This is a genomic window from Planomonospora corallina, from assembly GCF_042650625.1.
GTDB classification, from domain to species: domain Bacteria; phylum Actinomycetota; class Actinomycetes; order Streptosporangiales; family Streptosporangiaceae; genus Planomonospora_B; species Planomonospora_B corallina.
On record NZ_JBHSBM010000019.1, the window covers coordinates 13857 to 58195 of the forward strand.

At 72.2% G+C, this 44339-nt stretch carries 40 protein-coding genes, 1 pseudogene and 1 riboswitch; of the genes and pseudogenes, 21 read left to right on the top strand and 20 right to left on the bottom strand.

Annotated features, from left to right (window positions below; genetic code table 11):
- Positions 1-573 (top strand): annotated as a pseudogene (locus ACFOWE_RS18465) (MFS transporter); the annotation flags it as partial.
- Positions 574-597: 24 nt separating this feature from the next.
- On the opposite strand, the gene ACFOWE_RS18470 reads toward ACFOWE_RS18465, so the two are convergent.
- Together ACFOWE_RS18470 and ACFOWE_RS18475 are read right to left on the bottom strand one after the other, a co-directional pair.
- Positions 598-993 carry a cold-shock protein gene (locus ACFOWE_RS18470; RefSeq protein ID WP_377289401.1) on the bottom strand — a complete coding sequence of 132 codons (396 nt, stop codon included), beginning with the start codon at positions 991-993 and terminating at the stop codon, positions 598-600.
- Between the two features lie 86 nt (positions 994-1079).
- On the bottom strand, positions 1080-1802 hold the full coding sequence (locus ACFOWE_RS18475; protein ID WP_377289403.1) for an HAD family hydrolase: 723 nt from the start codon (positions 1800-1802) through the stop codon (positions 1080-1082).
- A gap of 351 nt (positions 1803-2153) precedes the next feature.
- Between ACFOWE_RS18475 and ACFOWE_RS18480 the strand changes: the two genes are divergently transcribed.
- Positions 2154-2777 (top strand): TetR/AcrR family transcriptional regulator, encoded by a 624-nt coding sequence (locus ACFOWE_RS18480; RefSeq protein ID WP_377289405.1) that lies wholly within the window; start codon positions 2154-2156, stop codon positions 2775-2777.
- Between the two features lie 57 nt (positions 2778-2834).
- On the opposite strand, the gene ACFOWE_RS18485 is transcribed toward ACFOWE_RS18480, so the two are convergent.
- A complete protein-coding gene (locus ACFOWE_RS18485) occupies positions 2835-3749 on the bottom strand; it encodes a hypothetical protein (protein WP_377289407.1) in 915 nt (304 codons plus the stop codon).
- Between the two features lie 267 nt (positions 3750-4016).
- Here ACFOWE_RS18485 and ACFOWE_RS18490 point away from each other — a divergent pair, with 267 nt between their 5' ends.
- The 6 genes from ACFOWE_RS18490 to ACFOWE_RS18515 all read left to right on the top strand — a co-directional run bounded on the left by ACFOWE_RS18490 (position 4017) and on the right by ACFOWE_RS18515 (position 13200).
- Positions 4017-6458, top strand: coding sequence for a helicase-associated domain-containing protein (locus ACFOWE_RS18490; RefSeq protein ID WP_377289409.1), 2442 nt, complete (start codon positions 4017-4019; stop codon positions 6456-6458).
- Between the two features lie 487 nt (positions 6459-6945).
- On the top strand, positions 6946-7248 hold the full coding sequence (locus ACFOWE_RS18495; protein ID WP_377289411.1) for a hypothetical protein: 303 nt from the start codon (positions 6946-6948) through the stop codon (positions 7246-7248).
- A 217-nt stretch (positions 7249-7465) separates the two neighbouring features.
- Positions 7466-9112, top strand: a complete 1647-nt coding sequence (locus tag ACFOWE_RS18500; RefSeq protein ID WP_377289413.1) for a DNA repair helicase XPB — start codon at positions 7466-7468, stop codon at positions 9110-9112.
- A gap of 673 nt (positions 9113-9785) precedes the next feature.
- Positions 9786-11873 (top strand): HelD family protein, encoded by a 2088-nt coding sequence (locus ACFOWE_RS18505; RefSeq protein ID WP_377289415.1) that lies wholly within the window; start codon positions 9786-9788, stop codon positions 11871-11873.
- A 609-nt stretch (positions 11874-12482) separates the two neighbouring features.
- Complete coding sequence (locus ACFOWE_RS18510) at positions 12483-12758, top strand: hypothetical protein (RefSeq protein WP_377289417.1); 276 nt, start codon at positions 12483-12485, stop codon at positions 12756-12758.
- A gap of 22 nt (positions 12759-12780) precedes the next feature.
- Complete coding sequence (locus ACFOWE_RS18515) at positions 12781-13200, top strand: GNAT family N-acetyltransferase (protein ID WP_377289419.1); 420 nt, start codon at positions 12781-12783, stop codon at positions 13198-13200.
- A gap of 286 nt (positions 13201-13486) precedes the next feature.
- Here the strand turns inward: ACFOWE_RS18515 and groL are convergent, their stop codons facing one another.
- The 5 genes from groL to ACFOWE_RS18540 all read right to left on the bottom strand — a co-directional run bounded on the left by groL (position 13487) and on the right by ACFOWE_RS18540 (position 18522).
- Complete coding sequence (gene groL, locus ACFOWE_RS18520) at positions 13487-15112, bottom strand: chaperonin GroEL (RefSeq protein ID WP_377289421.1); 1626 nt, start codon at positions 15110-15112, stop codon at positions 13487-13489.
- 447 nt (positions 15113-15559) lie between these two features.
- Complete coding sequence (locus tag ACFOWE_RS18525; RefSeq protein WP_068902046.1) at positions 15560-15760, bottom strand: cold-shock protein; 201 nt, start codon at positions 15758-15760, stop codon at positions 15560-15562.
- Positions 15761-16100: 340 nt separating this feature from the next.
- Entirely contained in the window at positions 16101-16376 is a 276-nt protein-coding gene (locus tag ACFOWE_RS18530) for a MoaD/ThiS family protein (protein ID WP_377289423.1), read from the bottom strand.
- A 23-nt stretch (positions 16377-16399) separates the two neighbouring features.
- Entirely contained in the window at positions 16400-17665 is a 1266-nt protein-coding gene (thrC, locus tag ACFOWE_RS18535; protein WP_377289425.1) for a threonine synthase, read from the bottom strand.
- Between the two features lie 14 nt (positions 17666-17679).
- Positions 17680-17820: riboswitch (SAM riboswitch) on the bottom strand.
- Positions 17821-17964: 144 nt separating this feature from the next.
- Positions 17965-18522: an RNA polymerase sigma factor gene (locus ACFOWE_RS18540; RefSeq protein ID WP_377289471.1), complete on the bottom strand. Its 558-nt coding sequence runs from the start codon at positions 18520-18522 to the stop codon at positions 17965-17967.
- Between the two features lie 159 nt (positions 18523-18681).
- On the opposite strand from ACFOWE_RS18540, the gene ACFOWE_RS18545 reads away from it, so the two are divergent.
- Positions 18682-20127 carry an alpha,alpha-trehalose-phosphate synthase (UDP-forming) gene (locus ACFOWE_RS18545; protein ID WP_377289427.1) on the top strand — a complete coding sequence of 482 codons (1446 nt, stop codon included), beginning with the start codon at positions 18682-18684 and terminating at the stop codon, positions 20125-20127.
- 55 nt (positions 20128-20182) lie between these two features.
- Positions 20183-21520 carry an MFS transporter gene (locus tag ACFOWE_RS18550; protein ID WP_377289429.1) on the top strand — a complete coding sequence of 446 codons (1338 nt, stop codon included), beginning with the start codon at positions 20183-20185 and terminating at the stop codon, positions 21518-21520.
- Here ACFOWE_RS18550 and ACFOWE_RS18555 read toward each other — a convergent pair.
- From ACFOWE_RS18555 to ACFOWE_RS18575, 5 genes are all read right to left on the bottom strand, one after another.
- Entirely contained in the window at positions 21402-22001 is a 600-nt protein-coding gene (locus tag ACFOWE_RS18555) for a hypothetical protein (RefSeq protein WP_377289431.1), read from the bottom strand. The genes ACFOWE_RS18550 and ACFOWE_RS18555 overlap by 119 nt on opposite strands.
- 101 nt (positions 22002-22102) lie before the next feature.
- Positions 22103-22708 carry a hypothetical protein gene (locus ACFOWE_RS18560; protein WP_377289433.1) on the bottom strand — a complete coding sequence of 202 codons (606 nt, stop codon included), beginning with the start codon at positions 22706-22708 and terminating at the stop codon, positions 22103-22105.
- Between the two features lie 159 nt (positions 22709-22867).
- Complete coding sequence (locus tag ACFOWE_RS18565; RefSeq protein ID WP_377289435.1) at positions 22868-23473, bottom strand: hypothetical protein; 606 nt, start codon at positions 23471-23473, stop codon at positions 22868-22870.
- Between the two features lie 159 nt (positions 23474-23632).
- Complete coding sequence (otsB, locus tag ACFOWE_RS18570; RefSeq protein ID WP_377289437.1) at positions 23633-24397, bottom strand: trehalose-phosphatase; 765 nt, start codon at positions 24395-24397, stop codon at positions 23633-23635.
- A gap of 83 nt (positions 24398-24480) precedes the next feature.
- A complete protein-coding gene (locus ACFOWE_RS18575; protein WP_377289439.1) occupies positions 24481-24783 on the bottom strand; it encodes a DUF3263 domain-containing protein in 303 nt (100 codons plus the stop codon).
- Positions 24784-25067: 284 nt separating this feature from the next.
- Between ACFOWE_RS18575 and ACFOWE_RS18580 the strand changes: the two genes are divergently transcribed.
- Together ACFOWE_RS18580 and ACFOWE_RS18585 are read left to right on the top strand one after the other, a co-directional pair.
- The gene (locus ACFOWE_RS18580) at positions 25068-26237 is read left to right on the top strand and encodes a S8 family serine peptidase (RefSeq protein WP_377289441.1); all 1170 of its coding nucleotides are present in this window, start codon (positions 25068-25070) and stop codon (positions 26235-26237) included.
- A 366-nt stretch (positions 26238-26603) separates the two neighbouring features.
- Positions 26604-27023, top strand: coding sequence for a hypothetical protein (locus tag ACFOWE_RS18585; RefSeq protein ID WP_377289443.1), 420 nt, complete (start codon positions 26604-26606; stop codon positions 27021-27023).
- 91 nt (positions 27024-27114) lie between these two features.
- Here ACFOWE_RS18585 and ACFOWE_RS18590 read toward each other — a convergent pair whose 3' ends face one another.
- The 5 genes from ACFOWE_RS18590 to ACFOWE_RS18610 form a co-directional block, all read right to left on the bottom strand.
- Positions 27115-28131 carry an ABC transporter ATP-binding protein gene (locus tag ACFOWE_RS18590; protein WP_377289445.1) on the bottom strand — a complete coding sequence of 339 codons (1017 nt, stop codon included), beginning with the start codon at positions 28129-28131 and terminating at the stop codon, positions 27115-27117.
- Positions 28115-29161, bottom strand: a complete 1047-nt coding sequence (locus ACFOWE_RS18595; RefSeq protein WP_449301218.1) for an ABC transporter ATP-binding protein — start codon at positions 29159-29161, stop codon at positions 28115-28117. The genes ACFOWE_RS18590 and ACFOWE_RS18595 overlap by 17 nt, the downstream gene beginning before the upstream one ends.
- Positions 29162-29170: 9 nt before the next feature.
- Positions 29171-30097, bottom strand: a complete 927-nt coding sequence (locus tag ACFOWE_RS18600; RefSeq protein ID WP_377289447.1) for an ABC transporter permease — start codon at positions 30095-30097, stop codon at positions 29171-29173.
- Positions 30090-31031, bottom strand: a complete 942-nt coding sequence (locus ACFOWE_RS18605) for an ABC transporter permease (protein ID WP_377289449.1) — start codon at positions 31029-31031, stop codon at positions 30090-30092. The genes ACFOWE_RS18600 and ACFOWE_RS18605 overlap by 8 nt, the downstream gene beginning before the upstream one ends.
- Before the next feature lie 126 nt (positions 31032-31157).
- Entirely contained in the window at positions 31158-32786 is a 1629-nt protein-coding gene (locus ACFOWE_RS18610; protein WP_377289451.1) for a peptide ABC transporter substrate-binding protein, read from the bottom strand.
- Between the two features lie 496 nt (positions 32787-33282).
- Between ACFOWE_RS18610 and ACFOWE_RS18615 the strand changes: the two genes are divergently transcribed.
- The 4 genes from ACFOWE_RS18615 (at position 33283) to ACFOWE_RS18630 (ending at position 35946) form a co-directional block, all read left to right on the top strand.
- Positions 33283-34215 (top strand): ABC transporter permease, encoded by a 933-nt coding sequence (locus ACFOWE_RS18615; RefSeq protein WP_377289453.1) that lies wholly within the window; start codon positions 33283-33285, stop codon positions 34213-34215.
- Positions 34208-35059 carry an ABC transporter ATP-binding protein gene (locus ACFOWE_RS18620; protein WP_377289455.1) on the top strand — a complete coding sequence of 284 codons (852 nt, stop codon included), beginning with the start codon at positions 34208-34210 and terminating at the stop codon, positions 35057-35059. The genes ACFOWE_RS18615 and ACFOWE_RS18620 overlap by 8 nt, the downstream gene beginning before the upstream one ends.
- 63 nt (positions 35060-35122) lie before the next feature.
- Positions 35123-35650, top strand: a complete 528-nt coding sequence (locus ACFOWE_RS18625; protein ID WP_377289457.1) for a YbhB/YbcL family Raf kinase inhibitor-like protein — start codon at positions 35123-35125, stop codon at positions 35648-35650.
- Between the two features lie 134 nt (positions 35651-35784).
- Positions 35785-35946, top strand: a complete 162-nt coding sequence (locus tag ACFOWE_RS18630) for a hypothetical protein (RefSeq protein WP_377289459.1) — start codon at positions 35785-35787, stop codon at positions 35944-35946.
- 191 nt (positions 35947-36137) lie between these two features.
- Here ACFOWE_RS18630 and ACFOWE_RS18635 read toward each other — a convergent pair whose 3' ends face one another.
- On the bottom strand, positions 36138-36947 hold the full coding sequence (locus ACFOWE_RS18635; RefSeq protein WP_377289460.1) for a hypothetical protein: 810 nt from the start codon (positions 36945-36947) through the stop codon (positions 36138-36140).
- A 540-nt stretch (positions 36948-37487) separates the two neighbouring features.
- On the opposite strand from ACFOWE_RS18635, the gene ACFOWE_RS18640 reads away from it, so the two are divergent.
- From ACFOWE_RS18640 to ACFOWE_RS18655, 4 genes are all read left to right on the top strand, one after another.
- A complete protein-coding gene (locus ACFOWE_RS18640; protein WP_377289462.1) occupies positions 37488-38102 on the top strand; it encodes a DUF1707 SHOCT-like domain-containing protein in 615 nt (204 codons plus the stop codon).
- Between the two features lie 93 nt (positions 38103-38195).
- Complete coding sequence (gene plsX / locus ACFOWE_RS18645; protein ID WP_377289475.1) at positions 38196-39263, top strand: phosphate acyltransferase PlsX; 1068 nt, start codon at positions 38196-38198, stop codon at positions 39261-39263.
- Between the two features lie 167 nt (positions 39264-39430).
- A complete protein-coding gene (argS, locus tag ACFOWE_RS18650; RefSeq protein ID WP_377289464.1) occupies positions 39431-41167 on the top strand; it encodes an arginine--tRNA ligase in 1737 nt (578 codons plus the stop codon).
- 145 nt (positions 41168-41312) lie between these two features.
- On the top strand, positions 41313-42641 hold the full coding sequence (locus ACFOWE_RS18655; RefSeq protein ID WP_377289466.1) for a hypothetical protein: 1329 nt from the start codon (positions 41313-41315) through the stop codon (positions 42639-42641).
- Positions 42642-42760: 119 nt separating this feature from the next.
- Here the strand turns inward: ACFOWE_RS18655 and ACFOWE_RS18660 are convergent, their stop codons facing one another.
- Positions 42761-43159, bottom strand: coding sequence for a cell division protein SepF (locus ACFOWE_RS18660; protein WP_377289468.1), 399 nt, complete (start codon positions 43157-43159; stop codon positions 42761-42763).
- A gap of 194 nt (positions 43160-43353) precedes the next feature.
- Here ACFOWE_RS18660 and ACFOWE_RS18665 point away from each other — a divergent pair, with 194 nt between their 5' ends.
- Positions 43354-44139: a PhzF family phenazine biosynthesis protein gene (locus ACFOWE_RS18665; RefSeq protein WP_377289470.1), complete on the top strand. Its 786-nt coding sequence runs from the start codon at positions 43354-43356 to the stop codon at positions 44137-44139.
- The last annotated feature ends 200 nt before the right edge of the window (positions 44140-44339 follow it).

The following is a 44339-nucleotide window of genomic DNA, read 5'->3' on the forward strand; positions in this document are numbered from 1 at the left end:
GTGTTCACCCTGTGGACCGCGGTGGCCGTCGCGCTGGCCGCCGCGTTCGCGCAGGGCCTGGGCAAGCTCGCGCTGGACGCGATCGTGCAGCGTGAGATCGGCGAGGAGGTGCGCTCGTCCACCTTCGGCGTGGTCGAGGCGTTCCTGCAGGTCGCCTGGGTGGTCGGCGGGCTGGTCGGGCTGCTGCTCTCGCTGTTCGCCCGCGGGCCCGGCGGGCTCGCGACGATGGCCGCGGTGCTGGCGGGCTCGCTCGGCTGGCTGCTCCTGCGGCGCCGCCGGCGCCTGGAGGCCCGCGACGCCCGGGCCCGGGCCGCCCGCGCCGCCGCGCACGCCCAGGCCCCGCCCCCGGCTTCCTCCCCGGCTTCGTCTCCGTCCCCGGCGACGGCCACGGTCGCCGGGGCGGGGGACGCGCCGGAGTCCCCGGAGTCCGCGGAGTCCCCGGCGAGCCGGAAGCCGGAGAAGGCGGCCCGCAGGCGGCGGAGACGGCCCGCGGGGACCACCACCGCCGTCATACCGCACGACGACGCGCCCACCGAGAAGCACACCAAGCCGCTGACCAATCCGCACGGCTGAGCCGCGGGAGGCCAGACGTCCAGGTCAGGCGTCCAGGTCGTCCGCCACGGCGCGGAGCACGGCCGCGATCTTCTTGGCGTGCGCCGCGTCCGGGTGCTTGCCCCGCTGATAGGACGTGGAGACCCCGTCGAGGAGCTTGATCAGGTCTTCGACGATGACGACCATCTCGTCGGGTTTCTTCCGCTTGCCCCTGGGCTTGACGGTCCTCTCCAGGGTGGGCTGGTCGATCACCCGGACCGAGAGCGCCTGCTGGCCGCGGCGCCCCTCGGCCACGCCGAACTCGACCTTCTGACCGGGCTTGAGGGAGTCCACGCCGCCGGGCAGCGCGGAGGAATGCACGAAGACCTCACCGCCGTCGTCGCGGGTGAGGAAGCCGAAACCCTTGTCGGCGTCGTACCACTTGACCTTGCCACTCGGCACAGGGGTGACCTCGTTCAGACTGTGTAGGGGATGGAAGTAGGTTATGCCCACAGAAGGCTGAGGGCGAGCGTGCGAACGGGTGCGAGTTACGCGATCTCGGCTGTGTCTCCGGCGGTTCCGGCGGTTCCGGCGGTTCCGGCGGTTCCGGCGGTTCCGGCGGTTCCGGCGGTTCCCTTGGCTCCGGTGGTCCGCCACTCGTCGAACCACCCGGCGAACCCCGTCAGGTCGTCCAGCACGACATCGGCTCCGTGGTCACGCAGCTCTCCCGCCAGGTAGGGGCCGGTCGCCACCGCCACGCTGACGGCGCCTCCCGCCCGCGCCGCCTCGATGTCGGCGACGTGATCTCCAACATAGGCCGCCGCGCCGAAAGTCGCGAGGGCCGGGCCTTTTCCGGAACCGAAAAGGGATCCGGCGATCCCGTCCACCTCCAGGCCGAGGAACTCCACCGTCCGTCCGGCGTCCCCGGCGTTCTTGCCGGTGACCACGACGACTCTGCCGCCGGCCCGCCGTACGGCCTCGACGGCCTCGCGGGCGCCGGGCAGGAGGGTGGTGGCGGGGACGGCGATGGAGGGGTACAGCGAGCGGAAGATCGCGGCCGCCGCGGGGATCTCCTCCGCGGGGAGCCAGTTGGCCAGTTCGATCTCCAGCGGCGGTCCGAGCCGGGCCACCACCGCGGCGCTGTCGATGGGCACCCCGATCCGCGCCGACAGCGCGTCGTAGACGGCGGCGATCCCCGCCCGGGTGTCGGCGAGCGTCATGTCGAGGTCGAACCCCACGTCGAATCCCACGGAGCGCATGACCTGCAGCATGCCAAACCGGTATATCCCCCCGGTAATCCGCCGCCCTCCACCGTGCCCGCCGCCCCCGTCCTCCACCGTGCTCCCCCCGCTCCGCCGCCCGCCGCCTCCGCTCTCCGCCGTGCTCACCGCACCGCCGCACGCGGCCCCCACCCGGAGCACGTGTGCTCCCGGCCCCGACATCACCCCCTCTCTGTACGTCGCGGCACCCGCTGTGGAACCCTTTGCAAAGGAGTCACTTACTCCCCCGCCGTCGGGCCCACCGGCACGTCTCACCGTCCGGACCCGCCGGTTTCGTCCGGTGACCTGCGACCTGTCGGGTTGCGCACTGGATAGGGTCATGACGGAGGTATCGGCAGAGAGATGAGCAGATCGACGCGCGAGCGGATCATCGACGAAGCCCTGCGGCTGTTCGCCGAGCGGGGTTACGCGGCGACCTCGGTCGCCGAGATCGAGGCCGCCGCCGGACTGTCCCCCGGCGCCGGAGGGCTTTACCGGCACTTCAAGTCGAAGTACGAGGTGCTGGCCGCGGCGATGCACGAGCACGCCAGCCGGACCCGCACGCAGATCGCCGAGACCCTCGCCGAGCTGAACACCATGGACGCCTCCCTGGGCATCGAGGCCCGCCTCGCGCACCTGTGCCGCGCCGGGCTCGCCAAGGTCCGTGAGGAGAGCGAGCTGACACGCGTCTTCTTCCGCGACCTGAGCCAGTTCCCCGAACTGGTGGCCGTGGTCCGCGAGGGGCTGCTGCAGCCGATGTTCGACGCGTTCACCACCTGGATGCGGTCCCAGCCGGAGTACGCCGAGGCCGATCACGACTGGGCCGCGGTCGGCGCGGTGCTCGGCGGCGCGGTCGTCCACTACCGCCTGTTCCAGGACACCGTGGGCGAGCCCCCCGGCCACGCGGAGAAGGACCGCTTCGTCGAGTCCTGGGTACGGCTCGCGCTCGGCCTCATGCCGACCCCCGCCGTGCAGGCGATCGGCTAGCGGCCGGACCGCTCGCCGGAGGCCGGACCCCGCACCGGCCCGCCCGGCGAGGTCCGGTCACCCGGACCTTCCGGGACTCCTCACGGAGGTCCCCCCGGTGGCCGGGGGCGGCGGGCCGAGCAGACGGCGGGCCAGCCAGGACACGCCCGCCACCGTCCCGAGCACGAACATGAGCCCGCTGACCCCGGAGAACTCGGCGGCCAGGCGGCCGACCCGGCCCTCGCTCCTGACCAGCGCCACCAGCGCGCCGCCCACGGTGCAGGCGAGCACCGGCGCCGCCGCGCCGAGCACCCTGTCCCTCTTCTCCCAGCCCGGCGCGGCGAGCACGGCCAGCGCCCCGGCCGCCCACACCAGCAGGAACAGGGGGACGACCCCCACCTGGACCGGCGCGAGCGGGACGAGCAGCCCCGCCAGGACGAGCAGCGCCACCCCCGCCGCCTCACGCCGACGGGCGGCGAGGAGCGACGCCGCGTCCGTCCCGCGCCGGGCAGGGCCCTCCCTCCCCGGCCCCGTCGTGTCCGGCGCGGGAGCGCTCCGGCCGGGCACCGGGACCCGCCGGAGGCCCTGGCTCCAGCCGAGGACCGGGCGGCGGACGGGCCGGGCTCCGGGCTCGTGGCGGGCCAGCCACCTCAGCGCCTCCTCCCTGGAGTGGGCCGCTCCCGGCGGCACCGACCGGCCGCCCCGTGCGCCCGCTCTCCCCGGTCCGCCCGCCGGGTCCGCCTCCTGCCCCGCCCGTGCCGCCTCCTCCGCCAGACGCCTGGCCTCGCGCTCCACCAGGGCGACCGGATCGCCGAACCCGGAGAGCAGCCTCGCGACGGCGGCGGGGCTCTCCATCCCCCGCCGCTCGGCGTCGATCCGCTCGCGCAGCCGCCGGACGAAGGCGAGCCGCTGGTCCTGGCGGAGCACGCCGTGGGCGGCGTCGGCCGCCCTGCTGACGTACTCCAGGACGAGCTGGTCGGCACGCTCGATCACGCCGCCATCCTCCCCCAGCGCGCCCCCGCCCGCGAGCCCCTTTCCCCGGTTCTCCCCCTCCCGCACAGGTGCGCTCCGCCCTCTCCCGCACAGGTGCGCTCCGCCCTCTCCCGCACAGGTGCGCTCCGCCCTCTCCCGCACAGGTGCGCTCCGCCCTCTCCCGCACAGGTGCGCTCCGCCCCGGGTCCCCGGCCCCGCGGCGGTCCCGCCGCCCGCCGGGGTTTCCCGGTCCGCACGCTGTCGGTGAGGACTCCTACCATGGGGTGAATGAGCACGGAGTTCACCAAGTGGCTGCGCGGCCGGAGCGACGAGCAGCTGCGGGAGCTGGTCGCCCTCCGTCCCGAGCTCATCACCCCCGTCCCCGCCCACGTCGAGGGGCTGGCGGGACGGGCGAGCAGCCCCTCGGCGATCGGCCGGGTGCTCGACCGGCTCGACCGGTTCACCTTCGCCGTCGCCGAGACGGTCGCCGTGCTCCCCTCCCCGATCACCTACCGGGCGCTCCGCACCCGTCTGGCCCGCGCGCTGGCCGGCCCGGCGGACCCGGTCTTCGAGGCCAGGGCCAGGGAGACCGTCGACCGGTTGCGGACGCTGGCCCTGGTCTACGGCTCCGACCGGGCGCTGAGCCCCGCTCCCGGCCTCCGGGAGGTCCTGGACTCCCCCGCGGGCCTGGGCCCGCCGGCGCGGGAGGCGTTCCTGCACTACCACCGGGAACGGCTGGCCGATCTGATCGCCGATCTCGGCGGCGGGGGCGACTCCGCGGAGGACCTGGCCCGCCTCCTGGCCGACCAGGAGGTCGTGACCCGGCTGGTCGGGGAGGTCTCCCCGCAGGCCCGCTCCGCCCTCGACGAGCTGGCCTGGGGCCCGCCCAGCGGCCGGGTGGCCAACGCCGGCCGCCAGGTGCGCACGGCCACCGCCCGCTCGCCGATCGAGGAGCTGCTGGCCCGCGCCCTGCTCTGCGCGACCGGCGAGGAGTCGGTCGTGCTCCCGCGCGAGGTCGGGTTCTTCCTCCGCGACGGCCGCGTCCACCGTGATCTGAGCCCGGTCCCTCCGCCGCTCGACGGCCCCGGGCGCGCCAGGGACCTCGCCGACCGGACGGCGGCCGGGCAGGCGTTCGCGTTCACCCGCGCGGTGGAGGAGCTCTGCGAGCGGTGGGGCGCCGACCCGCCCGGCGTGCTCCGCGGCGGCGGCCTGGCCGTACGCGACCTGAAGCGCACCGCGGCCCTGCTCGACCTGCCCGAATGGGCGGCCGGGCTGGTCGTCGAGGTGGCGTACGCCGCGGGCCTGGTGGCCGCGAGCGGGGCGGTGGACGGCGACTGGCTGCCCACCCCGGCCTACGACGGCTGGCGGGTGCGCGGCACCGAGGAGCGCTGGGTGACGCTGGCGACGACCTGGCTCACCATGGACCGGGCACCGGGGATGATCGGCGAGCGAGACGAGCGCGACCGGCTCCGGAGCGCCCTCCATCCCGACCTGCGCCACCCCGCCGCACCGGAGGTCCGCGCCTCCGTGCTGGGCGTCCTGGCGTCCGCCGGGGACGCCGGAGGCCCCGGGAGCACCGCGGACGCGCCGACGGCCCCCACCGCCGGCTCGGTCCGCGAGCGCCTGGCCTGGGAGCAGCCGCGCCGCCGCGGCGCCCACCGCGACCGGCTGGTGGAGTTCACGCTGCGCGAGGCGGAGCAGGTCGGGGTCACCGGTCTCGGCGCGCTCTCCCGCCACGGCCGAGCGCTGCTGCCCCCGGCGGCGGGCGGGGCGGCGGGCGGGGCGGCCGAGGGGGGCCGGGAGCGCGGCGCGGGGACGGCGGCCGGACTGCTGGCCCCGCTGCTGCCCGTCCCGCTCGACCACGTGCTGCTCCAGGCCGACCTGACCGCGGTGGCCCCCGGCCCGCTCACCGGCGAGCTGAGCCGCTGGCTGGCCCTGGCCGCCGACGTGGAGTCCACCGGCGGCGCGACGGTCTACCGGTTCAGCGAGCGGTCGGTACGGCGGGCGCTGGACGCCGGGCAGGGCGCCGACGAGATGCTGGCCCTGCTGGAGCGGCACTCCACCACGCCGGTCCCGCAGCCGCTCGCCTACCTGGTCACCGACGTGGCCCGCCGCCACGGCCGCATGCGGGTCGGCACGGCCAGCGCCTACGTCCGCTGCGACGACCCCTCGGCGCTCGACGAGGTGATGGCCGACAAGCGCGCCGCCCCCCTGCGGCTGCGCCGCCTGGCGCCCACCGTGATCGCGTCCAAGACCTCCCGGGCGGCCCTGGTCGACTCGCTGCGCGCGATGGGCTACGCGCCGGTGGCCGAGTCGCTGGAGGGAGATGTGATCATCACCCGGCTGGACGTGCGCCGGACCGAGGGTCCCCCGCAGCCCCGCACCCCGGCCGCGTTCACCGGTCTGGACGCCGAGGTGGTCGCGGCGGCGGTGCGGGCGGTGCGGGCCGGGGACGCCGCCCACCGGACCCGCCGCAAGCCCGCCGACGCCCCCGAGGGCCAGGTGCCCCGCTCCCCGGCGAACGCCACGATCAGCGCCCTGCGCGAGGCCATCCGGCAGGGGTCGCAGGTCTGGATCGGCTACCTCGACTCGCAGGGCAACGCCACCAGCCGGATCCTGGAGCCCGCCCGGATGGAGGGCGGCTACCTCACCGCCTACGACGAGACCCGGGCCGCGGTTCACCGCTTCGCCCTGCACCGCATCACCGGCGTCTCCGAGCTCAGGTCCTGAGGCGCTCCCCGGCCTGGAGGGAGCGGCGGGGAGGCGGTCCGCCGGCCACGGCGGCGGCACCCGGCGCGGATCCGGCCGCCGGTCCCGGACGGGGCCGCGGGCGCGGGGCGGACCCGTCCCCCGCCCCGCGACCGGCCCGTCCGGGGCGTGGTATGTGTAGCGCACCGCCTTCCGCAGACAGCGAGACGAGTCCCCTTTGAGCAGTGACATCCCCGAAGGCTCTCCGGCGCGGCCCGAGGACCGGAGCGGTTACGAGAGCCACGAGACGGTCCCCGTCCGTCCGCCCGGGTACGGCGAGCGGCCCCGGGCGGAGCCGTCCGCGCCGGCGGCCCCCGCCGCCGGGTACGGCCCGTCCCGGCCGGCCCCCGGCTCCTCCCCGGGCTCTCCGGAAGCCCCGGAAGCCCCGGGAACCCCGGGCTCCCCGGGCTCCCCGGGCTCCCCGGGGTTCCGGGAGCCGGCGTCCCCGGGCCCCGGGTCCCAGAGCCCGGTGGCGGAGCCGTACGGCCGGGTCCGCCGGCCGTACCGGGGCGTCGAGGACGTCAGGAACCACGCGCTCGCCACCCTGGCCGCCGGCGTCGTGCTGACGATGAGCTGCGTGCTCGGCCCCGGCGGCGTCGTCGCGGCTGTGCTGGCGGGCCGGGCGCTCGGCACGGTCGAGGACGACCCCGGCCACGCCGGGGCACTGCTCCGGTGGGGCTGGTCCGCCGTCGCCGTCAACCTGATGGTGATCGCCGCGGGGGCCGTCGCGTTCGTCGTGGCGGGGCTCGGCGGCGCCTGGACGGGGAGCTGAGTCCCGGGACGGCTCGGACACCTGGGACGGCTCGGACACCTGGGACGGCTCGGACACCTGGGACGGCTCGGATACCCGGGACGGCTCGGATACCCGGGACGGCTCGGATACCCGGGACGGCTCGGCCGGCGGCCGGGCGGGAAGCCGAGCCGATCCGGGACTTCCCGCGGGCCCGGTTGTGTTGGATAGGCGGTAGCCGTACACGAGGGAGAAGTCTGTGGCCGACGGCCCGCTGATCGTCCAGTCCGACAAGACACTGCTGCTCGAGGTCGAGCACGCCCAGGCCGACGAGTGCCGCAAGGCGATCGCTCCGTTCGCCGAGCTGGAGCGCGCCCCCGAGCACGTGCACACCTACCGGGTGACCCCGCTGGCGCTGTGGAACGCGCGGGCCGCGGGCCACGACGCCGAGCAGGTGATCGACGCGCTGATCACCCACAGCCGCTACCCGGTGCCGCACGCGCTGCTGGTCGACATCGCCGAGACGATGGCGCGCTACGGCAGGCTCCGGCTGGAGAAGCACCCGGTGCACGGGCTCGTCCTGACCAGCACCGACCGGGCCGTGCTGGAGGAGGTGCTGCGCTCGAAGAAGATCCAGCCGCTGCTGGGCGCCCGGCTGGACGGCGACTCCGCGGCGGTCCACCCGAGCGAGCGCGGCAACGTCAAGCAGCTCCTGCTCAAGCTGGGCTGGCCGGCCGAGGACCTGGCCGGCTACGTCGACGGCGAGCACCACCCGATCACGCTGGCCGAGGACGGCTGGAGCCTCCGCCCGTACCAGCGCCAGGCCGCCGACGCGTTCTGGAACGGCGGCTCGGGCGTGGTCGTGCTGCCCTGCGGCGCGGGCAAGACGATCGTGGGCGCGGCGGCGATGGCGCGCGCGCAGGCCACCACGCTGATCCTGGTGACGAACACCGTCTCGGCCCACCAGTGGAAGCAGGAGCTGATCAGGCGGACCTCGCTGACCGAGGACGAGATCGGCGAGTACACCGGGACCAAGAAGGAGATCCGGCCGGTCACCATCGCCACCTACCAGGTGATGACGACCCGGCGGCAGGGCGTCTACCGGCACCTGGAGCTGTTCGACGCCCGCGACTGGGGGCTGATCGTCTACGACGAGGTGCACCTGCTGCCCGCGCCGATCTTCCGGATGACCGCCGACCTGCAGGCCCGGCGGCGGGTGGGGCTGACCGCGACGCTGGTGCGCGAGGACGGCCGGGAGGGGGACGTGTTCTCCCTGATCGGGCCGAAGCGCTACGACGCGCCGTGGAAGGACATGGAGAACCAGGGCTGGATCGCCCCGGCCGACTGCGTCGAGGTCCGGGTGACGCTCCGCGACGACGAGCGGCTCGCCTACGCGATGGCCGAGGCCGAGGAGCGCTACCGGTTCTGCGCCACCACCCCGTCCAAGCTGCGGGTCGCCGAGGCTCTGGTACGGCGGCACGCCGGCGAGCAGGTGCTGGTCATCGGGCAGTACATCGACCAGCTCGACGAGCTCGGCGAGCACCTCGGCGCGCCGGTGATCAAGGGGGAGACGAAGGTCAAGGAGCGGGAGCGGCTGTTCGCGGCCTTCCGCGAGCGGGAGATCCAGGTGCTGGTGGTCTCGAAGGTCGCCAACTTCTCCATCGACCTGCCGGAGGCGTCGGTGGCCATCCAGGTGTCGGGGACGTTCGGCTCGCGCCAGGAGGAGGCCCAGCGGCTCGGCCGGGTGCTGCGGCCCAAGGCCGGCGGGGGCGGGGCGAGGTTCTACTCGGTGGTCAGCCGGGACACCGTCGACCAGGAGTTCGCCGCGCACCGGCAGCGCTTCCTGGCCGAGCAGGGGTACGCCTACCAGATCATCGACGCGGACGACGTGCTCGCCGGCGACTGAGGACCGGCCACGGCCGAGGGCCGCACGGAAGGCGACGTGCCCGCCGGCGATCGAGAATCGCCGGCGAGCACCGTGTGGTCCGCGTCAGGTCCACGAAATCCCGCGGATCTTCGGCAAAGAGACCACCCCCTCCTTTGGACCGCGACAATCAGTCGCGGCATACCCCGTATCTTGCATCCTTCACCATATTTGCCCGCCTTTTTCACCCCCCGCAGGGAAATGACGATAAGTTACTCATTGGTCACTTAGTGCGCATTTCCTCGGCGACTTATGCCCCTTTTTGCGAACTTCGGAGTGAAGGCGGCCGTACCGGCCGGAGCCTCGGGCGGTTCTCGCCACGACACTCTTCGCGGACGGCCCGGCAGGCACCGCACGGCACCGGCCGCGCCCTCCGAAATCCCCTGCGACCAGGGCGATCGCAGGAGTCGGCGGGCACGTCCGCAGCCGGAGGGGCACTCGCACCCCTCCGGAGGGGATCGACGCCCCGGCCCCGGAGCGGACGGCCGCGGCGGCCGGCACCGGGAGAAGCCCCGCGCCGCCGCCGGAATGCCCGCAGACCGGCCCCCGGCCGGAGAATCAATCCTTTTGAGCGCCGCCCGGCCCCTCGGTAAGCTAGTCGATTCGCTGCCAGATGACCACCACCTCCGTTCACCGGATGAGAGGCTCTTTCCGCATGCCCGCTGAACAATTGCTCCCCGACATACCCGCGGACACCCCCGCCCCCGGCTCCGGGCCGGGCGGCGGCCCCGGGGACGGCGACGCCGCCCGGATCCTCGCCGCCGAGCGCGAGCACCTGGCCGTCTCCCGGGCCGCCCTGCGCGCGATGCGTGAGCACGCGCAGTCCCTGTCCGCCGACGCCGCCGGAGACTGGGTCTCCCAGCAGGTCCTGCAGGCGCTGCTGGACCAGCGGGTGGCGGCGCTCGCCGACCACGCGGGCACCCCGCTCTTCTTCGGCCGCCTCGACCGGACGGCCGGCGACGACCTGCCCGGCACCCTCCACGTCGGACGCAGGCACGTCCACGACGAGCGCAGCCGCCCCCTGGTCATCGACTGGCGCGCCCCGGTCTCCCGGGCGTTCTACCAGGCCAGCCCGGCCGACCCGATGGGCGTCTCCCGCCGCCGCCGGTTCGGCTACCACGGCGGCGACCTGACCGCCTTCGAGGACGAGCACCTCGGCCGCGGAGAGACGCTCCGGCAGTCGAAGATCCTCACCGAGGAGATCGAGCGCCCCCGCTCCGGTCCGATGCGCGACATCGTCGCGACCATCCAGCCCGACCAGGACGAGATCGTCCGCGACGAACTGACCCGGACGGTGTGCGTCCAGGGCGCCCCCGGCACCGGCAAGACCGCCGTCGGCCTGCACCGGGCCGCCTATCTACTCTTCACCCACCGGGAGAAGCTCGCCCGGTCCGGCGTGATGATCGTCGGTCCCAACCGGGCCTTCCTTTCCTACATCTCCTCGGTGCTCCCCGCCCTGGGCGAGGTCAAGGTCGACCAGACCACGGTCGCCGGGATCCTCGGCGAGCACGCCGCCCCCGAGGACCCCGCGGTCTCCTCGATCAAGGGCGACGCGCGGATGGTGCCGGTGCTGCGGCGGGCCCTGTGGGCGCACGTCGTCAAGCCCACCGAGGGCCTGCTCTACACCAAGGGGGTCAACCGCTACCGGGTGGCCGACCACGAGGTCCGTGAGATCGTCGCCTCCCTGCGCGGCACCACCCGCTACAACCCCGGCCGCGCGGCCCTCGCCCAGCGCCTGGCCCACCAGGTGCTCGTCCGGATGGAGCAGCGCGGCGAGTCCCCCGACGACCGGGTGCAGGACGCGGTCGCCCGCTCCAAGCCGGTCAAGCAACTGGTGGAGCAGGTCTGGCCCAGGCTCACCCCCCAGCAGGTCCTGCACCGGCTGCTGAGCGACCCCGCGTTCCTCGCCGCCGCGGCGAAGGACGACCTGTCCGCGCAGGAGCAGGCCGCGCTGCTCTGGAGCAGACCGCCCAAGTCGTTCCGCTCGGCGAAGTGGTCGGCGGCCGACGGCGCGCTCCTGGACGAGCTCGGCGACATGATGGAGCGCACGCCGTCCCTCGGCCACCTGGTCGTCGACGAGGCCCAGGACCTGTCGGCGATGCAGCTGCGCGCCCTGGGCCGGCGCTGCCGCACCGGATCGGCCACCGTCCTGGGCGACCTCGCCCAGGGCACCACGCCGTGGTCGGCGCGCTCCTGGAGCGAGGTCCTGGAGCACCTCGGATTCCCGGAGGGCGGCGAGGGGACGGGCGGCGCCGTCACCGAGCTCACCCTGGGCTTCCGCGTGCCGCGCGAGGTCCTCGACTACGCCGCCCGGCTGCTGCCCTCCGTCGCCCCCGGGCTGGCCGCGCCGCGCTCCCTGCGCCCCGGCGCGGGCTCCCTGACGGTACGGCACACGCCCGACCTGGCCGCGTCCCTCGCCGAGGCGGCCGCGCAGGCGCTGCGGCGGGAGGGCTCGATCGGCGTCATCGTCCCCGACGCCCGCGTCACCGCGGCCTCCGAGGCGCTGTCCGGCCTCGACCACCGCGTGCTGGCCCCGGACTCCGTCTCGGAGCACCGCCTCCTGATCGTCCCGGCCACCCTCGCCAAGGGCCTGGAGTACGACCACGTCATCGTGGTGGAGCCGGCCGACATCGTGGAGGCCGAGCCGCGCGGCCTGGCCCGCCTGTACGTGGTCCTGACCCGCGCGGTCACGTCCCTGACCGTGCTGCACTCCAGGGATCTCCCGGCCGAGCTGACCGGCTGATCCCCGGGCCGGAGCCCTCCGTCCCGGGATACACGAAAGCCCTCCGAACAGGCGTTCGGAGGGCTGACATTTTGCAGTCAGTTGAGCACTCACGGTCCGCGCCACGTGAGGTGCCCGGAAAAAGGCTTACCCCGGGGGGCTTGCTCAGCAGAGGCGTCCCCGGGGCACACATCACTCATGGTAGCAGACCATGAGCGGCGCGGAAAGGAACACAATGAGCGGCATCCTTTTCCAGAAGGTCTGCGACGCGGTCTCGACCGAGCGACTTCGCCCCTTTCTGAGAACTTGTGGCGGCGCGCTCGATCATGCGCTCCGTCTCTACGCGTGGAACATAGAGATCTCCAGTGCCTTCCACGGCCCCCTCCACTGTCTCGAGGTCGTTCTGCGCAACGCCATCGACCGGGAGTTGAACGCACTCTTCCGACGCGCCGACTGGTGGAACGCCCCCGCACTCGATCTGGCGCCTCAGGCCCGGCAGGCCGTGGCATCCGCATGCGCCACGGTCGCCCAGAACTACGCTCATCCGACGAACGGCCATGTGATAGCCGAACTCTCCTTCGGCTTCTGGACCAGCCTGCTCGGCACCGGAAACAGATATGACATGCGGCTGTGGCGCCCGGCACTTCATCGGGCCTTCCCCGGCTACCGCGGCCCACGGCGCGCGCTCCACAGGACCTGTACCACCTGCGCAAGCTGCGGAACCGGATCGCGCACTACGAGCCGATCCACCAGCGGCACCTCACCGCCGACCACACGAAGCTCCTGCGGATCCTCAGCCACATCTCCCCCGAGACGACCGACTGGGTCCGGGCCAACGACCGGGTGCCCGAGGTGCTGGCCCGGCGGGCCGACGTGTGCGCGGCGGCCGTGCCGACCCGCTTCTGAGGCGGCTGGTAGCGTGCCGGGCATGGGGATGATCATCCGGTACGGGCGGATCGGGGACGTCGAGGCGTTGCTGGCCTTCTGGCTGGTGGCCGCCGAGGGGACCGACCGGCACGACGACCCGGCCAAGGTGACCGCGCTCATCGAACGCGATCCCGAGGCGGTCCTCGTCGCCGAGGTCGACGGCGAGATGGCCGGCACGCTGATCGCGGGCTGGGACGGCTGGCGGGCGCACCTGTACCGGCTGGCCGTGGACCCGGCGCGGCGGCGGCAGGGGATCGGGAGCGCGCTGATCCGGGCGGCCGAGGAGCGCTTCGCGGCGTTCGGCGCGTTCCGCGCCGACGCGATGGTGCTGCACGACAACGATCTCGCCCACCACGCCTGGGGAGCGGCGGGCTACGCGCCCCAGCCGCAGTGGGCCCGCTGGGTCAAGCCGCTGACCTGACGGCCCGGAAGGACACGGGACGACCCGGAAGGGCCCGGCGCCGATCGCCGCTGTCTTCTCCGCGCACCGGGTGGGTCTCCCGCCGCAGAGGCCGGGACCTCGGTCCTTCCGGGAAGGCCCGCCGGAAACACCGGGACGGCGAGGAGCACCGGGACGGCGAGGAGCACCGGGACGGCGAGGAGCACCGGGACGGCGAGGAGCACCGGGACGACGAGGAGCACCGGGACGGAAAAGAAAGGGCCGGTCCCCTGAGGGGACCGGCCTCTTCTGTCACGCGGGAGACGGACTAGAAGTCCATGTCGCCGCCGCCACCGGGCATGGCGGGGGCCTTCTCCTTCTCGGGCTTCTCGGCGATGACGGCCTCGGTGGTGAGGAACAGCGCCGCGATGGACGCCGCGTTCTGCAGAGCGGAACGGGTCACCTTGGCCGGGTCGATGATGCCCGACTCGAACATGTTGACGTAGTCGCCGGTGGCGGCGTTCAGGCCCTCACCCGGGGTGAGGTTGCGCACCTTCTCCACCACGACGCCGCCCTCGAGACCGGCGTTGACCGCGATCTGCTTGAGCGGCTCCTCCAGGGCCTTGCGGACGATCGCGGCACCGGTGGCCTCGTCGCCGTTCAGCTCCAGCTTGTCGAAGGCCTTGGCGCCGGCCTGCAGCAGCGCGACACCGCCGCCGGGGACGATGCCCTCCTCGACCGCGGCCTTGGCGTTGCGGACGGCGTCCTCGATGCGGTGCTTGCGCTCCTTGAGCTCGACCTCGGTCGCCGCGCCGGCCTTGATGACGGCCACGCCGCCGGCCAGCTTGGCGAGACGCTCCTGGAGCTTCTCGCGGTCGTAGTCGGAGTCGGTGTTCTCGATCTCGGTGCGGATCTGGTTGACCCGGCCCGCGATCTGCTCGGCGTCGCCGGAGCCGTCGACGATGGTGGTCTCGTCCTTGGTGACGATGACCTGGCGGGCGCGGCCGAGCTGGTCGAGAGTGGTGCTCTCGAGCTTCAGGCCGAGGTCCTCGCTGATGACCTGGGCACCGGTGAGGATCGCGATGTCGGTCAGCATGGCCTTGCGGCGGTCGCCGAAGCCCGGGGCCTTGACGGCGACCGAGCGGAACAGGCCGCGGATCTTGTTGACGACCAGGGTGGCCAGGGCCTCGCCCTCGACGTCCTCAGCGATGATCAGCAGCGGCTTGCCGGCCTGCACGACCTTGTCGAGGACGGGGAGCAGGTCCTTGTTGGCGGAGACCTTGGAGTTGACGACGAGGACGTACGGGTCCTCGAGGACGGCCTCCATGCGCTCCGGGTCGGTCACGAAGTAGGGCGAGATGTAGCCCTTGTCGAAGCGCATGCCCTCGGTGAGCTCGAGCTCCAGGCCGAAGGTGTTGCTCTCCTCGACGGTGATGACGCCTTCCTTGCCGACCTTGTCCATCGCCTCGGCGATCATCTCGCCGATCTGGGCGTCGCCGGCGGAGATGGAGGCCGTGGAGGCGATCTGCGCCTTCGTCTCCACGTCCTTGGCGAGCTTGGCCAGCTCCTCGGAGACGCGCTCGACGGCGGCCTCGATGCCCTTCTTCAGGGCCATCGGGTTGGCGCCGGCGGCGACGTTGCGCAGGCCCTCGCGTACCAGGGCCTGGGCGAGGACGGTGGCGGTGGTGGTGCCGTCACCCGCGACGTCGTCGGTCTTCTTGGCGACTTCCTTGACGAGCTCGGCGCCGATCTTCTCCCACGGGTCCTCGAGCTCGATCTCCTTGGCGATCGAGACACCGTCGTTGGTGATCGTGGGAGCGCCCCACTTCTTCTCCAGCACGACGTTGCGGCCCTTGGGGCCGAGGGTCACCTTCACGGCGTCCGCGAGCTGGTTCATGCCGCGCTCGAGACCGCGCCGGGCGTCCTCGTCAAACGCGATCATCTTGGCTGCCATACGGCTAGACCTCCCAAACACAGGGTGGCGTGCACCGGATCGAGCCGACGCCCGCGACGGCATATGGACCCGCGACTCCGTTGGCGGGTCCCATCGCCTCGATCCTGGGTTGGCACTCTCATACAGAGAGTGCCAACGAACTGTTTAGCACTCTACCCTGCCGAGTGCAAGCCGCGCCGCGCTGAGCTGGGCTTCGCCCAGAGCGAAGGGTAAAAAACGGATGATCCATGCAGGTCGCGGACATACCCGCCTACACGGAGACGCGAAGGCCCGCACGTAAGCCCGCACGCAGAGTCCGCACACGAAGGACCGCACGTGAAGGGCCGCGCACGCGAAGGCCCGGCCCACCGGGAGAACCGGGGACCGGGCCGACGTGCGGGAAGGTCCGACGGACTGCGGTGCCGCGGGACCTTCCGACCTCTTCCCGCGACCGGGCGGACGACCGGATCAGACGGTCCGGACGGCCTCCGCCTGCGGACCCTTCTGCCCCTGGGTGATCTCGAACTCGACCCGCTGGCCCTGCTCGAGCGCCCGGTAGCCGTCCATCAGGATCGCGGAGTAATGGACGAACACATCCTTACCACCGTCTACCGCGATGAAGCCGTAGCCCTTGTCCGCGTTGAACCACTTGACGGTGCCCTGCGCCACTTCCGACTCCTCTTACCGACCTTGAAGACCACGCCCATTCCACTCGCGAAGTCTTCGATCTCCGCGGCGAAGGCCATCGCCCCATCGATCGTTCTCGACCATACCTGTGGGACACCGTGGGGCAACAGAGTCAATCCATCAATCATCCGTTTAGCCATGACTTCGGCACGAGAACAAACTTTTACTCTAGCTGTAATTTAGTTCAAAATTCCATTATTTCCTGATGTCCCAGATATGAACCCTCGTCACAAAACACGACACCCGCACGCGGCCGAGGCCGGTGCGGGTGTCGTGACGGCGCCCCGTCGAGCGGCGGACGCCCGGAGGCGCGGGGTGCGGGTCAGCCTCCGGCGACCGCCGGAATGATGGAGACCTGAACGCCGGGCGGCGTGGCGGTGTCGAGGTTGTCCGCGAAACGGACGTCCTCTTCTCCCACATAGACGTTGACAAAACGCCGGATCTTGCCCGTTTCATCGAGAATCCGGGCACCGATGCCGGGATAGTCGGCGTCGAGCTTCTCCAGGACCTCCCGGAGGGTCGCCCCTTCCCCGCTCACCTCCGCGGCACCATTGGTGTAAGTCCGAAGAATCGTCGGAATCCGCACGGAAACGCTCATGGTCGAGTACCTTTCAGGAGTTCTCAGGCGAGGGCGGTACGGAATGCGTCGAGAGAAGGCCGGATCACGGCGGTGGGACGCGCGTGCCCGGAAACCGCGTCGAGGGTCTTGAGCCCCTCACCGGTGTTCAGCACGACCGTCTCGCCGTCCGGGTCGAGCCGGCCCTCGGCGACCAGCTTGCGCAGCACGCCGACGGTGACACCGCCCGCCGTCTCGGCGAAGATGCCCTCGGTCCGGGCCAGCAGCCGGATCGCGTCGACGATCTCCGCGTCCGTGACGTCCTCCACCGCGCCGCCGGTGCGCCGGGCGATGTCCAGCACGTACGGCCCGTCGGCCGGGTTGCCGATCGCCAGCGACTTGGCGATCGTGTCGGGCTTGACCGGGCGGATCACGTCGTGACCGGCCTTGTAGGCCGCGGAGACCGGCGAGCAGCCCTCGGCCTGGGCGGCGAAGATCTTGTACGGCTTGTCCTCGACGAGGCCGAGGGCGATCAGCTCCTTGAAGCCCTTGTCGATCTTCGTGAGCTGGGAGCCGGAGGCCACCGGGACGACGATCTGGTCGGGGAGCCGCCAGCCGAGCTGCTCGGCGATCTCGTAGGCGAGCGTCTTGGAGCCCTCCGCGTAGTAGGGGCGGAGGTTGACGTTGACGAAGCCCCACCGGTCGCCCAGCTCGTCGCCGATGAGCTCGGAGCAGAAGCGGTTCACGTCGTCGTAGGTGCCGTCGATGGCCACGAGGCGCCCGCCGTACACCGAGGCCATGACGATCTTGGCCTCCTCCAGGTCGGCGGGGATGAAGACGCAGGCGTCGAGGCCGGCGCGGGCCGCGGCGGCGGTGACCGCGCCGGCGAGATTGCCGGTGGAGGAGCAGGACAGGGTGTGGAAGCCGAAGTTGCGGGCCGCCTCGACGGCGATGGCCACCACCCGGTCCTTGAAGGAGTGCGTGGGGTTGCCGGAGTCGTCCTTCACGTGGAGTGCGCGGACACCCAGCTCGCGGGCGAGGTTGTCGGCCTTGACCAGCTTGGTCCAGCCGGGGGCCATGTTCCGCTTGGAGGCGACGTCCGCCGGGACCGGGAGCAGCGAGCGGTAGCGCCAGATGTTGCTCGGCCCGGCGGCGATCTCCTCGCGGGTCACCCGGGGCAGCTCGTAGGCGATCTCGAGCGGGCCGAAACACTCGGTACAGGCGAAGTCCGGGCCGAGGTCGTAACGGGCGCCGCACTCGCGACAGGACAGGGCCACGGCGGGGCCGAAGTCGAGCGAAGCGGCGGTGGTTTCAGCGGTTGCAAGCGCCATGAAGCGAGGCCTTTCCCTCATCTTCGTCTGCGACCACCTTGGTCACAGACCGGAATTGGCACCTGTCCCGGCCGACCTCGTCAGATCACGAGTCTTGAACCGGGAGGGTTGCCGGGGCTTCGCAGGGCCGGTCCCTCCACCCCTCTGGATGAGCACGTATTCAGTTGTCGAACCCGTTGAGCAGGTTGAAAGCACTCTACCCCGGCTTTTCGCCGCTCCGACCAACCGTCTCACTTCGCGAGACGGATCGTGTTACCTGACGGACGCGAACCGGGCCGCGCCGCAGGGCCGCGAGGGCGTCAGGACCCGTAGGCCTCGCCCAGCGCCCCCTGGACGTACTTGCGCGCCTGGTGGATGCGGGACTTGGCGGTGCCCAGCGGGATGCCGAGCTGCTCGGCCACCTCGTTGTAGTCGAGCTGGCAGATGTCGCGCAGCACCAGCGCCTGGGCCAGGTCGGGCTTGGACGCCTCCAGCGCCTCCATCACGTCGAGCAGGTCCAGCCGGGAGCCCGCGATCACGCTCACCCGGGCGACGTCGGGCTTCTGCAGCGGCAGCTCCTCGGAGCTCTGCTCGGCCGCGCGCCGCTTCAGCGAGCGGTAGGTGGTCCGCGCGCAGTTGGCCGTCACGATGTGCAGCCACGTGCTGAACCGGGCCCGGCCCTCGAAGCGGCCGATGTTGCGGGCCACCGCCAGCAGGGTGTCCTGGCACGCCTCCTCGGCGTCCTGCCGGTAGGGGAGGATCCGGTTGCAGTGCCGCAGCACGTCGGGCTCGATGCGCCGCAGCAGCTCGCCCAGAGCCCGATGGTCGCCCTGGGCCGCCGCCCGGGCCAGTCCCTCGGTCGTCTCGTCCAGCGCCATCACGAGCCCCAATCAGCGGTCACCGTCGCCGGACATCCTATGGTCGACGGAAATGTTTGGTTAACCTCTGAGGCAAGCATCCCCCAAGGCGGGCCGATCCCCCGGCGTCCGCAGTAGGCGTAGAAGCTGAAGGGGCCTGTCTCCCTAGTCGAGGAAAGCATGAACACGATCCTGGTGGCGTCCAATCGTGGCCCCGTCTCGTTCACCGTCTCGGAGGACGGCTCGCTCTCCATGCGCCGGGGCGGCGGCGGGCTGGTGTCCGGCCTGTCGGAGGTGGCCAAGGAGCTGGACCTGCTCTGGGTCTGCGCCGCGCTCTCCGACGGCGACCGCGCCGCCGTACGGCAGGCGCCCGGTGGCCGCCTCGACCGGGCGGGATACGACACCGGCGCGCTGCGCATGCTCGACATCCCCCCGGCGACCTTCCACCGCGCCTACAACGCGGTGGCCAACTCCACGCTCTGGTTCGTCCACCACCTGCTCTACGACACCGCCAACACCCCGCACTTCGACGCCCGCTTCCGCCGCGAGTGGGAGTCCTACCAGTCCTACAACGCCGCGTTCGCGGTGGCGCTGGCCGAGGAGGCCGCGCACGGCGCGCAGGTGCTGGTGCAGGACTACCACCTCAGCCTGACCCCGGCCATGCTCCGCATCGAGCGGCCCGACGTGAGCATCGCGCACTTCTCGCACACCCCGTGGGCCCCGCCGGAGTACTTCTCCCTGCTCCCGGACGACGTCGCGACCGAGCTGCTGGAGGGCATCCTGGGGGCCGACCACGCGGGCTTCCTCACCGTGCGGTGGGCCGAGGCGTTCATGGACTGCTGCGAGGCGATCCTCGGCGCGGAGGTGGACCGCGACGGCCACACCGTCTCCCACGGCGGCCGGACCACCCGGATCGGCGTGCACCCGCTGGGGGTGGACGGCGAGGCGCTCTGGGCCAGGGCGAGCGAGCCCGACGTCGAATCGCACCTGGCCGCCCTGCGCGACCAGGTCGGCGACCGCAGACTGATCGTGCGGATCGACCGGACCGAGCTGTCGAAGAACATCGTCCGCGGGCTGACCGCCTACCGGGAGTTCCTGGCCGCCCATCCGGAGTGGCACGGCCGGGTCGTGCACCTGGCCTTCGCCTACCCGTCCCGGCACGACCTGCCCGAGTACCGGGAGTACACCGCGGCGGTGCAGCGCTGCGCCAAGGAGATCGAGGACGAGTACGCCACCGAGGACTGGGACCCGCTCATCCTCAACGTCAACGACGACTACCCGCGCTCCCTGGCGGCCTACCGGATGGCCGACGTGCTGCTGGTCAACCCCATCCGCGACGGCATGAACCTCGTGGCCAAGGAGGGCCCGATCCTGGCCCCGCGCAGCGTGCTCGTGCTCTCCCGGGAGGCGGGCGCCGCCGCCGAGCTGGGCGAGGACGCCCTGCTGGTCAACCCCTACGACGTCACGGCCACGGCCGGCGCCCTGCACGAGGGGCTGGTCATGGCCGAGGAGGAGCGGTGCCGGCGGGGCGCCCGGCTGGCCGCCGCGGCCGCCGCGCTCCCCCCGCACCTGTGGTTCGCCGAGCAGCTCGCGGCCCTCGGCTGGTCACCCGGTCAGGCGAGATAGCCCGGTGAGATAGTTTCAGTGGACATTTCGGATTTCGTCCACTCGGGGGTAGCAGGTGTCCACGGTCGCGCCCGTCCGACTGACCCGTGATCGCGCCACCTGGCTCATCTACCTCCAGCTCGGCGCCTTCGCCACCTATCTGTACGGCCTCAGCGCGGCCCTGCCTCTGCTCCGCCTCGACCTGGGGATCTCCCAGGCGGTCGCCGGGCTGCACGGCACCGCGATGGCGGCCGGCGCCGTCCTCACCGGGCTCGCGCTGCCCTCGCTGACCCGCAGGATCGGCCGCCGGGCCGTCACCTGGACCGGCCTGGCGGGCATGAACGCGGGCGTGCTGCTGGTGCTGCTCGGCAGCGTCCTCTCCGCCCTCCCGGTCACGCTGCTCGGGTACGCCGTCGCCAGCGGGATGGCCTCGATCACCCTCTACACGGGCATGGCCGTGCTCAGCGACCACCACGGCCCGGCGGGACCGGCCGCGATCAGCGAGGCCAACGCGCTCGGCGTGGCCGTCGGCATCGCCGCGCCGTTCGTGGTCAGCGCCGCCGCGCAGAGCGTGTTCGGCTGGCGGGCGGCGCTGCTGCTCACCCCGGCCGTGACCGCCCTGCTGGCGTTGGCCATGGGGCGCGTCTGGGTCGCCGAGGGCGACCGAGGGCCGGCGGACCGCTCGGCCGCCGAGGCGTCCGGCCGGTTCGGCGGGCGGTTCCACCTCGCCACCGGGGTGCTGTTCTGCTGCGTCGCGCTGGAGTTCTGCTTCAACCTCTGGGCGGCGAAGCTGGTCTCCGACCAGACGGGCCTCTCGCCGGCGGTCGCGGCGACCGCGCTGACCGCGTTCACCGCGGGCATGGCGGCCGGCCGCTGGGGCGGGGCCCGGCTGGCCCTGCGCGTGCGGCCCGACACGCTGCTCGTGGCCGCGCTCGCGGTCACCGGCGCGGGCTGGGCGCTCTTCTGGGCGAGCGGGAACCCCGTCCCGGCCTACCTGGGCCTGCTCGTGTCCGGACTCGGGGTCGCGCTGCACTTCCCGCTGGCGCTCTCCCGGGTGCTGGCCGCCTCCGGCGGCCGCCCGGACCGGGCCTCCGCGGTCGCCTCGATCTTCTCCGGTCTCGCCATCGGCGCGGGGCCGTTCCTGCTGGGCGCGCTGGCCGACGGGTTCGGCACCCGGCAGGCGTTCCTCATGGTCCCCGCCCTGATCGGCCTGGCCGTCGGCGGGGTCCTGGCGGCCTCCCCGCGGGGCGGCGGGGGGGGGGGGNNNNGCTCCCGCCCCGCCCCGCCGCTCCCCGTCAGCTCGCTCCCCGTCGGCTCCAGGTGGCGTTCCGCAGCACCTTCGTCAGCCCCGGGGTCTTCCACGCGTCCACCACGACGATCTTCGAGGTGGGCAGGAACCACTCCCGCTGGGTGAAGAGCGCGGTCGTCCGGCCGTCCCGCTTCACGCACCGGCCGTCCCAGGCGACGTACTTCGCCGTGTGCCCGCGCCCCACCCGGTGCAGTCCCCGGTCCCCGGCCCGCCCCAGGACCTGGACGCTCCCGTAGGCGAAGGGGCAGCCCACCGGCGCCCCCGAGGCGGGGACGAACGGCTTCGAGCCCGTGTACCGGCGCCCTCCGGCACCGTAGGCGATCACCTCCGGGCCGTACAGCCAGAAGCCCCTGCAGTCCGGGGCGAAGGGCTCCGGGGTCCTGCACTTCCCGGTCGTCACCAGGACCCGGTCCCGGTGGTCGTGCACCCTCCAGCCCGAGGGGAGCCTCAGGGTCATGCCCCGGAAGGAGAGGGTCCTGCCACCTGTCTCCGAAGCCTGCCCGGAGGTCCCGGCCGCCGCGGCGGCCGGGGCGGCGAGCACGGCGGCGGCCGCCAGGGCGGCGAGAACGGAAGATCGTCTTCTCATGTCCCGGAAGCTAGCCGCCGCCGCTTGTGGATCACTTGTCGGCCGGTTGAGCACACCGCCGCGCCGCACCACGGTGCGGTGCGGCCGGCGAGCCGGTCCGGTCAGCTCCAGGTGGCGTTCTTCAGCACGGTGGACAGCCCCGGGGTGTTCCACACGTCCACCACCAGGATCTTCGAGGTGGGCAGGAACCACTCCCGCTGCGTGAAGCTCCTGGTCTTCTTGCCGGACGGCGTCACGCAGGTGTTGGCCCAGGCGGAGTACTGCGCCTTGTGCCCGCGCCCGACCTGGTGCAGCCCCGAGGAGACGCGCCGGTCGGCGGCGTACCACTGCTCCTCGGCGCTGAAGGGGCACTGGATGACACCGCTGAACGGGTGGAACTGCCTCTTGCCCGTATAGGTGATGTAGCCGCCCCCGACCGGGACCCTGGTGATCGCCTTCGGGCCGAAGACCCAGAATCCCTTGCAGTTCGGCAGGAAGGGGTCCGGGTACCTGCACGCACCGGTCACCACCACCGCGTAGTCCCTCTCCCGGTGCACCTTCCACCCGGAGGGGATCTTCAGGGTCATGCCCCGGAAGGTGAAGGTCTTGGCCGCGGAGGCCCCCGAAGTCCCGGCCGCATGCGTCCCCGTGGCGGCCGAGGCCGCCGCGGGGGTCGCGAGTACGGCGGTGGCCGCCAGTACGGCGAGGACGGAAGATCGCTTTCTCATACCGGGGAAACTAGTGATCCCCGCTTGGCGATCACTTGCGGACCGGTTGCGGGCCACCCACCGCTCCCCCATGCGGTCCCACCCGGTGCGGCGCCCCCTCCGGGGCTCCGCCCGGTACGGCGGACGGCACGGCGGACCGTCCCCGCCCGGGACCCCGGATCAGCTCCAGGTGGCCCTCTTCAGCACGGTGGACAGCCCCGGGGTGTTCCACACGTCCACCACCAGGATCTTCGAGGCGGGCAGGTACCACTCCCGCTGGTCGAAGGTGGCCGTCTGCCGGGCGTTGCTCCGCGTCACGCACCGGCCGAACCAGGAGACGTACTTCGCCCTGTGCCCGCGCCCGACCTGGCGCACGCCGACGGCGGTGGGCTTGCCGATGACCTGGTCGGTCCTGGCGCTGAAGGGGCAGGCCTGCACGTCGCCGGCCGGGTAGAACGGCTGCTCGCCCGTGTAGCGGGAACCCTCGTCACCGTACTTGATCGCCTCGGGGCCGAGGACCCAGAACCCCTTGCAGTTCGGGGCGAAGTAGGCGGGCCGGTCGCACCGGCCGGTCTGCACCAGCATCCAGTCGCCCTGGCGGTGCACCTGCCAGCCGCCGGGGATGCGCAGCTTCATCCCCCGGAAGGAGACGGTCTTGCTCCCCGCTCCGGACGCCTCCGCCGAGACGCCCGCCCCCGACGTCCCCGCGGCGGCCGAGGCGGTGACCGGAGTGGCGAGCACGGCGGCACCGGCCAGGGCGGCGAGGACAAAAGATCGCTTTCTCATGCCGGCGAACCTAGCCGCCGCCGCTTGACGCCGGCTTGACGCCCGGTTGGCCGCGGCCGTGCCCGGCGGCGCGGGACGCCGGCCGGGACGGCAGAGGCCGACGGAGACCGGCGGAGGACAGGGCAGGGCGGCCCGGAGGGGCGGCGCGCCGCCGAGAGGTCAGCGCGAGGCGATGGCGTCGCTGATCGAGTCGAGCAGCTCGACCACCCCCGCCGGCCCGTCGACCACGATGTCGGCCTCGACGCTGAGCTCCGCCGAACCGCTGAACACCGTCACCCCCGGCAGCCCGCAGGTGCGCACGGTCTCGAAGGCCGCCAGGTCACCCAGGTCGTCCCCGGCGAACAGCACCGAGCGCGCCGAGCGCTCGGCCAGGAAGTCCTTCAGCGCCATGCCCTTGTCCGTCCCCGGCGGGCGCAGCTCCAGCACGAACTTGCCCGGCTCGACCGCCAGGCCGGTCTCGGCGGCCAGCTCCGCGATCGGCCCGGTCAGCTCGTTGAGCGCGCCCTGCGGCGAGGCGGCCTGCCGCGTGTGCACCGCCACCGCCCGCCCCTTGTCCTCGACCCTGACCCCGGCGATCCCGGCGATCAGGGTGGGCAGCTCGGAGCGGACGGTGACCAGGCCGGGGTGGGGAGGCGGAGTGGACAGCTCGCCCCCCTCCCAGCGTTCGAGGCCGTAGTGGCCGAGCACGACGAGTCCCGGCACCTCGGCCAGGGAGCCGTACTCGACGGCGGTGGCGGCCGGACGGCCGGTGATGATGACCAGGGAGCCGACCAGCTCCCCGAGCCGGGTCAGCGCCTTCGGTCCGTCCGGATGGATCCTGGCCGCCTCGGGATCGGGCACGATCGGCGCGAGCGTGCCGTCGAAGTCGCATCCGATCACCGCCCCCGCGGGGTCGGCCAGGATCGCTTCCAGTCCTTCGGTCATCGATTGCCTCCAAGCGGGGAGACCGCGGCCTCCGGGCCGGGGTCCTCGGCTCCCCGGGCTCGTTCTGCGGCCGTACCCGGGGATCAGGGGCGCATGCCCAGCCGCCGGGCGGCGCGTTCGCGTCTGCGGCCCTCGCGGAGCCGGCGCAGGCGCTTGACCAGCATCGGATCGTGGGCGAGCGCCTCGGGTCTGTCGATCAGTTCGCTGAGCAGCTGGTAGTAGCGGGTGGCGGACAGGTCGAAGGCCGCGCGGATGGCCTGCTCCTTGGCCCCCGCGTAACGCCACCACTGGCGTTCGAAGGCGAGCAGTTCCCTCTCTCTGTCGGTGAGAGCCCGCGCGGCCGGTTTCCGGTCGGCACTGTCGCCGGGGATCGGCGCGGTGTCCATCGGTCGCCTCCAGTGTGGAGACCCCGGCCGGGAGCCGGGGAGGAAACGCGGCACGGTGCCGCGAGGCCTGTTGACATCGGCATGCGGTTATCCAATGTAGCCTCGCCGCCTCCATGCCAGGGAGCGAATCGTACATAAGGCATACAGGTGCGCAAGGAGCTATTGATGTGACTAAAAGCAATAACCGTCCGTACTGTCCTGTATACCCAAAGCGCCGGATTGGGCCGCGGGACGCGTGCCAGAATCCCCTCTGACATCCTCCCCTCCTCCCTGACGAGGTCACCGTGTCCTATGCACGCGCGCTCGGCGCCGCCGTGGCCGTGACCGCGCTGACCGCCTTCACCTGGCCGTCCGGCGCCGCACCGGCCCTGGACAGGCGGCAGGAGCGGCAGTGGGCGCTGGCCGCGATGGACGCGCCGCAGGCCTGGCGGACCACCCGGGGCGAGGGGGTGACCGTCGCGGTGCTGGACACCGGGGTCGAGGCCCGGCACCCCGATCTGGCGGGCGCGGTGGTCGAGGGCCCCGACCTGACGGGCACGAGCAGGAGGACCTCGCTCTGGGGGCGGCACGGCACCGCCATGGCCAGCGTCATCGCCGGGCGCGGACGCGGCGCCGGCCGGTCCCCCGGCGTGACGGGGATCGCCCCCGCCGCGACGGTCCTGTCGGTCCGGGTCGCGCTGGAGAACGACGACCCCCGGCGCGGCCGCGCCCGCCGGGGCGCCGGCGACGCATTGGCCCGGGGCATCCGCTACGCCGTGGACCACGGCGCCCAGGTGATCAGCATGTCCCTGGGCGGAGGCGGCGGGTCGTGGCGGGGCTCCCCCGCCGAGGAGAGCGCGGTGCTCTACGCGCTGGCCCGGGGCGCGGTGCTGGTGGCCTCCTCCGGCAACGACGGCGCGGGCGCGAACCGGCAGAACTTCCCCGCGGCCTACCCGGGCGTGATCGCGGTCGGCGCGGTGGACGAGAACCTGCGCGTGGCCCCCTTCTCCAACCGGCAGGACTACCTGTCGGTGGTCGCGCCGGGACGGAGGATCCTCGCCGCCGACGGGAATGCCTCCTACGTGCTCGGGGACGGCACGAGCTCGGCCGCCGCACTGGTGGCCGGGGTGGCGGCGCTGATCAGGTCGGAGTTCCCCGAACTGGGCCCCGCACAGGTGCGCCGGGCCGTCGAACGCGGCACCGTCCGCGCCCCCGGGACAGGGCGCGACCCCGCCTACGGCCACGGCGTGGCCAACGCCGAACGCGCGCTGGAGCAGGCGGCCCGCATGCGCCGCCTGCCGCTCCGGGCCGCCGCCCCGATCCGCTCCGTCGCCCCCGGGCTCACCGGCACCGGGAGCCTCCGCCGGGCCGTCTGCGTCCTGCTGGTCCTGCTCGTGCTCACCATGGCGGCCCGCCGCCTGCTCCGCCACCACCACCGCGGCGTCGGCGCCTGCGGTCACCTCGGCCGCCGGTAGGGCCCCGCCGGGTGCCGGGCAGGACCCTCGCCCAGGCCCCGGGAGACGGCCCCCGCCCGGCCCCGCCCGGCCCCCCGCTGTACGGCGGGCCGTCCCGTCCGCCGGCCCGGCCGGGCGTCCGCGGGAGAGCGTGGCGGCCCGCCGTACAGCGGACACTCCCTGCGTGGTCAAAACCTGGGCCGATTCCGCCACCGACCATCACCTGTTCGGTCAGGGGTCGGCCATCATCGCCATTGCCCTTCGACGTTCCCCCCCTGCGGCGCGGGCCCGGTCCCCATACTGCTAAGCGCCACATCGGCGTCACACCGGCCGGCGCCGCCTCATCTCACGCGCCCGGCCCAGAAGATCTTCGGGGGAAGAACAACCATGATCCGTCGTATTCTCGCGGCCACCGTCGTCGCGGGCGTCGCCGTCACCGGTACGGCCACCCTCGCCTCTGCGAGCGTCTTCGACAGTCCCAACCCGCTCGAGCGCATCCTGGGCGAGGACGGCCCGCTCGGCCGGCTCCTGGGCGGCTCCGACGGCCCGTTCGGCGACCTGCTGGGCCGCGACGGCGCCGCTCCGGGACAGTACCCCGGCGAGGAGGGCCCGCACAGCTGGGGACCGTACGGCCCGCAGGGTCCCGAGGGCTCCCAGGGCCCGCAGCACGAGCAGTACCCCGGTGACGGCCCGCAGAGCCACTACCCCGGCGAGCAGGGCCCCCAGGGTCCCCAGGGCCCGCAGCACGAGCAGTACCCCGGCGAGGAGGGCCCGCAGCACCGGCTCCCCAGCGGCATCGGCAACTGACCGGTGCGCGCCCCGGCGGCGATCTCCGCGCCCGCCGCCGGGGCCGGACCCCTTCCCGTGGCCCCTCCCGCCGGAGGCTCCCCCGGGAGGGTCAGTAGCGACGGGGCACCGGGTGGATCTCCGGGTAGTGGCAGGCGCTCTCGTGCGAGCTGCCCGGCCGTACCTGCAACGCCGGCTCCTGCTGGGCGCAGGCGTCCCCCGCCTTCCAGCACCGCGTGCGGAACCGGCAGCCCGACGGCGGGGAGGCCGGAGAGGGCGGGTCCCCCTGCAGGATGATCCGCCTGCGCCGCTCGCGCCCGTCCGGGTCGGGGACGGGGACCGCCGAGAGCAGCGCCTGCGTGTAGGGGTGCTCCGGCCGGTCGTAGATGTCGGAGTCCCGGCCCAGCTCGACCATCTTGCCCAGGTACATCACCCCGACCCGGTCGGAGATGTGCCGGACCACGGACAGGTCGTGGGCGATGAAGATGTACGACAGCCCGAACTCGCGCTGCAGCCGGGCCAGCAGGTTGACGACCTGCGCCTGGATCGACACGTCCAGCGCCGAGACCGGCTCGTCGCAGATGATGACCTCCGGCCGGAGCGCCAGGCCGCGCGCGATGCCGATGCGCTGGCGCTGACCGCCGGAGAACTGGTGCGGGTAGCGGTTGACGTGGTCCGGGTCGAGGCCCACGATCTCCAGGAGCTCCTGCACCCTGCGCCTGCGGTGCTGCCGGGGCAGCGCGTCCGGGTGGATCTCGTACGGCTCGCCGACGATGTCCCCGACGGTCATCCTCGGGTTCAGCGAGGTGTACGGGTCCTGCATCACCATCTGGATGTTGCGGCGGATCCCCTTCAGCTCGGCGCCGGAGGCCCGGGTGATGTCCCGGCCGCCGATCCGCACCGAGCCCGAGGTCGGCCGCTCCAGCCCCATCAGCAGCCTGGCCAGGGTGGACTTGCCGCAGCCGGACTCCCCCACGATGCCCAGCGTCTCGCCGCGGCGCAGGTCGAAGGAGACGCCGTCCACGGCCCTGATCGCGCCGACCTGCTTCCTGAAGACGGTCCCCTGGGTCAGCGGGAAGTGCTTGACCAGGTCGCGGACCTCGAGAACCGGCTCACCCACGGCCGCCATCGAGAACCTCCCTCCAGTAGTGGCAGGCGCTGGCGCGCGTCGGCCCGATCGGGTGCAGCGGCGGGACCGCGGTGACGCAGTCCCCCTGCCGGTAGGGGCAGCGGGGGGCGAAGGCGCACCCCGGCGGCATGTCCAGCAGGTTCGGCGGCGTGCCGGCGATCGCGTGCAGTTCCCGGCCCTTGCGGTCGATCCGCGGGACGGACTCCAGCAGGCCGCGGGTGTACGGGTGGGCCGGGGCGCGGTAGACGTCGTGCACGAGGGCGTTCTCGACGATGCGCCCGCCGTACATCACGGCGATCCGGTCGGCCACGTCGGCCACCACGCCGAGGTCGTGGGTGATCAGGATCATCCCCATGCCGCTCTCGCGCTGGATCTCGGCGAGCAGGTCCATGATCTGCGCCTGCACCGTCACGTCGAGCGCGGTGGTCGGCTCGTCGGCGATCAGCACCTCGGGGTCGAGCGCGACCGCCATCGCGATCATGATGCGCTGCCGCATGCCGCCGGAGAACTCGTGAGGGTAGTCGTGCAGCCGCCGCCGCGCGCCGGGGATGCGGACCCGGTCCATCAGCTCGACGGCCCGCCGCTCCGCCTCCTTCCTGGAGGCCCCCTGGTGCACCCGGAACATCTCGGCGATCTGCCAGCCCACGGTGAAGACCGGGTTCAGCGCGGAGAGCGCGTCCTGGAAGACCATCGCGATCCGGCGGCCGCGCACCTGGGCGCGGGCGTCCTCGTTCAGCTGGAGCAGGTCCGTGCCGCGGAAGCGGATCCGCCCCCGGGTGATCCGGGCCGGCGGCGTGTCGAGGATGCCCATGATCGCCTGCGCGGTCACGGACTTGCCCGAGCCGGACTCGCCGAGCACGGCCAGCGTCTCCCCGGCCTCCAGCGTGCAGCCGACCCCGTTGACCGCCTTGGCGACGCCCTGCCGGGTCGCGAACTCCACGTGCAGGTCCTCGACGGCCAGCAGCGGCTCGTGCTGCACGCCTCCCCACGGCGGCAGCACCTGCGGCGCGCCTCCCGTAATGCCGTTCACGGTCTCCCCCTACCGCAGCTTCGGATCGAGGGCGTCGCGCACCGCGTCGCCCAGCATGATGAAGGCCAGCACCGTGAGGCTGAGGAACCCGGCGGGGAACAGCAGCGGCCACGGGGCCTGCAGGAAACGCGCCCGGGCGTCGGCGATCATCATTCCCCAGGAGATCTCCGGCGGCTGGATGCCGAGGCCGAGGAACGACAGGCCCGCCTCGGCGGCGATGAACACGCCGAGGTTGATCGTGGCGACCACGATCAGCGGGGCGATCGAGTTCGGCAGGATGTGCCGGAACATGAGCCGCCCGGCCGACGCGCCGAGCCCCCGGGCCGCGACCACGTAGTCCTGGCCCCGCGCCGCGATCACCGCGGCCCGCATGACGCGGAACGTCATCGGCCACGACAGTACGGCCAGCGCGAGCATGACCGTCCACACCGTGCCGGTCCGGAAGATCGACAGGATCAGCAGCGCGCCGAGGACCCACGGGATCGCGAAGAACACCTCGGCCGTCCGGGAGAGCAGCGCGTCCGGCCACCCGCCCCGGAACCCGGCCAGCAGGCCCAGCAGGCCGCCGGCGAGCGCGGTGGCGACGGTGCTGCTCAGGCCCACCAGCAGCGAGTTGCCCGCGCCGTACACGGTCCGGGCGTAGGTGTCGCAGCCCTGGTTGTCGGTGCCGAACCAGTGGGCGGCGCTCGGCCCCTGGCGGGCGTCGGCGAGCCGGCAGCCCGTGGCGTCGAACGGGTCCACGGAGGTGAACAGCCCGGGCACCACCGCCATCAGGAGGATCACGCCGATCAGGACGGCCGAGACGACGAACATCGGGCGGCGGCGCAGGTCCTGCCAGGCGTCGTGCCAGAGCCCGGCGGGCTTGGCCGCCCGTGTGCTCCGGGCGCGGCGGGCGTGCCGGGCCCGCCCGGTCTTCGGGGGTGCGGCGCTACTCATAGCGGATCCTCGGGTCGAGCACGGCGTAGAGCAGGTCGACGACCAGGTTGGCCAGGATGTAGACCAGCACCAGGAGCGTCACGATGCCCACGACGACGGGCTGCTGGCGCTCGGAGACCGAGCGGAACAGCTCCTGCCCCAGGCCGGGCAGATTGAAGATGGTCTCGGTGATGACCGCGCTGCCCATCAGCGTGCCGAGGTCGGCGCCGAGGTAGGTGACGACGGGGATGAGCGCGTTGCGCAGCGCGTGCCGCCCGACGATCCGGCGCCGGGGCAGTCCCTTGGCCACCGCGGTGCGGACGTAGTCCGAGCGCAGGGTCTCCACCAGGGTGGTCCTGGTCAGCCGGGTGAGGTAGGCGATCGAGGTCCCGGCGAGCACGAAGCCCGGCAGCAGGTAGCTCCGCCACCCCTCGAAGGCGCCCGAGATCGGGAAGAAGTCGATCCCGGTGCTCTGCTTGAGCTTGACGCCGAGCAGGAGCTGGAGCACGAAGCCGGTGACCAGCACCGGGATGGAGATCAGCAGGAGCGTGGAGGCGAGCACCATGGTGTCCTGCGCGCGGCCCCGGCGCAGCGCCGCGTAGAAGCCGAGCCCGACGCCGATGACGGCCTCCATGACCAGCGCGGTGACCGCGAGGTTGAGCGAGACCTGGAACTTGCCGGCGATGATCTCCGAGACGGGGACCCCCGCGAACGTCTTGCCGAGGTCGCCCTGGAGGAGCCCGGTCAGGTAGTGCCAGTACTGGAGGAGGAAGGGGTCGTCCAGGTGGTACTGCTCGGTCAGGAGGGCGGCGATGTGGGGAGGCATCCGCTTCCCGTTCGACATCCACTCGAGCGGGTTGCCCGGCAGTTTGAAGACGACGAAGAAGATGAGCAGTGTGGCGCCCAGCAGCACGGGGATCGCCTGGAGCAGGCGCCGGATGACGTAGCGGCCCATCGGACCGGGTCTAGACGGCCGCCGGGATCGACCGGCGGGGGAGTCGCGTCACTGGTGGTGGCCTTTCGGATATGGAAGGCGGCGGGACGGGACCCGCCGCCCGGCAGGTCCCGGCCGCGGCGGCCGCTAGGCCGCCGACGCCTTCTCGATCGAGGTCCACTCGATCAGGTTGAGCAGGTTGATCTTCACGCCCCGGACGTGCTCGGAGAACGCCGCGTTCGCCCGGTAGAAGAAGATCGGGATGAGCGGCAGGTCGCGCAGGAGCAGGTCGTCGGCCTTCTGGTAGTAGCGCAGGCTCTCCTCGTAGGTGGCGGCGCCGTCGCCCTTGGCCAGGAAGGCGTCGAACTCGGGGTTGGAGTAGCCGGAGAAGTTCGTGCCGTTCTTGATGGCGCCGGTGGAGAAGATCGGCGTCAGGTAGTTCTCGGCGGACGGGTAGTCGATGCTCCAGCCCATCCGGAACATGCCGCCGTACTTCTTGGCCTGCAGCTCGTCGAGGATCTGCCCGAGGCCCTCGAACGGCCTGATCTCGACCTCGATGCCCAGGTTGGAGCGGAGGTTGTTGGCGACCGCCTCGATCCACTCCTTGTGGCCGCCGTCCATGTTGGAGGCGAGCTCCACCTTCTTCGGGCCGTTCGCCTCGTCGTAGAGCTTCTTGGCCTGGGCCGGGTCGTAGACGCAGGCCGTGCAGGCGCCGGCGCGGTAGCCGTCCAGCAGCGGGTTGATGAAGTCGTCGGCGGGGGAGCGCGTGCCGGAGAAGACCGTGTCGGTGATGGTCTTGCGGTCGATCGCCATGGAGATGGCCCGCCGGATCTGCGGGTTCTCGTACTCCTTGTTGGCGATCAGCGGGAAGCCGACGTAGCCGATACTGGCGTCGGCCTGGTCGATGTAGCGCTCGCCCAGCTCCTCGGCGACGGAGATCGCCGAGGGCGGCAGCTGCTCCATGATGTCGATGGTGCCGCCCTGCAGGTCGTTCCAGGCGGTCTCGGCGCTGCTGTAGATCCTGAACTGCAGCTTGTCGAACTTCGGCTTCTCGCCGGGGAAGTCGTCGTAGCGCGTCAGTTCGATCGTCTGGTCGGTGCCCTTGTTGTAGGGCTTGTCCATCTTGAAGTAGCCCTGGCCGATCGGCTTCTTGGCGTACTCCTCGGTGATCTTCCCGTCCGCGCCGAAGGCCACCTCGGGCAGCGGGTAGAAGGTGGTGTACCCGAGCAGGTTCCTGAACTGCGAGAACGGCTGCTTGAGGGTGACCCGGAAGGTCGTCTTGTTCACGACCTTCAGCCCCTTCATCTCCTTGACGGAGGGGGTCTTGCCCTCGCCCGGGTTGAGGTCCTCGTAGCCGAGGAAGCGGGCGAAGAAGTAGTTGCCGCCCTGGGCGTTCTCCTGGTTGGCGGCGTAGTTCCACGCGTCCACGTAGTTCTGCGCGGTCAGCGGGTCGCCGTTGTGCCAGGTGAACCCGGACTTGATCTTGATCGTCCAGGTCCGGTTGTCGGTCGAGGTGATCGAGTCGGCGACGAAGTCGATGACCTGCTTCTCCTCGTTGAACTTCACGAGGGGGGCGAACACCGCGGCCATGACCTCCGCGCCCTCGACCTCGGTGGTGTCGGCGGGGTAGAACAGCTTCTGCGGTTCGCCGATCTTCACGCGCACGGCGTCGGCGGCCGCGCCCGTCCCACCTCCGGAGGCCCCGCCGCAGGCGGCGAGCCCCATCGCCAACAACACCGTAGCGGCGACGACCTTCGCGCCCTTGGTGACACGCATTTGTGGTAAATCCTCCCTTTACAGGTGGGCGTCGACACTGAGCTCCGATGCCCGAGGCAGCCCGGCGGAGGATGCGTGTCCCCCGGTCCCCGCCGACCCGGCGACGCACAGACGCCACACCAGTCGGACGCGACTATCCCGTATCAGCCCCTAACGGGTCGTCTCCGTGGTGTTGCAGTTCGGTCACGCGCGCGCCGACCCCACGTCACACGGCCACCGGGTCGCATGACATAGACTCCCACATGCACACAAATCAGACATTAGTGCATATGTGGTACGGGGATGGCCACGTCAACATACCCGCGTGGCCGGAGTGGTCGCGCCGTTGCCCGCGTGCGACCTCCCCCTGGGCTACCGTTGACCCGGGCACGGGGGGCCGAATCCCGGGAGAATCCACACAATCCATGTGGAACCTCGCGGCGGGTGTCCCCGTCCAAGGTGCGGCGGGCCACCGCCGCAGGCATGTCATCCACCCTCATCCAATAGAGTCCTTGCCATGAGCCAGCCGGAATCCGCCCTCGCGGACGCCCAGGCGGGCGGCCCTAGTGACGGCACCCCCGCCAAGGGGCAGGAGCCGCTGGCCGAGCTCGCCGCGCGCCACGGGCTTCGGCGTGCCATCGCACGCCCCAGCCTCCCCGCCTACCTGCGCCAACTGTGGGAACGACGTCACTTCGTCATGACGTACGCGACCTCGCGCAACGTCTCGAAGTACAGCAACTCCGCCCTCGGCCAGATATGGCAGGTCCTCACCCCGCTGCTCAACGCGGGCATCTACTGGGTGATGTTCGGCCTGATCCTCGGCGCCAAGGGCGATATCAAGAACTACACGGCGTTCCTCATCACCGGGATGTTCGTCTTCACCTACACCCAGCGCGCGGTGAGCGGCGGCGCCAAGTCGATCTCCGGCAACCTCTCGCTGATCCGCGCCCTGCACTTCCCGCGCGCGGCGCTCCCGCTGGCCTACACGATCCAGGAGTTCCAGCAGCTGCTGATCTCCATGGGCGTGCTGATCGTGCTGGTGCCCCTCACCGGCGAGGCCCCGACCTGGCTCTGGCTGCTCGTCCCGGTCGCCCTGCTGCTGCAGACGATGTTCAACGTCGGCGCCAGCCTCGTGCTGGCCCGCGTCGGCGCCACCGCCCGCGACCTGAACCAGCTGCTCCCGTTCATCATGCGCACCTGGCTCTACACCTCCGGGGTGTTCTTCGCCATCGAGCAGCGCGTGCTCAGCGCCGGCCTGCCGGAGTGGGTCGCCGACGCCATGTACCTCAACCCCGCCGCCGCCTACATCGAGCTCATGCGCGACCTGCTCATGAAGTCCTACGATGCGGCACCGCACATCTGGGTGGTTTGCATATCCTGGGCACTGATCGCCCTGATCGGCGGCTTCTGGTACTTCTGGCGAGCCGAGGAGAAGTACGGCCGTGGCTGAGATGACCGAGGAGCTGTCCGGAGTGAAGGCCGAGGAGCCCAGCACCCCCAACAAGGACGTCCGGGTGCACCCCGACCCCGAGCCGCAGGGCCCCGGCGAGCGCGTCCCCACGGTCATCGTGGACGACCTGCACATCATCTACCGGGTGTACGGCGCCGCCACCGACGCCGAGAAGGGCAACGCCGCCAACGCCCTGCTCCGCCTCCTCAAGCGCCAGGGCCGGCCCCAGATGAAGGAGATCCACGCCGTGCGCGGCGTCTCCTTCGTGGCCTACCACGGCGACGCGATCGGCATCGTCGGCCGCAACGGCTCCGGCAAGTCCACCCTGCTGCGCGCCATCGCCGGCCTGCTGCCCCCGCACTCGGGCGCGGTCTACACCGATGGCCAGCCGTCCCTGCTCGGTGTGAACGCCGCCCTGATGCGCGAGCTGACCGGCGAGCGCAACATCGTGCTCGGCTGCTACGCCATGGGCATGAACCCCGAGCAGGTCAAGGAGAAGTACGACGACATCGTCGACTTCTCCGGCATCGGGGAGTTCGTGCAGTTCCCCATGTCCACCTACTCCTCCGGCATGGGCGCCCGGCTCCGTTTCGCCATCGCCTCGGCCAAGAAGCACGACGTGCTCATCATCGACGAGGCCCTGGCCACCGGCGACCGCGAGTTCAAGCGCAAGAGCCAGGAGCGCATCAAGAAGATGCGCGAGGAGGCCGGCACGGTCTTCCTCGTCGCGCACAACCTCGACGTGATCGAGGAGACCTGCAACCGGGTCCTCTGGCTGCACAAGGGCAAGATCAAGATGGACGGCGACCCGAAGACCGTGCTCGCCGCGTACAACAAGGCCTGACGAGGGGACATGATCGGGGCAAGATGAGGAGCGTCCGAGAACGACGCTCCTCATCGGAGGTGAATGGTGTCCCAACGGCCACCGGTCCCGTACGACTTCCTACCCCCCGTCCCCGCGCTGACCGTCACCAGTGACGACGTGCGCGACGGCGAGACGATGTCCGACGCCCACGTCTTCGACGACTGGGGCATGACCGGGCGGAACATCTCGCCGCACCTGCGCTGGTCGGGCGCCCCGGAGGGCACCCGGAGCTACGCGGTCACCTGCTTCGACCCCGACGCGCCCACCGGCAGCGGGTTCTGGCACTGGCTGCTGTACGACATCCCCGCCGACGTCACGGAGCTCCCCCGGGGCGCGGGCGCCGCCGGCACCCGCTCCGGCACGCACGGCCGCAACGACTACAGCCGCAAGGAGTACGGCGGTGCCGCCCCGCCGCCCGGCTGGCCGCACCGCTACCTGTTCGCCGTGCACGCCCTCGGCGTGGAGAAGCTGGGGGTGGACGCCGAGGCCCCGCCCGCCGTCATCGGCTTCAACATCACCGCCAACACCCTGGCGCGCGGCTACATCGCGCCCGTCTACGAGGTGCGCTGAAGACGCCCCGGGGACGGGCGGCGTGTCCCGGGGCGTTCGACTGACATCGGGACCGGCGTTCGGTTATGATTCGAACGTTGTTTCGATCGGGGCTTTGACCTAGGAAGCCGTGAGTCATGGAGTGGGGGAGCGCGATGCGAGAGCTGTCGACCGCGATCGACCACCTGTCCGAAGAAGACCCGTCCGAGATCTCCCCTCTCCAGCTCACCGAGCAGCTCGTCGAGCTGCACTGGCAGATGGCCAGGCTCCAGGCCCAGATCGCCCGCCGCACGTCCGTGCGGTTCCCGGGCGACTGAGCCGGCCGCGCCGTCCGGCTCGGAGCCCGCGCCCGGGGCACGGGACGGCGTGACGACACGAAGAGACCGGCCGGTGCGCACCGGCCGGTCTCTTCGTGGTGATGGCGGGGCCACCGCCGGGATCAGGCCCGCCGGCGGACCCGCGACGGGAGCCGCCACGCCGGCGGGCCCGTCGTGGAACCGGGTGACGGCTACCGGGTCAGGTCCTCCGTGACACCGCGGACCGCGCCGGTCACCGACCGCAGCGTGCCCGTGGCGGCCTCGCCGCTGCGCGCGCTGCCGCTGTCCAGCAGCGGGGAGAGCTCGTCGATGGAGGCGGAGCGGGTGACCGGCTCCACCGAGCCGACGAGCGACCCCGCCTCGGACGGGGCCAGGTTGCCCACGAGCGGGGCGAGGGTGCCCGCCCGCTCGGCGCCCTGCGGGACGGCCTGGTTCAGTCCGTCCACGAGCCCCTCGACCCGGGGCCGCTGGTAGGTGAACCCCTCGGCTCCCTCCACGGTCCCCTGGACGTTCTCCACCGCCCGCGCCCCGGAGTGGGTCAGGCCGTTGGTGGCGCCGATGATGTGCCCGGCGCTGTCGCCGGCGCCGGTCAGCGGGTTCGACCCGCCGGTGATGTCCTGCAGCGGCCCGCTGCCGGTGAGGCCCCGCAGCGGCTGCCCGCCGGCGACGTCCCGCAGAGACGCGCCCCCGGTGAGGTCGCGCAGCTGCGCGCCGGAGGTGAGGTGCTCGGCGGAGATGCCCAGCAGCCGTTCGATGGTGCCCGACGCCTTCCCGACCACCCCGGGGGCGGCGGGGGCGGCGCCCTGGCCGCCCGTCAGCCCGTCCAGCGCCGCCCTGCCGTTGGTGAGGCCGCCGGCGAGCCCGCGGACCGCCATGGAGACGGTCTCGACCGGGTTCTTGCCACCCAGGGAGGGGATCTCCTGCGCCTGCGCGGGCGTGCAGATCGCCGCCGCCAGGCCGAACGCCGCAACGGCCACGGCCGTCTTGATGCCTCGCTTCATGATTGCCTTCCCAGCTCGTGATCGGCCCGATTCCTCCGGATGACGTGGAGAATGCGGGCCCCAGGGCTCCGTTTTTCGCCGGTGGCGCGTCGCATGAACACTGCAGGGGGTGCACCGACCGGAAGCTGTCCTGGAGTTTGTATCACCGCCCCGTCCGGCGTCCCGGCGGGTTTACGATGCCCAGATCACCTGTTGGAGCAAGGGGTAGGGCGCCTTTCCCTCCGTGCAGGAGGGCCACGTGACCTGCCCCTCGAGGCGACGAAGACGGAAATGTCGCAATGAAGTGCCACGCCCCGGCACCCCCTACGCCGGAAATATCCACAGCACCGGAGAAAGGCTCCGCGATCGTCCGGTGAAACACCGGGAAAGGGACGGGAAAAAGGGTCCCGCGGACCAGGGGGAGGAACTTTTACGTCACGGGGGATTCGCTTGACCGGGCCGGATCGGAACGCCGCCGCCCGGTGGGCCGGCCCCGGGAGCGCCGGACCCGCCATCGCGGAAATCTCGCGATATATCTCGAATTCGCCTAGACTCGTCCCCATGGACGCCTCAGACCCTGCACTGCGCGCCTCCATCCCCGCACCGCGCGCGACCGACCCCATGATGCGCGCCTCCGACGCCGACCGCGACCGCGTCGCCGCCGTCCTGGGCGAGGCACTCGCCACCGGCCGCCTCACCAGCCTCGAACACGCCGACCGCCTGGAGGCCGCCTACACCGCGGTGACCGTGGGCGAACTCCTCCCCCTCACCCGCGACCTGCCCGACACCGCCACCCCGGCCGCGGCCCCGGCCACCGAGCGCCAGGAGGTGTCCGCCGTCTTCAGCAAGGTCGTCCGCGGCGGGCGCTGGGTCGCCGCCCGCCACACCAGCCTCCGCGCTTCCTTCGGCGCACTGATCGTGGACCTCTCCGAGGCGGTGCTCCCCGGCCGGGAGATCACCCTGGAGGTCGGCTCCCGCTTCGCCAAGCTGATCGTCCGGGTCCCGCCCGACGCCCACGTCATCGACGAGGTCGGCGCGCTCTTCGCCAAGCGGCTCGTCTCCGGCGGCACCGGCGGGGAGGGCGGTCCGGTCATCCGGGTCACGGGCAAGGTCGCCTTCGGCAAAGTCGTCGTCTCCCGGGACAGAACCGACTGGAACATCCCGGGCGTTCCCTGATCCCGCCTGTGTGACTCGCGGTAACACCTCATACGATGCGGGGATCCCGTCCCGTACGAGGTGACCGCTCTCCTGATGCGCACGGCGCCTACGATGCGGGGACTCCATCCCGTACGAGGTGACCGCTTGCCTGACACCGCCGGCGCTTCCGGCGCCCCCATCGCCCTGGACGCCATGGGCGGGGACCACGCCCCCGGGGAGGTCGTGGCGGGAGCCGTGCAGGCCGTCCGGGAGCACGGCGTCCCGATCGTGCTCGTCGGCTCTCCGCGCCCGATCCACGAGGCGCTGCTCCGGCACGACGCGGCCGCGGAGATCCCGATCGTGCGCGCCGAGGAGACCCTGGCGATGGACGAGGGCGCCCTCGCCAGCCTGCGCCGCCCCCGCTCCAGCATCGCCGTCGCCTGTCACCTCGTACGGCGGGGCGACGCCGCGGCCGTGGTCTCGGCCGGCTCCACCGCCGGGGTCGTCGCCACCGGCAAGCTCCGGCTCAAGGGCCAGCCCGGGGTCCTGCGGCCCGCCATCGCGGTGGCCCTGCCGACCCTGCCCCGCCCCACCGTGCTCCTGGACGCCGGCGCGAACGCCGAGGTCAAACCCGAGATGATGGTCCAGTTCGCGCACCTCGGCGCGGCGTACGCCGAGACCGCGTTCCGGGTCGGCGAGCCCCGCATCGGCCTGCTGACCATCGGCAGCGAGCCCGGCAAGGGCAACAAGCTGACCAAGCGGGCGCACGAGTTGCTCTCGGCCGCCCCCGGCCTCGACTTCGCCGGCAACATCGAGGGGCACGACCTGCTCACCGGGGTCGTGGACGTCGTCGTCACCGACGGCTTCACCGGGAACGTGACCCTCAAGACCCTGGAGGGCAGCGTCCGCTACGCCTTCTCCGAGCTCCGCAGGACGATCGAGGAGAGCCGCACGGCCCGGCTGGGCGGCCTGCTGCAGCGCCGCCGCATCAGGGATCTCCGCGGCCGGCTCGACCCCGAGGCGCACGGCGGGGCCGTACTGCTCGGGCTGAACGGCACCGTGGTCATCGCGCACGGCGCCTCCCACGCCGCCGGGATCAGCGCCGCCTGCGTGCTCGCCGCCGAACTGGCCGCCCAGGGTGTGGTCCCCCGCATCGGGGAACGGCTCGGCACCGCCCACCGGCCGCACCGTCTCTGGTGACGCCGCCCGGCGGCCGGCGAGACCGTGGACTCCACGACCGGCTCGGTCCCCAGGACCGCCTCCGGACCCCGCGACCGCCTCCGGAACCGGCGGCGCCACCGGCTGCGGCGGCGCCACCGGCTGCGGCGGCCCGGAGAATACGGTTGCGCTACCGATATCCTTGGCCCATGACCGACCCGCAACTCGTCCTCACCGAGCGCGTCCAGCAGGCGCTGGCCGCCGCCTTCGGTGCCGAGTACTCCGACGCAGACCCGCTGATCCGTCCCTCGCAGTTCGCCGACTACCAGGCGAACGTCGCGATGAGCCTGAGCAAGCGCCTGCGACGGGCCCCGCGGGAGGTCGCCCAGGAGATCGCCGGCCGGCTCACCGAGGACGCCGGCTTCCCCGCGACGGTCGAGGTCAGCGGCCCCGGCTTCCTCAACATCACGCTCGACGACTCCTGGATCGCCGACCAGGCCGGCGAGTCGCTGGCCGACCCGCGCTCCGGCGTCGGCCAGACCACCCCGCCGCAGACCGTCGTGATCGACTACTCCGCGCCCAACGCGTCCAAGGAGATGCACGTCGGCCACCTGCGCACGACCATCGTCGGCGACGCGCTGGCCCGCATGCTGGAGCACCTGGGCAACAACGTCATCCGGCAGAACCACATCGGCGACTGGGGCACCCCGTTCGGCATGCTCATCGAGCACCTGCTGGACATCGGCGAGGCTGCCGCCCTCGCACGCCTGGAGGCCGGCGAGAGCAGCGAGTACTACAAGGAGGCGCGCGCCAAGTTCGACTCCGACCCGGAGTTCAAGCAGCGCTCCCGCCTGCGGGTGGCCACCCTCCAGGCCGAGGACCCGGAGACCATGCGCCTGTGGCACCTGTTCATGGACGCCACGATCCGCTACTTCGACAAGGTCTACGCCATGCTCGGCGTCACGCTCACCGACGACGACATCGCCGGCGAGAGTATGTACAACCCGATGCTCGCCCAGACCTGCGACGACCTCGAGGCGCTCGGCGCCGCGGTGGTGAGCGAGGGCGCGCTCTGCGTCTTCCCGCCCGGCTTCACCGGCGGCGACGACAAGCCGCTCCCCCTCATGATCCGCAAGAGCGACGGCGGGTACGGCTACGCCACCACCGACATGGCCGCCGTCCGCTACCGGGTCAACGACCTCAAGGCCGACCGCATCCTGTACGTGGTCGGCGCCGACCAGGCCCTCCACTTCCGGATGATCTTCGCTGCGGCCCGGACGGTCGGCTGGCTGCCCGACACGGTCTCCGCCGAGCACGTCCAGATCGGCATGATGCTCGGCACCGACGGCCGCCGCTTCCGCACCCGGAGCGGCGAGACCGTCAAGCTGACGGACCTGCTCAACGAGGCCGTCGACCGGGCAAGGGCGGCGATCGCCGACCGGGGCTACGACGAGGCGACCCAGGGCGAGATCGCCCACTCCGTCGGCATGGGCGCGGTGAAGTACGCCGACCTGTCGGTCAGCCACGACACCGAGTACGTCTTCGACTTCGACCGCATGCTCGCCTTCAGCGGCAACACCGGCCCCTACATGCAGTACGCCACGGCCCGGATCCGCTCGATCTTCCGCAAGGGCGGCATCGACCCGGCCTCGGCGACCGGTCCCATCGCGCTGGGCCAGGCGGCCGAGCGCGCCCTGGCCCTGCAGCTGCTCGGTTTCGGGGCGGTGGTCGAGCAGGCCGCCGCCCTGGCCGAGCCGCACCGCCTGTGCGCCTACCTCTTCGAGACCGCGAGCGCGTTCACGACGTTCTACGAGAACTGCCCGGTCCTGAAGGCGGACGTCGACGAGGCCGTCCGCGCCTCCCGGCTCGCCCTGTGCGCGCTCACCCTGCGCGTGCTGGAGACCGGCCTGGGCCTCCTCGGTGTCCCGGTGCCCGAGCGCATGTGACCCGTCCGCCGGACGATCACCAGGATTCCCCAAATCCAGGTGATCGTCCGGCAAAGACCGGTACGGCGCGCCTCCCGACAGTGATCTCCGCAGCGGACTACGCTGGCGCGGTCAACGGTCACGATTTCGAAAGAGTTCTCTGCCCTTGAGCACGGACCTGACCGCGACCCCCCAGGCCGGGGCGGAGCCGCACCGCTACGCCGACGCGCTCCTGGCCGCGCTCTCCACCGAGGCCCCGCCGCCTCCCCCGCCACCCGGGCTCGCGGAGGCCACCGCCGGCTGGCTCCCTCCGGCGCTGGAGGCGCTGTCCGCCCTCGTCCGAGGTGAGGACGCCCTGGAGCCCCTCGGCCGCGCCGCCCAGCACGACGGGAGGAGGACCGCTCTCTTCCTCTGCCTCGCCCTCGCCGCGGCCGGCCAGGGCGACCGGATCCACGCCTCCTGGTTCGGCACCGCCTTCGGCGACCTGTCCACCGACGGACCCGTCACCCCCGGCCAGCGGGCCCTCTGGCTCGCCGCCGCCCGGGGCGCGTACGGCCCGGCCGGCAAGATCTTCGTCCTGCGCAAGCTCGACGCGGTCTCCGTCTCCGAGACCCCCGACCCCGCCCGCTGGCTCCGCGCGCTGGCCCCGGACGAACCCTCGATCGTGGTCCCGCCGTCGCTGACCGACTTCCCGGAGATCGCTCAACTTCCCGAGCTGGCGCGGCCCGTGCACGCGGCCATCCAGCTCTCCCGGCTCCGCGGCCGATGCGTCGAGATCACCTCGGTCCGAGAGGACCACGACAGCGCCGGGCGTCCTTCCCGCCTGTCCGCTCAGGACCCCGAGGGCGAGCCCGCGACCGTGCTGCGCCGGCTGATCGTCTCCGGCGAGGTCGACGAGCCCGCGCACTCCCTCGCCGACTACCTCCTCGCCGACCTGCGACCCGGCTCCGACCCCCGCCTCGCGGCGATCGCCCTGCACGTCGCGGCCCCCACCGTGCGGAGCGCCGCCGAGAACCTCGTGCGGGCCACCCAGTCCGCCCCTCCCGCGACGGTCACCATCTCACTGCTCGGGCACGACGTCGTCCTCCACCCGGAGGGCCCCGACCCGGCGTCGCTCTCCGCCGCCGAGAAGCAGCTGGCCTCGGAGAGCGTGCCCGCCCGCGGCCTGCCCTGGCCGGCGTACACGCTCTTCGCCCTCGGCGCGGTGCTCGTATGCGCCGCGTTCCTCGTCCCCGCGCTTCCGGCGCTTCCCTCGGTGGCGGTGGCGCTCCTGCTCTCCGCCGCGGGCGCCTACCTGCTCTGGCAGCGGCGCGCCCGGGAGCAGGAGGACGCCGACTACGTGGCGGCCCAGCTCTCGGAGCTGCGCGAACTGGCCGACGGCGCCGTCTGGGCTCTGCACGAGTACGCCCGGGAGGCGGACAAGCGCGCGCAGACGGCCGCCTCGGATCTGACCGAGCTGACCCGTCTGCTCCGCCGCGGTCCCCGGGCCGGTTGACCGGAGTCCTGGTCTCACCCGGCAGGCGGCTCTCTCCACACCTGCCGGCTCGCAGAGGGCTCGCAGAGGGCGGGGGATCGCGACGGGCGCCCCGGGGGGCGTGGGGGCACCCGTCCGGGTCACCCGGTGGTGATCTCCATGTCGGCAGGGGCGAGCAGGAAGACCTTCTCCGCGATCCGCTCGATACGGCCCTCGCAGCCGTAGGCGAGTCCCGCCGCGAAGTCCACCATGCGCGTCGCCTCGGCGGAGCTCATCTCGTTCACGTCCATGATGACGGCCTGCCGCTCACGGAAGTACCGTCCGATGGTGGGAGCGTCGTTGTACTTCCTCGGCGTGAGCATGACGATCTTCGAAGGCTCGCTCACCGCGCGCCAACGTCTGGCGGCCCGCTCCGAAGCCGGCCTCCACTGCTCCTCCTCGGCCTCGATCTCTTCCTCGTAGCCGTAGTCGTAGGAGTCGTCATACTGCTCTTCCCCGCCCAGGCCAAGGTAGGTCGCCACCTTACGCACTGCCCCCATTGGCACGTCCTTTCCCGTAGGGCCACGCCGTGTTCGGCGTCCATCCCCACAACCTTTGACGCTAGCCGACGACGGAAAGTTCGCCACGCGACACGCCCAGCGTGAATTTCCAATTCGTACGGCCGGCGTCCAGGCTTGCCTGCCCCCCAGGCCCGCCCTCAATCCCCTGTCTACGACCCCCCTAGTATCTCGTCATGCGCATCTACACTGTCGACTCTTTTACCGACCGGACTTTCCGTGGCAACCCCGCCGGAGTCTGTCTGCTCGACGCACCGATGCCTGATGAGTGGATGCAGTCCGTCGCCGCGGAGATGAGGCACTCGGAGACGGCTTTCCTGCTCCGCGCAGGAGAGGGGCCGCATTTCCTCCGCTGGTTCACGCCGACGACCGAGGTGGCGCTCTGCGGGCACGCCACGCTCGCGACCGCGCATGTGCTCTACTCCACCGGAATCGCCACGGGCGTCCTCGAATTCTCGACGAAGAGCGGAATCCTCCGGGTGACGCGTGGCGAGGACGAGGTGATCACTCTGGACTTCCCCGCGAAGAGCGTGGCGGAGGCCGCCGCTCCTGAGGGTCTCGTCGAGGCGCTCGGGGTGAAACCCGTCCGGATCGGCAAGAACGTCTGGGACTATCTCGTGGAGGTCGAGGACGAGGAAGCCGTGCGCGCCGTCTCCCCCGACTTCGCCGCACTGGAGGCCGTGGACGCCCGGGGCATCATCGTCACCGCCGCCGCCTCCGGGGAGGGCGCGGACTATGTCTCTCGTTTCTTCGCGCCCAGGGTCGGTGTCCCGGAGGACCCGGTGACCGGCTCCGCGCACTGTGCTCTCGCCCCCTACTGGTCGGCCAGGTTCGGCCGGGACACCCTGATCGGCCGGCAGCTCTCCGAACGGGGCGGGGAGATCCGCACCACCGTGCGTGGTGACCGGGTCGGACTGTCCGGACACGCGGTGACCGTGCTCTCCGGGGAACTCCACGTCTGATCTCCCGGGCGGATTTCGAAGACCGTCGAGGACCCGGGAGAGCGGGAAGGGACGCGCCGGCGCCTCCGCACCGGCAGAAGAAAGGGCGCCGTCCCCGGCGGCGGTCCCCGGCGACGAAAAAAAGGGGCCGCCCACCGGCGACCCCACCCCGGAGAACCCACCCCCGCACAACCCCCGCGAAAACAGAAAGGGCCGCCCCG

What these genes read in the sequence shown, in the direction of transcription:
- ACFOWE_RS18600 (WP_377289447.1), bottom strand. Translation starts at nt 30,097, where the DNA reads ATGAGTAGCGCCGCACCCCCGAAGACCGGGCGGGCCCGGCACGCCCGC.
- ACFOWE_RS18605 (WP_377289449.1), bottom strand. Translation starts at nt 31,031, where the DNA reads ATGGGCCGCTACGTCATCCGGCGCCTGCTCCAGGCGATCCCCGTGCTG.
- ACFOWE_RS18610 (WP_377289451.1), bottom strand. Translation starts at nt 32,786, where the DNA reads ATGCGTGTCACCAAGGGCGCGAAGGTCGTCGCCGCTACGGTGTTGTTG.
- ACFOWE_RS18480 (WP_377289405.1), top strand. Translation starts at nt 2,154, where the DNA reads ATGAGCAGATCGACGCGCGAGCGGATCATCGACGAAGCCCTGCGGCTG.
- ACFOWE_RS18630 (WP_377289459.1), top strand. Translation starts at nt 35,785, where the DNA reads ATGCGAGAGCTGTCGACCGCGATCGACCACCTGTCCGAAGAAGACCCG.
- ACFOWE_RS18490 (WP_377289409.1), top strand. Translation starts at nt 4,017, where the DNA reads ATGAGCACGGAGTTCACCAAGTGGCTGCGCGGCCGGAGCGACGAGCAG.
- thrC (WP_377289425.1), bottom strand. Translation starts at nt 17,665, where the DNA reads ATGGCGCTTGCAACCGCTGAAACCACCGCCGCTTCGCTCGACTTCGGC.
- ACFOWE_RS18640 (WP_377289462.1), top strand. Translation starts at nt 37,488, where the DNA reads ATGGACGCCTCAGACCCTGCACTGCGCGCCTCCATCCCCGCACCGCGC.
- otsB (WP_377289437.1), bottom strand. Translation starts at nt 24,397, where the DNA reads ATGACCGAAGGACTGGAAGCGATCCTGGCCGACCCCGCGGGGGCGGTG.
- ACFOWE_RS18615 (WP_377289453.1), top strand. Translation starts at nt 33,283, where the DNA reads ATGAGCCAGCCGGAATCCGCCCTCGCGGACGCCCAGGCGGGCGGCCCT.
- ACFOWE_RS18545 (WP_377289427.1), top strand. Translation starts at nt 18,682, where the DNA reads ATGAACACGATCCTGGTGGCGTCCAATCGTGGCCCCGTCTCGTTCACC.
- plsX (WP_377289475.1), top strand. Translation starts at nt 38,196, where the DNA reads ATGCGGGGACTCCATCCCGTACGAGGTGACCGCTTGCCTGACACCGCC.
- ACFOWE_RS18565 (WP_377289435.1), bottom strand. Translation starts at nt 23,473, where the DNA reads ATGAGAAAGCGATCTTTTGTCCTCGCCGCCCTGGCCGGTGCCGCCGTG.
- ACFOWE_RS18635 (WP_377289460.1), bottom strand. Translation starts at nt 36,947, where the DNA reads ATGAAGCGAGGCATCAAGACGGCCGTGGCCGTTGCGGCGTTCGGCCTG.
- argS (WP_377289464.1), top strand. Translation starts at nt 39,431, where the DNA reads ATGACCGACCCGCAACTCGTCCTCACCGAGCGCGTCCAGCAGGCGCTG.
- ACFOWE_RS18540 (WP_377289471.1), bottom strand. Translation starts at nt 18,522, where the DNA reads ATGGCGCTGGACGAGACGACCGAGGGACTGGCCCGGGCGGCGGCCCAG.
- ACFOWE_RS18560 (WP_377289433.1), bottom strand. Translation starts at nt 22,708, where the DNA reads ATGAGAAAGCGATCTTCCGTCCTCGCCGTACTGGCGGCCACCGCCGTA.
- ACFOWE_RS18585 (WP_377289443.1), top strand. Translation starts at nt 26,604, where the DNA reads ATGATCCGTCGTATTCTCGCGGCCACCGTCGTCGCGGGCGTCGCCGTC.
- ACFOWE_RS18530 (WP_377289423.1), bottom strand. Translation starts at nt 16,376, where the DNA reads ATGAGCGTTTCCGTGCGGATTCCGACGATTCTTCGGACTTACACCAAT.
- ACFOWE_RS18660 (WP_377289468.1), bottom strand. Translation starts at nt 43,159, where the DNA reads ATGGGGGCAGTGCGTAAGGTGGCGACCTACCTTGGCCTGGGCGGGGAA.
- ACFOWE_RS18575 (WP_377289439.1), bottom strand. Translation starts at nt 24,783, where the DNA reads ATGGACACCGCGCCGATCCCCGGCGACAGTGCCGACCGGAAACCGGCC.
- groL (WP_377289421.1), bottom strand. Translation starts at nt 15,112, where the DNA reads ATGGCAGCCAAGATGATCGCGTTTGACGAGGACGCCCGGCGCGGTCTC.
- ACFOWE_RS18555 (WP_377289431.1), bottom strand. Translation starts at nt 22,001, where the DNA reads ATGAGAAGACGATCTTCCGTTCTCGCCGCCCTGGCGGCCGCCGCCGTG.
- ACFOWE_RS18590 (WP_377289445.1), bottom strand. Translation starts at nt 28,131, where the DNA reads ATGGCGGCCGTGGGTGAGCCGGTTCTCGAGGTCCGCGACCTGGTCAAG.
- ACFOWE_RS18665 (WP_377289470.1), top strand. Translation starts at nt 43,354, where the DNA reads ATGCGCATCTACACTGTCGACTCTTTTACCGACCGGACTTTCCGTGGC.
- ACFOWE_RS18515 (WP_377289419.1), top strand. Translation starts at nt 12,781, where the DNA reads ATGGGGATGATCATCCGGTACGGGCGGATCGGGGACGTCGAGGCGTTG.
- ACFOWE_RS18505 (WP_377289415.1), top strand. Translation starts at nt 9,786, where the DNA reads ATGCCCGCTGAACAATTGCTCCCCGACATACCCGCGGACACCCCCGCC.
- ACFOWE_RS18475 (WP_377289403.1), bottom strand. Translation starts at nt 1,802, where the DNA reads ATGCTGCAGGTCATGCGCTCCGTGGGATTCGACGTGGGGTTCGACCTC.
- ACFOWE_RS18625 (WP_377289457.1), top strand. Translation starts at nt 35,123, where the DNA reads ATGGTGTCCCAACGGCCACCGGTCCCGTACGACTTCCTACCCCCCGTC.